This window comes from Brevibacillus sp. BC25, from assembly GCF_000282075.1.
GTDB lineage: Bacteria > Bacillota > Bacilli > Brevibacillales > Brevibacillaceae > Brevibacillus.
In genome coordinates this window covers 1-57671 of the sequence record NZ_AKIX01000044.1, presented here as the reverse complement: position 1 = coordinate 57671, position 57671 = coordinate 1, and the positions used below count along the sequence as shown (strand labels likewise).

Here is a 57671-nt window from a genome sequence, read left to right as displayed (position 1 = left end):
TTCGTGCTGCAGCCATCCGATGGGAAATAAAGATCGCCGTCTTGTTCTGTGTGAGAGCATCAAATTGCTGAAATACTTCCAGCTCTGCTTGTGGATCAAGTGCCGCCGTAGGCTCGTCCAGAATAAAAATCTCTCCTCTTCTGTACAAAGCCCTCGCCAACGCGATCTTCTGCCACTGTCCACCTGACAGGTCTTCGCCATCCTGTAGCGTCCGACCCAAAATCGTATCGTATCCGCTGGGGAGCTTTCGAATAAAGGTATCTGCACCGGTTTCAACAGCTACTTGCCTCATCTGCGCGGGATTGATTTCCTGCGTCACTCTTCCAATGGTGATATTCTCCCCAGCCGTGAAATTGTACCGAATGAAGTCTTGGAAAATGACCGTGATATTTCGTTGCAGGTCGGAAATATCGAGCTCATGAATCGACTGATTGTCGAACAGAATATTTCCAGAATGGATCGGATAAAGTCCCATCAAGCATTTGACGAGCGTCGTTTTTCCAGAGCCATTATCGCCGACAATCGCAATACGCTCCCCCGGCTTAATCATAAAGGAAACTTCATTAATCACATTGCGCTCCATTTTGGGATAGCAAAACGACACCCGCTCAAACGTAATACCAGATTGCAGCTTGTTGGGAAACTCCGCTTTGCCAGTAAGCTGCGGAATCGTTTTATCCTCGTATTCCAGAAAGTCAAATAGATCAGCGATGTACAAGCATCTGTTGACGATATGTGCGAGGTTAAAGGTCATTAACGAAAGCAGCTGCTGCGTATTCTGCACAGCTTGTGCAATTGCTACAAAATCCCCTACCTTCAGGGCGCTCGCACGAAGCAGCGATACGACCAATCCCAAGCAGCCAATATACATCGAGGAGGTAAAAATCCCTGAGAGAATCAGTGCTTTTTCCCTTCGGTGGAGCAGCCGAAGTACCTCTTTCATATTTTTCAAATACAGGCGAGACCATCTGCCTAGCAAAAAGTCCTTTAGCTGAAACAGTCGGACCTCTTTTGAGCTGTCGCGCTCATTCAGGATCGAACTGATGTAAGAGGCTTCGCGAATCTCTGGCGTCTGTAGCCTTGCGAGAAAGTATTCCGACATACCAAATTTGATTTGGACAATTAACAGCGGGATCACGGCCAGCAAGCTCATCACAGCTAATCCCCAGTGAATGCTAAGCAAAAATACCGCGTAGGAAATCAGAGTAATCAGATTTTTCCCGAGATCCAATACCCTTTCCACAGGGTCCAGAAAGCGTTCCCCCATTGCCTCTGCCCGGATGCGGTGGTGATGATTGTAAAATTCCGGATCATCGAAATAAGAGAGCGGGACAGATGCTGCTTTCTTTGCTACCAAATGCTCCAAATGATATTCCAGTCGTCGCTCTGTATGGGCATCGAGAATGCGCAAGACTGTTTCCAACGCATTGGTCACCAGCGTCACAGAAAACAATCCCGCAAGCAGCCAAAGCAATGGCTGGTAATCATCCGTCTGGTCCAGTGCAATGGCTGTAACCTCGTTCACCATTTCTTTCATGATCCAGATCGTAGCCAACGGGGAAAATGCCAGGATGATTCTGAGGGCAATGGAACAAATGAGCCATAGCTTGCCATGCTGCCAAATCAATCGAACGGTTTTAATGAAATAGGAGCGAGTCATGCTGGTTCACCTGCTAGCGCTAAGAGCTTCTTTTTGGTTTCCACTGCGGTTATTGGTTTGGCACGAATGACGTCCTGTTCGTCGATTACGAAAATGCTTGGGAAATGATTGATCTGGTAGGTTTCAAGCATAGGTTCGCTGCCAATTAAGACAGGGATGCCGGATATGTTGTTTTCTCGCAGCCATTGGGAAGTGGATATGTGCTCTGCTTCTGTTGAAATGATAACGGATGCATCTGTGAGTACCTCTCCCTCCGACAATAGTTCGTGCACATGATTGGCACAGTGCCCGCAGCCTGTATGAGTGAAGTTTACGATCAGTGGGCGGGGCAGATGGTTTAGTTGTTGCTCTTGACCGTTTAGCGTGCGGAAAGGTAGTGATTGCAGTTTGGTGCCGACTGCTGGTCCGGTTTCTGGGATGAATGGGTGGAAGTGATGGACCTGTCTCTTGGTTTGTTTTAATAGGGTGAGAAGTTTTGCCAGTATGAAGGCAAAGATAAGTAGAAAGATCATGTTTATGGCTATGAGCAAATCTATCGATCCCCTTCCGTGCGACTCGAGATAAGACGAGAGGCGTGACTTATTTTTACAGAGAAAATACCATAATATTCTAATTTTGTCATTGTTTTATGTTTCAAATATGTTTGTTGGTAGAAAAAAACGGATGGGTTGCAACTGACTTTTGACGAAGGGGGACTTGGGGTTAACCGCTCTCGTCGATGGGCAAAGGGTGAGGTACATATATAAAAAACCACATGGAGTTATAAACTCACATGTGGTTGAAAAATTAGATATTCTTAATCTCAGTCCCTAAAAGAGCGATAAGTGATCATCCTCTACATCGCCGGATAATTTTGCAGATTTGCTCAATAGCTTTATTAAAAACGTGTTAAACCACGTCAAAAATCGAATAAACTAGGTAGCCAAGTTCCCACTTGGTAACTTTTTTGATAGGGGTACTTTAAATTTCTACTTTCGCGCTAGGTCTTTGTTATTTCTAACGTAAAAAAGAACCCCAGACAAGTTAAGTTCTAGTAACTTGTTTGGGGCTCAAGCAGTTTCTTAATTTACTTGCTTTCTAAATTTTTCAATCTCAATGGCCCATTCCTGCACCAATTTTCTCAACTCAGTTGTTTTGATGCTATATTCTACATCTTCCTCATCCTCAAGTTGTTCAAATAAGTAATTAACAACCCTAGTATATTCCTTGTTAATTTCAATTCGGCATGCATTACCCCTTGCTTCTTCATACTCACACATTCCATCCAAAACGCTATCAATAAGTTTGTTGATTCTTAAACCATCCAATTCCGATGATATATCACTAATCAAAAAATCTGCTACTGCCCCCATAGATTCTGGGAGATCAATTGTCAGTGCCTTTAATCCGTTTGATAAAGTGACTGTCTTAATCTTATATTGGTACTCCATGATATCCTCCTTAACTATACTAGTATTTAGGAAATGCTGAGATTATTTTTCCAGCACTATCTATATACATTTCAATTTCCATTCCAGAACTTGTAGTTCCTCGATAGGTATTCCCCTGAACTAATGCTTTGTTCGAATAGGCTTCATTAATTCCATTTAATACTTGATCTCTAGTCCAATTATCAGGGAAGAAAGTAGACTTTCCATTATTACCATTTTTTAACACACCATTAAACTCTACTTGTGCTTCGTAGACTCCAAATCGATTAACGGATGATTTAGATCCTGGTACAATTCTAGCAGCTCCATTTGAACCCGCCAACCAGTGAAATCCCCCACCATTACTTCCTTGAAGTATATGCGCTTGGGCGTTAGTGCGAAAGCTTTGTGTTGAAGTGTTCAGTACTTGCTTCGCTACTTTAGTACCATTTACTGCTGCTATAACCGCCTTGCTACCCACCTTAACTATCTTAACACCTGCTCCGCCAGGACCATATTCCGCTACTTCATTTATATATGCCTGACTAAATGCTTCGAATTCTACACCACCTCGAAGCTCTTTAGGGATTGAGTTCTCCCCATACTTGAGATAGCGATCAACGTACATCTGTTTAGTTTCATGACTCATACTATAAAAATCTAAAGGCTGAAACCTTTCCCCAGTACCTTCGATTGTTGCTTGATGACCTGTCGGATCAACAAAGATAATTGGATTGTTATGTCCATACGTATACCTGTTAAGCGTCAACGGATTATCCACTTGCCCTTTATACGTATCCTCCATGATAAAGCGCTCAATGGATAAAGGTTAGGTGGCAACATTTCCGCTACCACCCTGCTACTACGCCGCCTGTTCTGTAAGGACTGGCATTTTATATTCCGTCTTGTACTTCATCATGCTGTATATGACATTGACCAATTTACGCATCACACAAATAATCGCTTGCCACTTGGTTTTCCCTTCTGCGAGCTTTCTCTCATAGTAGGAATGGTAAACAGGATGATTCGGTTTCTTCGCTCTTGATACGCCCAATTGACGAATAGCAAGGTTATAGAAGATATCATACAGGCTACGGTTGCCTAACTTGCTCTTTTTACTCTTCTGCTTGTTCCCTGAACTATGCTGAACGGGTGCAATTCCAGCGAAATTAGCTAACTTGTCAGCACTGGAAAAACGTGAAATATCGCCAATCTCCGCGATTAGTTCCGCTGCCGTGACCGTACTAATTCCGTGCATGGTCTCTAGTTTGTAATCCAGTAAGGCAAGATGCTTCGCTAACGCTGTATCAATTTGCCTTAGTTGATGGTCTCGAATAATCAAGTCCTGAACCACATTTCTCACCAGAAAATCATTGGCTTCCTGATAGTCTTTCGATGTGTCTCCATCTTGCTGTACGATAGATAGAATGTCCTCTGCCTTCTTGGTAGACATGTAGCGATTGCTCTTCTTGTATAAGAAGTTAGCCAATTCATCCACATTCACCCCGCTCAAACAACTTGGAGAAGGATACTTCAGCCAGAAAGCTAATGCTGTTTTCCCATCTACTTGTGAGAAAAATTTCTTGTAACTTGGATAGTGGTAGCCTAGCAATTGATGAAGCTGTAACTTGATTCCTGTTACAACACTCACAATGTTCTCTCTTCTTGTGACAAGCTGTGAGATTGCATAATAAAGGTCATGTGGATTCGCAGTCGGCAGTGTATCCAAGTTGGAAATCAGAATGCGAGCCACACACTCTGCATCCCACGCATCTGTTTTCTTGTTGTTTGGACTGCTTCTGCGCATGGATACCGTAAGGGCAGGATTAACTGCTTTTACTTCATATTTATTTTCAATTAGAAACATAGCCAATCCTCTTCCGCATCCCCCCACATCTTCTAAGCCAAACATAGGGGTCAAGCCTTCCTTCTTGGCTAGTTTTTCTACTTGTTGCAGAAACTTAGGAAACGCTGATGGCTTGTTCTCGAATTGGATTTCGTCTCTCTTTTCATGGAAACAGGTCATCATCACCGCTGTATGATGACGTTTATGTAAGTCTACTCCGATATATAGGTACTTCAATTTATGATGCAAAAAGACTTCACCCCTATCTTTGATGAGTAATGATGTAGAGAAAAGAATGCCAGCACCCTCCGAACAAGCATTATTCAAGGATGAACACGCACGGATACGTTAGCTCGTACATTCTTTTCATGTCATTATCGTTCTATCATTACGGTTGCAATTTAGTGCTAGATAATGCCTTCGCTAAACGGATTTGCAACAAGTATTCTCGTTGATGTAATTCCACCTGAAAGATGGCTTTTATTATTTCCTCTATCGTAGCGATGTTAAATACAGCGTTCTCTTGTTGAACATAGTCAAAAATTAATTGTGTACCTATTTCGCATGTCTGAATCTTGTCAAGAGAGCGTATCTCTTCCTGTTTATAATGAGTGAATTGAGCTTCCACGTTCGTTCCTCCCGCTACATAATGGCTTGGTGAAGACCATTTGCTTCAATCTGACCGTAGCGGTAGGTGCCCTTGTAGAAGGCTTCACGATCAATCATTCGCTTGACCTGAACCTTTGTAAAGGATTTATCATGTGTCGTTGTATACCCCTCTGTATTCAGTTGGACAGCCAATTGGGAGAGTGACCAAGTGGGATGCGTTTCACGTAAGGAAAACAATCTCCGCACCGTCTCCGCCTGTCTCTCATCTATCTGAATGGCTTTTTGTCCTTTCGTTGCCGTGTATCCGAAAGCAACGCCACCTCCAGCATAGCCTCCTTGTTGCGCTTTCTTTTTTCTTCCCCGCCCTAGTTTGAGTGCGATCTCCAAACGTTGGTATTGATCGAGTAATTCCATCATGCCATTGATTAGAAAATCATTAGGGTCATGGGCGTAAATACTATAGTTGGGCTGTTCAATTGCTTTTACGTCTACTGTGTGCCGTTTTAACTCTCTTTGAATGAGGACTTTCACCATGTCGGCTCTCCACAATCGGGAAGTGTTGAGAACGATAATATGGCTTACTTTTTGCCAATGAAGATTAGCAAGTAATTCCTGTAGTCCTGCACGCTCAATCGTTAATCCATCCTCGTCCACCTTTGCTCCGCTAATTCCTTCATCTTTGTAGATTCCGAGTAATTCTAGGTTATTCTCCTTGCAATAGCGCTCGATCTCTTCTACTTGATAGGATAGGCTGTACCCATCTTTTACTTGTCCTTTGGTGGATACTCTCACATAACCGACTACTTTCTCCATGCTTTTCACCCCTACCGTTACAGGAATTGAAATTAATGTAACGCTTAACCGAAACATTATGGTTTTATTATATAACTCTTAACCGTAACATTCAATGACTTCCTCCTTCTTCGATGCTATAATGAAAACAAATTCCGTCTCTTAGGAGTCACTTTTCAGGAGAGAAACTACATGGCAATTCGTATAAAATTAAGAGAAATTCTTGAACAAAAAGGGATAACTCAGCGTGAGTTGGCTAGATTGACTGGTTTGCGAGCCAGCACAGTGAATCATCTTTGTTCTGAAAAGGTTGATCGGGTTTACTTGGAAACATTAGAACTCATCTGCAAGACTTTAAACATTCCTATTGAGCAGCTTATTGAAATTGAATAGCTGCTTATTGTAATTTCTACAACTTCACCGTGGAACTCGATGTGCAAGGCGCTTATCTTCGATGCTAGATTCGGCTTAAGATGTAATTTGCCCCCCACCGTTCCAATCGTCAATGCATCGTTTTCCCCTCGTTTTTCCATAAGTTGTATCAATTTGTCCTTATTTCTCCTACTTTTCACGCTTTGGCACCCTGAATCAAATACAATATTCTGTAATTATTATCGCTATCGTAAACGTAACAGATTCAATTGGGTGGATGTCTTCAGCCCTGAACTGAATCAACAATCTCCAATCTTTTTAACCCTTCCTTTTTCGGCATGGTTATTTGCTTTGCCAAACTCCTACGATTAGGAAGAGTGGATGTTGTATAAATTGCTCTTATTCCACTTTCTTGGAACAAATTTTTGATCATGGTGTAGGCTAGATAGGTCTCAATCTTTGATATGTCCTTCTTATTTTCCAAAAGCCATTCATAATCAATGGTTTCCACATTTTCTGTGTATGGCAATCCCTCCAGTGTCCTTTTGATTATGTAGGTAAAAAAGGAATGAGTGACGAGATGAATGGCTCTCTTCTCTTTGGTATATTTCTTCATGTCATTGTCACTCGGTCTAATTTCTAATCGTAAAATTCCCTTGGATTGCTCAATGATCTCCTTCGGTTCCTTCACTCGTTTACATTGCTTGTATTTATCGTATAGCATGACTCTGCTGCTTTTGTTATAAAACTCTACCGTTTCATCATGATTATAATTTCGCGTATCTTTATATGGCATTTTTCCTTTGCTCAACTGACGAACATATTCCCCTGTTCGATTCCCAACATGGAAATTGCAGCAAACATCTAAACGGGTAATTCTCCAATCTTCATGGGCAATATGGATACCGAATAATAGCTGTAATCGTTCTTGTACACGCTGAAAGAAGATAGGAATATCTGATTGTTCGATTGCTTTGATATTGTTTCCATATAGCATCTTGGGAATCGAAACTTGGATAGTTAAAGTGCCGCTTACTTCCTGATATTTGATATATGGAATGATCTCGTCTTGCATTTGGAATGTGGTCATAACACCTGTTTTCTGATTACGGTATGTAAAAGATGCAAAGTTATATTGTCGTAATATTTCAGGTTGAATAAATACGGAACTTACTTTCATTTTGATAGAATCAAACAATCATATACTCTCCTTTTTACTATAAATTTTAATATATTGAATATGATTTGGCATGTTATAACAAAAGATAGCAACTCATACGTTTGTTCACCTCCTTCATCGATTTACAATAAATTTTTAGTTTTATCTTGTTTCCCCAGAGGAATTACATCCTCTAGGTGCGTTACTCGTACAATGCAGCAATCATGTCTGGATTAACGAAGTCTTTTAATCCCCACCACATATACTCTAGCTTGTTTCCATTCATGACTTGGCTAATGCCGAACTGTTGGCATATCTCATAATACTGCTCTTTTCCGAGTTCACCATCACGTTCTAACAGTTGTTTTCCCATCCAGATCATCCCGCTACGTTGAATCGTTTTCACTCGTAGATTGTCCAAACCAAAGTATTCTTCTAATGCATGTAATCTCCCATAAATCAGATGAGGACTGACTTGTTCCATATGAACATTTCTTGTCTTGGCTGGCCTGATTACATAGCCTGTTTCAATTAATTCACTTGTTTCTTTGAGATGATCTCGTCTCATCTCCCCATTACCTTTGAGATAATCCTTTTGCTTGATTGCGCCATCTATCAATTTCATACACTGCTCGGATATTAGAATTTCTCTTGTTTCTTCTTTATCGTTGATCAATATCACTGTTCGTTTCTCATCATTGACTTGTTCACGTTTTAGATTGCGTAGTTCACTTACCTCTCTTCCACCCGCACCTTCAAATAACAGGGAGAGAATCACAGAATCCTGATCGTTATTACATTGGTCAATAATTGCATCGATTTCTTGCTTTGTAATAAATTGTTGATGGGTGTTTCCTACCATGTTCTTAAACCATTCTTTTGAAACGGACTCCAGTGGATTGGTGTCCTCTCTAAGCCCCTCTGCCCTTGCCCAATTCAAGTAAGCAGATATCGTTCTCCCAGCCGTATTAAGAGAGTCTCCTGTAGAAGCATGGAAGCTGTGCAGGGCAGTTTCAATCTCATCCAGTGTAAAGTGGAGCAAATCCTTATCCTTTTCCACTTCGAACTTCATTGTCAGGTTGAACACTCTTGAATAAGCTTTTTGGGTATTTTCTTTATATCCTTGAAGAAAGGCTGTTTTTGTTTCGGGGTTAAACATAGTTACACACCTTTCTTATGAAACAGGAATACTATAAATTTATAGTTTTACTTCCATGGATTGATATTACTATAAATTTGCATTTTAAATCAAGTGTTATTTACAACTTTTATGAGTAAAAAAAGAAACCCCAGACGAGTAGTTGATTACTCGTTTGGGGTATAAAATATATCGAAGATATGGTAAGGGTACTATCTCTAGTCCTTCACTCTTTTTATACACAATCTAAATTGATTGGAAGTTTGTTATTTCAGCACAGGTATAGTCAAAATAGTGACCTTGAATAACAGGAATAATTAAATTAACTAATTATTAGTTACCCATCGATAGAAAACCATCAGTATTTCTTCTAAATTCCCTGTGCCTCCTGCACCTATAAAGCAACCATTCTCTATTTTACAGTGAACCCAATCGTCCTCGGTTCGATCAACTTGAATTAAGTTGAACTGCTTATCCTCCAACTCGGTATCAATCAAATTTATCGCAACATACCATCCAGGATTATCAATGGATGTTATTCTAATACCGGTACCATGTTCCCAATCACCATTACATTGTGTGGCATACCATTCTTGTAACCATCTTAAAATCTCCATTCATCTTCCCTCCTATGGCTTACCAGGAATTTCCCCTGGGTATGGTTTTCTTACCCCTCCTGGTGTATTGGGGTCATTAACATGAGGTGTATCTACGTATTCACCAGTTTTTTTATTATAATGGCCTGCTCCGGTGGTATCGTATCTTTCTCCAGGACTATAGGGATTTGGATTTCTAGGGTCAGATTTAAACCATCTCTGCCAATTAAGTATCTCCCCTGTTTGTGGATCACGCTTATAGGTTGAGTGTTCACCCACTGCATTGGGGTCATATTGCATGTTGTTTTTACCCTTGCCTCCACCTTTTTTAGGTGCGAATGCATTACCTGTTTCCTGAGTTAAAGCTTTACTCGTTCCGGTAGATGCCGACTTACTGGTATTTTTAATTGAACCTGCTGCCGTAACTGCTGCTGGAGCTGCCAAACCTAAATCAGGAGCATCCCCATGATTAATGCCAACCGCAGTATTAAATGTGACAATAGCTGTCGGAAGAACTTCCTCCTGTAACTTCGTTGGTACATACATTCTTACTGCATCTTCTGGTTCTATCCCCTTTTTGTATGCCTCCCTTGCAGCAACCCGTGCCCAATGCATGTACTCTTCTTCTTGTGATGTAAAGCCACCGATTCCGCCAGTTCCTTCTTCAACGACATGACCGCTCGGATCAACAAACCTCAGAGGATTATTATGCGTATACGTATACCGATTCAAGCTCAACGGATTATCCACTTGCCCCTTATACGTATCCTCCGATATAAACCGCCCTATCTTTGGATCGTAATACCGAGCACGCAAGTAGTAAAATCCGCTCTCTTTGTCATACATTTCCCCCGCATACATAAACGGGTTAGAAATCGTCTCCTTAACCTTATCCGAGATCAAGTTACCCCAAATATCATAGTCATACGTATTCAAGACGTTACCGCTCGAATCCTTGATCTTAACAACATCCCCGTGGCTGTTGTAATAGTAGGTACCCTCAAGATTCGACGCATAGTCCTTTCGCCAGATCAACTGGTTACCAAACACATTCCGTGCCTTCACTCTACCATCCTGCGTCAGTACTTCAATCACTTGCCCATTCAGATAGATGTAGTTGGTCGTATCGGTCACGCTGCCAGTCTGTTGCTTCGTCGCCCGCAGTCCACCTGGGTAATACGTGTAAGTCGTTGTCCCTTTCTCGTCCTTATACTCCTGCAAACGATTAAACAAATCATGCTTCATTTCATAGGAGCTCAAGATATTTGCCTGAGCATTGGCATACACTTGGCGGTTACCACGCTTGTCATAAGCGTATTGCTTGACATTGCCTTCGACCGATTCTTCCTTGATCCGGGAAAGCTTGTCGTACACAAACAATCCATAATTCGTACCGGAGCGCTTTTGACTGGTGATATTGCCAAACAGATCGTAGCCATTTGTCTCGTTCCAGCCGTCTGCGTGATTCAAGGCTGTTTTTTCACCAAATGAGCTGACAGATTGTTGCATCGCTGTCGGTTGTCCAGGATATGAGACTGTATTGTTTTCTCCTGTGTTACTAATATCGTACGTATACGTGGTCGTTCCGACTCCGGGTATCGCCACCGAGTTCAATCTGTTTGCGTTGTCATAGCTGTATTCAACCCTCATCGATGGAGCAGAACCAGATACCGCACTTCTAGCTGGGTATACAAGTGTATCTACCGTATCGTCGTTGTCGGAATACAGAAGCTGGTAATCCTTGCCCATCATCGTCTGGCGATTCTGGCGATGAAATCCATCATAGCCATAGCTGATGGCGTTTCCTGCGTGATTATTTTCACTCAAAAGCAGGCCAGACTGTGGATCGTACACGCGATCTTCATAGAAGGCAGCACCGGAAGAAACTTTCGTCAGTTCATGGAAAGGCGAATAGTCGTAGTTGAACATGACGCCGTTTTTGTCCTTGTAACTCTTCACAAGGCCGCTTTTATCGTAAGTGTACGTCTCTGCTCTTGTTTCTGGATTCTTCTCCGAGAGCTTCCATGCCAAACTATTGTAGGTATACTCTGCCGTAGTCGTCCCATTTTCCAGTACACTGGTGAGATTGCCTAGCGTATCGTAGCCATATACGTTTACGTTATTTTCCGGGTCCTGCAAATATACTAGATTGTCGTTATGGTCGAAGCGCATACTCCACGCTTGGGAAGTCTTGCCGTCAGAGATTTCCTTATTGGTTACTTTCCCGAATCGGTCCGTCTGGTAGGTCGTCACGCGATCGTGACTACCACTTTGGGTCGTCTCCTCTGTGCTCTCCACTCTTCCATACAAATCGCGGTAGGTGGTTACAATGAGGCCATTCGGAGAGAGAGTTTGTTCTGTCAATCGTGGCAAATATTTCGATCCATCCGAGTAAGCATTGTTTCGATGATGCTTGGTGGTTCCCAGAGAATTCGTGGTTTGGTATAGAAAACCGTCCCAGTCATACAGATACGAGGTGCTTTCCCCTTGCTTCCCGTAAGGAACCGTGCGACTAATCTCCATTCCATCTGGCGTATACTCGTTTTCTACCAAAGGACGTTTCGCACCTGTCGTGCCCACCTGCTCTTGATAGGCAGTATCTCCATATGGCGTGTAGTAGGTGATGAGTCTCGATGAATCCGGTGCAATTTTCTCCACGATGCCCGGTCCATCTGTACTCGATCCAGAAGCTTCGCCGTCCCTATAGACATACGTCATGCTTCGTTTTGCGCCTTGATTGTGAAAAGTCTCCGATAGAGGCCGTCCTAACTCGTCGTATTCGTACGTAGCCTTGCTTCCATTCGGATAGGTCTGGCTTTTGATTTGGCCTTTGTCATCGATTTCGTAGGAAAAATTCAGCACATCCGATTTTCCGCTTTCCAACTCCACACCAGCGAGTGCGATCTGCGTGGGCTGAACTCCGTATTGATCATAAGCGGTGAAGGTCTGCGTCCGTGTTTTTCCTCCGCCAAAGTTCTCCGTTATCGAATAAAGCTGTTTGTTTGTGTACTCGTAGGTCCGTTCAACCGATTGACTCTTGGGAGTATTGATTAAATTGGCAGGGAACGAGTTAATCTCCGTTTCCTTCCTGAGCAAATATTGATCGTTGTACTCAAAGGTGGTATTCGAGTAATACGGATCACCGGATGCTGTGGTTGATTGTGTTCTGGCTGCCTTTAATACGGAGAAGGTCCGGAAGCCCCATGGATTCAGCGCCACCTCATCATGTGTCCATGTGCTCATAAGCCCGTCTGGCGCAATTTGCTTGATCAGTTGTCCATAATGGTTATATTCCAAGTACGTCTCTTGTGCGTAATTGTTGATCTTGGCAGCATACTGTGCACGATTGGAAACATTCGGGTCTTTCAGGTAGTGATTGTATACGTCCAGATCATTAACGGCCGATGACGGTTCCAAGAAAACGTATTGATACGTCGGCTTTGTATTCCGACCGGAGTAGGCGTAGGTCGTGTAGGTAGTTGGATTATACTCGACCCGGTACTTCGCGCCAGATACATTCGATCCGCCTTTACTGATACCTGTCGTCTTCTCACTTCTCAGCAAGGGATTTCCGTCTTGATTGACCGTGTACCGTTTATTTCTTGTGTAACGGGATGCCTCTGATTCGGTGACATGAATGGTATCCCCATGGCGATCCGCAAAATTCTTCAATCTGGGCAGCTGTTCTTTTGGCACCTTCCATATCTCTCGGAAATTGCCGTTATCTGTATAACTCTTTTCCAGCTTATACGTGTTCGTACCGCTCGGCGTTTTCTGCGTATAGCTGTACGATACTTTATTGACAGGGTGGTAGGATACATAGCTCAAGGCATGCTTGTCTTGAAAAATCCGTACGAGTCCGTCATTGAAGGTAGTCTGACCTAATTGATAGGGGCGGTAATCGTAATTGATTTTTAGGCCTTGCAAGGGATAAAACGCTTCTTGCATGAGCAAGTAATCGATTTCCGTGCGCTTGGCTACATCGGACTCCCAAAACTTCGCTGAATCCTGTAGGGTTTGATCTGTAGGCAGCTTTTCCAGCGTATAGTTTTTGTTTAAATTGAAATAGGCAATGCCCTTCGTTTTGGGATCATGATAGGCATACCGGGACACTGTATATGCACTGCTACCGCTCCCTGCTGTCGGCAGGACTTCTACGCGAACGAGCTGATGGTAACCGCTCAACGCGAACTTTCGTTCAAAATGGTAGCGAATATGTTTTAGCACGGTGGTCTCTGTCTTGTCTTTATAAACAATCAAGTCTTGCGTGGTGTCGTTTTGCTTTCGTTTCAGCACCACATAACGACCAACACTGTCTTCAATGCTCACCGGCTCTCCTTCGCTATCTAGGTTGTACTTGATCGTGTCCCCATAAATATTGGATTTGACGACCGTTCCTCGCTTCACATCAAATTCATACTTCAGATTACGGTAATGCAGCGTGTACTTCCAATTCACGTCGTCAATCAAGAACATAATGTCTTTATATGGATAATTCACAAACTTGTTGAACCGATATTCTAAAGATGTCCCGTCCTCTAAGCTAATGTAATAACGATTCGCCGATGGATCCTTATCTACTTTGGTGGAGTAGATTTGTTGACTTGGATTTTTAGGGTCGTCCCTTACCGTTACGGCCTGCTCCCGACTGACGATATCCAATCTCGGCATATTAAAATCCCAGCCGGTTGCAAATTTCTCGTTGGCCTTCAGTGATTCATTCTTGGAAAAATCTTCATCCCAGCTTGGCACGCTGATCTTACTGCTCATGGAGTGGTATCTGCGTTTTACGTCCAGATCCAGTCCATGCTTCCCTGGCAAATAGAGATCTTGCTCTACCAAATTCGCAGCACGATATAGATCATCGACGGATTGCTCTGTTTTTGAACGAGCAAATCGAAACTCCTGATCCTTTTCGGTGTATTTTACCGGAGGAGGCGTAGTGGATTGGACCTCCATCTGCTCGTCCATTTGCTTGATTTCATTGATTTTAGAAAGAACGAGAGGGGTTAACCGCTGTAAAAGATCTTTGCTTTCTTGACTGAGATTTTCGAATTGGGAGATGATCTGCTCTGAGGAAAGGCGTTTGATTTCCTCTTGTTCTTCTGCTGTTAGTAATTGCAACAGCTCGGAATAGAAATAAGCTGCAAATTTTAACAATGCTCTGTCAAAACTACGATGAATGTCAATAACAGTGCCAGTCTCTAGCTGCGTCCATGTAAGAGAAGAAATATCCATTTCTGTGAACTCAGTCGGATTTTTTGCTTCTCCTTTGTCATTGGTGATTGGCTCGCCCATGGATTGTTGAATCTCTTCGATTGCCGTGTCAGGGGTTGCTGCTTTCTCACCAGACGTTACATGAGAGACGGACACGGGGGAGGATTCATTTGCGAACGTCGTTCCAAGCGGCAGCATCGTCGTGCATAATGCAAGGCATAGCACATAAATCATGAGTGATTTTATGGAAAAATGTTTCATAATGCCTCCGTTAGAGATATTCGTCCCCCCATGATGCGAAGGGGGGACTGCTTGAACATGAGTTAGGGTACAACCGTAATCGTTATCGTTTTAAACTGTCCGCCGTAAAACACCCTGGCCTCTGTTGTTCCAGGGTTCATCCCATGCACAACGCCTTTCACGATAAATCCAACTCTAGAATCTACCACCGAGTAAAGGCCTTGTGCTGTTACATCTAGCGTACTGCCATCCTCCAGTGTTGCTGTGACCTTAATCGGTCGCGTGCTGCCAGCTCGTACCTCCACCTTTTCCAAATCCACATGTAATACGGTTCCTTTTGGTGGAAGCGTCACTGCATGCTTGACACTTTTTAAAATATTTCCATTCTCATCATGAATGAAGGTGACGGATTCTACGCCATTTTCTTTAATCGCCTTGATCCGATTGTTTTGATCGTAAACGTACTCATAAAGAGTCCCACCAGGGAGGGGAGCAAAAACAGTAAAGGAAACACTCACCGGATAACTCTCGGTATTGGTCAATTTGATCGTGTAGCTGCCCATCCCCAGCTCATAATTGATTTCGGAAGGAGTTGGCGTCTCTTTAGGGGTTATGGCATTTCCATTGGACAGTACCGTGACAACCGGATATTTATTTGTCTGGTTTTTCAATTGTGTCATCATGCGATATTTGCCTGGAATGGTCGTATTCATGGTCATCTCTATCGTTTGACCAGGTTGAAGCGTAATTTCCTTTGGTTGATTGAAGGTAAAAGCCTCTCCCCCCGGCTTTGCCAGAAGCGTAGCGTAGAAGGAATCCTTTGCGACAATCTTTACATAATAGGTTTTTCCTGCAACAAATACGGGATTGACTCTTCCATTCGCTCCCGCCGCAATCTCCTCATGTGGCTGCAAGCTAGCCGCTTTATAGACGGATAGGGTTGCATTTGCAGGTGTGCCCGAATCGTTGTTTAACGTGAATGAATAGGTTCCATTTATTCCAGCAACGATTTTCATGTATTTCGCCTCATTTGCAGGGAAATACATCCTCACTGGGCTATTTTCAACCATTCCATTAAAATTGCCTTCTGCTGGTTTCGTTTCAACCGTAATCGAACTGCTGTAGCTGCTAATACCAGCTGAAGTATACGCCCAAAGTCTAATGGTATAAACACGTGCAGGCTGTAGACCCGTGATCGTATGGTTAGTGACGTCACCCACTTTTTTAATACCACCGCCATCGACTTGGATTCCGTAGTCAATGGCGCCTACAGATGGACTCCAATAGATTTTGAGTGAATTGGTCTCGGCCTCTGCGTTCACGATACTCGGTGCATCCGGCTTGTCTTCTACTGTTAAGCTCCCGCTGTAATAGGCCACAATCGGCTCTGTCACTTGTATATTTTCGTACGTGCCTGATCCGATTTCCCGCCCCGTCCAGTTCAGCTCCCACTGACCGGATGTTCCTGTTGTCGTGAATTTTTTGGCAGGATCAGAGAGGTCGACCTTTGCTGCAATCATTTCTCCGGAGGTAAGCTTCGTGTATGTTCCATCCAATGTAAAGGTGTCATCAAGGTCCATGACTCTCTTGGCAACAGGCGTGTAGATCACGATTTTCGGAAGTGCCTCTTCCAGTCGAACGGAATAGTTAACAGCTGGTGTCCAAGCTCCCCGGTTATCCTGCGCCTGCACTGTCCAGTAAATGGTCTGGTGCAGCATATCTTTTGTAAGCGGGAAGGAATATCTGCTAACAACCTGTCTGTTTTGGGAAGCCTCCGGGATCAACTCTTCCTTTTCACCAAGCTCGTTTCCACCTGGTGTGAAGCCTACTCGCAATTTTGTTGAAACAATTTTATCCGTGACATCATTTTCATTGAGCGTATAGTTGATGACGCCTGTAAGTCCTCTGTCCAAGGTGACAAACTCCGTACTGGATACGACAGGTGCTTGATTAGCAGCCAGAACACTGAAATTCAACTTGGCTGTGCCACCATAAACATGAACAGGCGTCTTCGGCATAATCGAGCGAATTCGAGCTTCCACTCGGGCATTCTTCTCGATCACACTTGTATCAAAAACGTAGGAACGTGCTGTACCTGTCAATTTTTCGCGGATCGTTGAGGTGACATGCCCACCTTCGCTAATATAAATGAGCAATTCCTGCGATTCAATTTTACTGGAGTGCCCACCGTAGCTTGCGTATTCCCAAGTCAGTGAAACCTTTTCTCCTTTAAAAATTTCGGTTCCATCTTTCGGAGATTTCCACTTCGCGACAACCACAATGTCTTCCTTTTCGGCTTGCGCTCTCATGTCCAAAGTGAAGTCCACTTTTTCACTGAGTGATCTTCCGGACTTTTGGTCAACTGCCCAGACACGAAGAGAGTACAAAATATCCGGTTTCAGATGATGGGTGGGCAGGTTGAACAAAAATGGTTGATGCTTTTCCGAAGCCGTAAATCTCGTCAACTCTTGTGGATCTTCATCATCCAGCTGGTACCAAATGTTTACCTGATCTCCCATATTCGGATCCATGGCAAAACCTGAGATCGCAACAACATCTTTGCCATCAACGGTAGAGATTGCTGCTCCCACAGCGGGAGAGGTCAAATAGATTTGGGGAGCCGCATTATCGTTAACGGAATTACTCATGTAAGTAATTTCAGGTGTCCATTTTAGTAAATCGCCGATGCTACTTTCTTTTTGATCCACTTGAAACAAGAGCGCATCTCCTTGCTCTACCTCTAGTTCTTCTTGAATTTCCACACCAATTTCATCGTTGAATTCAATGGCTTGCCAGCCAGTAGCCGGCCAAATTTGATCATCGTTTTTCAGCAATCGGACGTTTACCCCATCGCCCTCATCGACTTGAATTTTGGAAATCCAACCGCTGACCTGGATTTTTCCTGATCGTGGTGCTTCCCATTTGATAACAGGGTTTGTGCTGCCAACTTTTATCCATGTATTTCCGATGGCCGTATCGTGATTACTCTTCCATTCTTCTGTTTGCTTGTTCCACGTCAAATCAGCATGACGATCCCCTGACACCTCTTGATAGGACCAATTGTCCTTGCCTTGCTGATCTGAAAATTGAAGCCAATAGGTGTATTTGTCATGAATCGGTTTCACAATTGTGATCGCCTTTTCCATGCTGGTCTGTTTCCCGTCTTTTTCCGTTACCAGCACAGTCAGCTGATGCTGTCCCACGTCCAGATCATTCACTTCTAACAGATACGAAAAACCGGGTTTTACAGGGGGTGCCTCTGGGTACATTCGCAAAATATCTGGGCGATCCAGTCCATATTTCGCCTCACCCAATGCAGCCCCATCCATCAACACTTCGATTTTTTCCACTTCGCCGGAAGTCAAGAACCAGCCTGTTATGTTATAGCTTCCACTAATCTGTTCATTCTCTCCTGGAGCATCAATCGCACCTGTCGTCATCAAAGCGCCGCCCTTCACATGAACAGGCACTTGCTGGACGATGCCAGCATAAGTGACGAACAGAACGGTATTCCCTGGCGCTAGGCCCGTTATCACACCAGTTGCGTCTATTTTTGCAATGGCTGGGTCTTGAATCGCGTAGGTGACTTGGCCCGTTACGTCCTTCGTACTCTTGTCCCGATAAGATGCCACAACAGTGAGAGAAGCGGTCTTTTCTTTCTCAAGATCAATTTTGGAGAGATTGGTAGTAATCCCTGTTACGGGGCCAACTGTTAATTCTTTATCGAAGACGAGACTTTCTACTCCCTTTTTGTTGGTTACTCGTACGGTTATTTTGTGCTCGCCTTCATTGAAGCGCATTGTATCGAGCTGATACTGAAATCCTGCATTTGCGTTTTCATAGCGCGGATACAGGGCAAAAATGTCTGGGCGAGGTCCGCCATATACTGCCGTTCCTTGTAGCTGCCCATCCACCAACACTTCCATTTTGGCTACACCGTCCGGATCAAGGAGCCATCCCTGAATCGTTGTAATTCCTCCAATTTCTGCTTTGTCTATCGGAATGTCAATCTGTCCTTTTGCAACTAGTGGACCTGATTCTGTTTCCGTCACAACCACTGGAATGGTTAGGGTCTGACCTCCATAACTGACTACGATCTTAGTCGTTCCCACTTCGAGTCCTGTGACGATCCCCAGTGGACTCACATGGATCACATTGGAGTTCTCGTACGAATATACGGCTTGCACAGTAACATCACTTGGGCTTTGACCAGCTGAAGTTGCGGTAATCTGTAGCTTCTGCATCGACGATTTTGCTAAGCTGATGCCTGACTCCGTATGCTTCAAACTATCCGTCGGAGCTACTTGTCCAACCACAAAACTTTTCGCTGGCAACGGGTACTGTTTTCCTTCGCTATCCGTCACCACGACAGATACCGTATGAGGGCCAGCTTGCAACTCGGACAAATCTACCGTATAACTGAATCCTGCATGCGTATTCTTATAGTCTGGATGCAGTAAGGCAATGTCAGGACGAGCTATACCCGAATTCGCTTGTCCGACTTCTTTTCCATCAAGGAAGACCTGATAACGAGCAGGCGTAGAAGGATGCAAAAACCAGCCTGCTATCGTATACGTACCATTGATAGTCGCATCATTTGCTGGCGTTTCTATTTCGCCGATTGCCTTTAGTACCTCTGCTGCTGTAATGACGACTGGTATCTTGATACTCTGATTTCCGTACTTGATCGTGAGACTCGTATTGCCTTGCACCAGAGCCGTAACCACGCCGTCTGGACTCACTTTTGCAACAGATGGATCTTCTATGGAGTAAATGGCTAGCTTGGTCACATCCTGCTTGCTCTGATCCTCCAGCTCGGCTTTGACAGTGAGTGGATGTGTCTTTCCCTGAGAAAGCTGCAGCTCGGCGATATCTACGTGCAATCCGATTGTCGGGAGCATTTCGACCACCTGAACGGTTCTTGACCCCAGCATCGTTTGATTTCCATCCTTGGCTGTTCCACGAACAGAAATGGTATGCTTTCCTTTCTGGAAAAGGCCTGTGTCGAGGCTGTAATGAAATCCAACGTTGCTACCCGGTAAAGAAATATCGGTAATCTCTATTTCAGGACGCGGAACTCCATACGTGGCTTCACCGATTACAACACCATCCACCAATACCTCAATGCTCGAGACGCCGCTTGAAGAGATAAACCAACCCGTGATAGGGTAGACTCCGCTAATCGTCGCATTGTCGAGAGGACTGTCCAATCCCCCTTGGGACACTCCAGCAGCTGCTTTAACCGAGATCGGTATCGTTAGTACTTGTCCCTGGTAGTCGACAATAACCGTGGTCTGTCCGATCTGGAGACCTGTGATGATTCCCTGATCAGAAATGCTGGCAACCGTAGAATCATCAAGGGTGTACTTCGCTTCTCTTGTTACATCTCTGATTTGGTCATTTTGCAAAACAGCCGAAATGATAAGTTGCTGTGTATTCCCTTGTGATAGGTCGACCTTGCTTACATTTGAAGCTATACTCTTGGCTGGTTGTGCACGCTCGATGGACACGGAGCGCTCTACCAGGACTTGCTCTTTGCCTTCCTGATTCACAGCCATCACCGTAATGGTGTGCTGCCCTTCCGTTATTTGAGCCGTATCCAAAAAATACTGAAAACCAGAAGTAGCATTTTGATAAGCTGGATACGCCTGCGCAATATCAGGTCGCGGTTGCCCGTAAAGAGCTTCCCCGACTAATTTCCCATCTATATGGACCTCTATCTTTGATACACCTGCCGGATCTAAATACCAGCCTTTCATGAGAGAGATTCCCGTCATTGTGGAATGATCGGCTGGACTCTCTACTTCCCAACGCGGTATGAGTGCGATTTTTTCCTGGATCGTGACAGGAATTGTGATGGTTTGTCCTTCATAGCGAATCGTCACAATCGCTGTTCCCATTCCGGTTCCTTTTACGAAACCAGCTGGAGATACCGTTACGATACTTTCATCCGAAGAAGTGTATTCAGCTAGCATCGTGACATCTTTTAGCGTTTTATCTTCGAGAATCGTAGAAACAACGAGCTGATGCGTATTCTCGGCAGTTAGCTCTAGCTTGGAAACATCAGCATGGAGGCCCTCTACTGGCTGTTTATTGCCAATATAGAACGTATTTCCTTCGATAACCGTCTGCTCTCCATTCTTGTTTTGAATGGCAAGCGTAATCGTATGCAATCCTACGCTCATTTCTCTTGTGTCTAGGTTAAAATGAAAACCTGCGTTTCCATTTTGATACGCTGGATACTTGGCCTCAATATCAGGTCTGGGGTCACCATAGGTTGCCTCCCCAACCTTTATGCCATCAATCATGATACTGATTTGGGGCACTCCTACTGGATCTAGGTACCATCCCTTCATCTCATACGTACCAACAATTAATTCACCATTTTCTGGAGTATCAAGACCGCCACGTGGGGTCAAGGGTACATTTTCACTAACCACTACCGGGATTTCGATCGTCTTGTCTTCAAACTTTACGATCAATCGCGTCTCTCCAATGCCAGTCGCAGTCACCAGTCCTGTTTTCTTTACTGTTGCGATTTTTTCATCGTTACTGGCATAACTCGCTTCCTCAGTAATGTCTTTGGTCGTGTCATCTGTCATCTTCGCCTTGATCTTCAATGGATAGCTTTGCCCTACGGAAATAGCCAGCTCGTTACGAGAAGATTCAATCGACTGAATCCCGATAGACTCTGTATTTCCTAAATCCAAAGCTTTTTCCAGGTTCACCAGCCCTTTGCCATAAAAACGTGGCTCCCCTAGAGGTGTTGCACTCTCTACCAAAATATCCCGGACTTCATTGTTGGTTGCCTTTCCCTTCTTCGACCAAATGACTGCTGCGGCACCAGCCACGTGAGGAGCAGCTAAAGAAGTACCCGAGCGCGATTCATATCCTTTTTGAAGAGAAGTACTTAAAATATCCACACCCGGAGCCATCAGGTCCAAACCCGTTCCTACACTGGAGGAATCAGCACGCTGGTTATCCCGATCAACGGAACCTACCGACAAGGTTTCCGGATATTGTGCCGGGAACAATTGGGTATCCTCCCCCAGACCTCGATTTCCTGCTGCTGCAATGACCAGAATTCCATGCTCATTTGCCCTTTTTATTTGGTCATGCAACGCACGACTGTCCACGGAGCCACCCGCACTGATCGAGATGATATTCATGTCATTCTGGATGGCCCATTCGATTCCCTGAATCATGCTCGAATACTTTCCATGACCTTTTTCATCAAGAACTTTGATCGAATAGATTTCTGCTTCTGGCGCGACTCCTACTATTCCAAGATGATTGTCTTTTCCAGCGATCACCCCAGCCACAGCGGTACCATGACCATGGGCATCATCATAATCCGCTTCATCTTCTACATAGGAAATGCCGCCACTCACTTTCAAATCTTCATGACGTGAGATTCCGGTATCTAAAATTCCTATCTTGATATTTTTACCTAAGTAATTTTTGCTATGTGCTTGAAGTGCACCTACATGCTCGACTCCCCATGGGATATCCTGTTTTTCTGTCAGGTCGATCTCTGCTAACTCTGTGTCACTATCTTCCTCTATGTACGCGACATTTCGATCTTGAGATAATTCCTCCCTCTCGCTTTCAGTTAAGGTAGCCACCATAATTTTGGAACTGAGTTGTTGCACAGTCGTTCCTTGAATGGCGCTCCTTTTTGTTCGTTTACTGTCCTTGAAACCAATCAAGTATGTTTTGCTTTTTTCCGTTGCGTGCGCCTGCTCAGGGACCGTTTGCAAAAACAGTAAAGAGAGCAGGATAAATACGTTACAAATACTGATGGAACGGATGAATTTACTGTTCATCTCTAAGACTCCCTCCCCCATACCAGTTCAAAACCGAAAGAAAATAAGTACAGGTAAAAATATTGAAATATTCCTTAAACACACAATTCGAATTATAATGAATTCCTTATATTGGATCAATAGGAAATAAAGATAAAAAAAGACGTTCTTAGACAAGAACGCCTTTCTTTTTTCCTTATTTATCCCCTCATTTGCCCCGCAATCGTCAAATGCGCCTCACCTGCTACACGAATAACAGGCTCCTCTCCAGATCGATCAACGGTTACATACAGCTTTCCTGGTCGACCAATCGCATGTCCTTGCCCTACGACAAGCTGAGTCACTTTCCCAGCAGGCAGCCTTTCTTCCAATGCTAGGTAGCCAGCAAGTGCCCCGTTTGCAGCACCGGTTACGGGATCTTCCGCAATCCCGATCGCAGGCGCAAAATCCCTTGTATACAAGTCATAGCCTTCAGGCGCATCCCACGTAAACAAATGGGTGGTTGTGATGCCATGTTCCCTGTTCATTTCTGCTAGCGACGAGAACAATGGCTGCGCTGCATCGATTGCCTGACGGGTGCGGACTGGAATGAGTAGATGCCTATTGCCAGTGGAAGCGAGCTTCATCGGATAGCGATCGTCCAAATCAGCCGGTGTTACGCCCACGAGCTTCGCTACCTTTTCTCTGTCTAAATCAATCTCCTTCACAGAAGGCTTGATTTGGGTCATTTCCACTCGCTGTAACTGACCATCCTCCATCACCAATTGAACAGGAATCAACCCGACGTTTGTCTCAAACACGATACGGCTACCCTTTTCCAACCATCCGCGCTCTGTTGCCAATAGCCAAGCAGAACCGACTGTCGCATGGCCGCAGAAATCGATCTCAAGCGAAGGAGAAAAGTAGCGAATACGAAAATCTGCTTCTGGATGATCGGACGGCATCAAAAAGGCAGACTCAGGAAGATTCAACTCATTGGCAATTTTCTGCATTTGTTGTAAAGTCAAAGTACCTGCTTCCGGGATGACACCTGCAGGATTGCCTGCAAACGGCTCTCTCGTAAAGGCGTCCACATGGTATACGCTCACATGATTCATGGTTGTTTCTCTCCTTTTGTTAAACGAATGCTTCTCTTGCTTTTCATCTTAAAGTGATGCAACCGCGCTGTAAAATGAAGCTTTCGCATACCAACCATGATAAAAACTTCATGATAGGAGGAGGAGCTCCATGACTTTGTTTCAAATGGAAGTCCTTGTGGCTGTCACGAACGCTGGCAATTTCACGCGAGCGGGAGAACAAATCGGATTGAGCCAGTCGGGAGTGAGTCATACCATCGGCGCACTGGAGAAGGAACTTGGCATTTCCTTGTTCATTCGAAATCGCAGCGGTGTTAAGCTGACCACAGCTGGCGAAAAAATCGTCGCCTCTGCCCGGACTATCTTGGAGAACGTCTCGCTGATTAAACAGGTGGCTGCCGAATCAAACGAGCATTTGGAAGCAACGCTCCGGATTGCTTCTTTTCCCAGCGTAACCTCCGAGCTCCTGCCAAAATTGCTAAAGGCGATGCAGAGTCACTATCCGTATATGCAAACAAAGCTATATGAAGGAAGCTATCAAGAAATAAAAGAGTGGGTTCGCTCAGGGGTTGTCGATGTCGGTTTTCATGTGTGGCCCGATGAAGAGCTAGAGGGAATCCTACTAACGACAGACGCCCTGCATGCTGTCGTTCCAGCCAATCATCCTCTGGCAAAAGAGCGCTCTCTTACCTTGGAGCACTTAGCCCACGAATCGTTTCTCATGCCCATGGCGGGTTGTCACTTGTTAATTGGCGCGGAGTTTGCCAAGGCTGGACTTACGCCGAATGTTTCCTATGAAATCGCCGACAATACAACGATACTGGCCATGGTAGAAAGCGGTGTTGGGGTGACAGTCGTTCCGGCAATGACTCTACCAACGCAATTACCCGATGTCGCTGTCATAGAAATCACGCCGCCTCTCTCACGGCAAATCGGCTTGGCTGTACGCTCGCTTCGTGAAGCCTCACCTGCCGTTCAAGCTTTTTTGCGGGAAGCAGAGCGCATTGCACCCACACTATAAAAAGGACGTGCTTCTTCGTTGAAAAAATGGCTCATTCTACTACTTGCTCTCTCTGTGATTAGCAGTGTGATTTTAGGAATTACCATTCAAGCTGGTATGTTGGTACCATTGATTAACCAGAGCTTTTTAATCGGTCTTTTCCTATTGATCGTTGGGAGTATTGCCGTCGTTACCCGCTCTGGATTTTTCACTATTTTTCTGCGTGGATTCAAACAGCTAAAAGGGATGTTCTTTCGCAAGCCGCGCATGTTGGACAGTGATATCGTTCAGGCAAACGATCCAGCCTTCGCGGAAAAAAAGGAGCTCTTCGTACAAACCGGGACGTCACTGCTGCTCACGTCTGGCACCAGCTTGATCGTTTTCTCGATTGTTCTTACCTGTTTCTACTATTTATAATTGCACAAGAATGGGCTGTCCCACCGATTGGGAACAGCCCTTCTTCTACTCTTACGACTCTATCAAATGACATGCCACCCAATGTCCAGGTTGCGCCTCCTGCCACCTCGGCACTTCTTCCGCACAACGAGGTTGTACGAGTGGGCAGCGTGTGCGAAAACCGCAACCACTCGGCTTGTTGGCTGGACTCGGCAAATCTCCCTGCAAAACGATACGCTCTCGCTTCACCGTCGGGTCAGGCACTGGCACAGAAGAAAGCAAAGCCTGCGTATAGGGGTGCAACGGACGAGCGTACAGCTCATAGCTCGATGCAAGCTCAACCATTTTTCCCAAATACATGACGCCAATCCGGTTGGAAATATGTTTGACCATGGACAGATCATGCGCGATGAACAAATAGGTCAATCCGCGATCATGCTGCAAGTCCTCCAATAAATTGACGACTTGCGCTTGAATCGAGACGTCGAGTGCGGAGATCGGCTCATCGGCAATGATAAATTCCGGTTCTACTGCCAACGCCCGCGCGATTCCGATCCGTTGTCGCTGTCCCCCACTGAATTCATGCGGAAAACGCTGCGCATGATCCTTATGCAAGCCAACTAGATGGAGGAGTTCCGCCACACGCTCTTGTCTCATTCCTCGATTCAAATGGTGAATGTCCAAGCCCTCTGCAATGATATCCTCCACGGTCATACGCGGGTTCAGACTTGCTTGCGGGTCCTGGAAAATCATCTGGGCATCCCGATTGAACTGCCCCGCTTCTTTTCCCCGAAGCTGATGAACATTCTTCCCTTTGTACAACACTTCGCCATCTGTATGGTCATACAGGCGAATAATGGTCCGACCTAGCGTAGACTTCCCGCAGCCACTTTCGCCGACCAGACCGAATGTCTCCCCTTTGTTGATCGTAAACGAAACACCATCGACTGCTTTCAAATCAAATCCCGTTCCAAACGAAAAATACTTCTTCAAATCGCGAACATCAAGCAACGCTTCTGTCATACTCCCTGCCTCCCTGCTGCCACCAGCTCCTCTATTCGCGGTGCCCGTGGATCGTGGAGCCAGCAAGCTGCCTGATGTCCACGCCCGAATTCGCTCGTCACGGGCATCTGCTGTTCGCATATCTCCATCGCAAAATCACAGCGGGCAGCAAACGGACAGCCGACTGGCGGATTGAACAAATCTGGAGGGCTGCCTTCGATGGGAATCAGCCGTTGCTTTTCGCCTTCATCCAGACGAGGGAGGGAGCGCATCAGTCCCCATGTATACGGGTGACGAGGATTCGCAAAAACGTCCTCAACCGTCCCTGTCTCAACTACCATCCCCGCATACATGACAACCATGCGATGAGCGATCTCGGCTACGACTCCCAAATCATGCGTAATAATCACGACCGATAACTCCTGTTCTTCTTGCAGTCGCCTGAGCAAATCCAAAATTTGCGCCTGAATCGTCACATCCAGTGCTGTCGTCGGCTCATCAGCAATCACCAGCTTGGGTTGGCAAGCAAGAGCAATCGCAATGACCACACGCTGACGCATCCCTCCGCTGAATTGGTGCGGGTACTGATCGATTCGCTTTTCCGGATCGGGAATTCCTACGAGTGAAAGCATCTCTATCGCTCTCTTTCGTGCTTCCTCTCTCGATACTTGGTGACTGCGAACGAACCCCTCTACGATTTGTGTACCTACCTTCATCGTCGGATTGAGCGCTGTCATCGGGTCTTGAAACACCATACCGATCTGCGTTCCGCGAATACCCAGTAGTTCTTTCTTGGGCAGATGACTGATTTGGGCTCCTTCAAATACAACCTTTCCCCCGACGATTTTTCCAGGTGGATTAGGGATCAATCCCATAATCGCTTGAGCCGTAACACTCTTGCCACATCCACTCTCTCCAACGATGGCAACTGTCTCCCCCTTGTCCACGTAAAAGGACACTCCCCGCACGGCTTGTACCTCGCCACCATACGTCTTGAAATTCACCCGCAAGTTATCGATTGTCAGCAAATGCTGATTCATCCTCATTCCCCCTGTCGTCTCTAATCGCGTAGACGCGGATCAAGCGCATCCTGCAAACCGTCGCCGAATACGTTGAAGGCGAACATCGTCAGCGAGATCATCAATGCTGGGAAAAACAGTCGCCACCAATCACCCGTCAAAATAACGCCCAAGCCATCGTTTGTCATCGTCCCCCAACTGGCGACGGGAGCTTGTACACCAAGTCCAAGAAAGCTGAGAAAAGATTCCGCAAAAATCGCCGATGGAATCGTAAAGGTCAAATTGACGATAATGACGCCAAATGTGTTGGGAATCAGATGCTTTAGCAAAATTCGTGAAAACTTCGCTCCCAGTACTTGGGCAGCCAGAATGAACTCTTGATTTTTCAATTGCAGGATTTGTCCGCGCACCAACCGCGCCATGCCGACCCAACCAGTAGCAGACAGAGCAATAATAATCGTCAGCATTCCTGGCTCCATCACGACCATGAGCAAAATGACGACCAGCAAATACGGCAGCCCATACAAAACCTCGATAATGCGCATGATGATCGTATCGATGCGATCCCCTCGTTTGCCTCGTCCTGCCATATAGCCTGCAATTCCCCCGACTGTCACTCCGATGACCAGGTCGATTAATGCCGCGACAATGCCAATCGTCAAAGAAATCCTCGCCCCATACCACGTACGGGCAAACATGTCTCGTCCCAGCTCATCCGTACCGAACCAATGCTCTGCGGAGATTTCCTGATTTTTGGTCAGCAAGCTCTGGTCGGAATAACTATACGGCACGAGGTTCGGTCCAATGATCGCCATGCCAACCAAAGCGAGAATAATGAAAAGGCCGAGCATAGCCAGCTTGTTTTTTAGCAGTTTCCGAATGACCTGCTGCCCATTGCTGAGACTGGGTCGTGCAATGACATTTGCCTGCGTATTTTTCGCCAACGGGCGAAATAACGGGTCCACTTTGTGCTCCATCACCACAGTTTATCTCTCCTTGTTGGTCAGCTTGATCCGCGGGTCAATCAGGGTGTATGCGATATCAATCAGGAAAATGGTAAAAATCAGAATCGCACTGTAAAAAATAGTGGTACCCAAAATGACCGGATAGTCACGGTTGAATATGCCGTCTACGAAATACTTGCCAATGCCGGGAATCGCAAAGATTTTCTCCACGACAAAGGTACCCGTTATCAAACTGGCAATCAAAGGTCCGAGAAAGGTGACCACAGGCAGTATCGCATTGCGAATTCCATGTCTGACGACGATGACAAACATGGGAATCCCCTTTGCCTCTGCTGTTCGAATGTAGTTCTGGTTCATGACTTCAATCATACTGGCACGCATGTAGCGGGTAATGACCGCAACCGGACCAAAGGCGAGCGCCAGTGACGGAAGTATCGTATGCATCCAGGTACCCCATGTCGCAACGGGAAAGAGCGGCAGCTTGATCGCGAAAAAATTGATCAAAAGCGGTGCCATAATGAAGCTCGGGATCGCTACCCCCAATACAGCAAGCGCCATGGCAACGTAGTCCAGCCATTTGTTGCGATTGAGCGCTGCGATGATACCCAATGATATTCCGAAAAGGAGTGCGATCCCGATCGCTTGCACACCCAACCACGCAGATGCAGCAAAGCCATCGGAAATCATGTCATTGACTCCACGAGAGTCTGATTTGATGGATGGGCCCAAGTCGAGCATTAACAGATTTTTCAGATACAAAACATATTGAACAGGCAACGGCTCGTCCAAGTTGTATTTGGCGCGTAAATTATTGAGAATTTGCTCTGGCAGCTGATCCGACTCGGATGCAAACGGATTCCCCGGAATGGCATGCATCAAGGCAAACGTCAGCGTCACGATAATCCACAGGGTGACGAACATCATCAAAACACGTTTTACCAGATAGTTTGACATAGAAGTCCTCCTCGTTTACTTAGCCAGCTCGTAAATGGCATGCGCGTATATCGCCATGGCACGCAGCAGGTCGTCAATCTCGGCATATTCATCAGTCAGATGGGCCATTGATTCCTTGCCTGGAAAGAGCGGGCCGAAAGCAACACCATACGGCATGATTTTGGCGTAGGTAGCTCCTCCTGAGGAAAGAAGGGTCGCTGGTTCTCCCGTGTGCTCCTCGTACACGCGCGACAAGGTTTGGATCACAGGATGATCTTTGGGTACATAATGCGACTTGGATGTCCGCAAAGCGGAAATCGTCCAGCCCAGCTCTGCAGTCCTTTGCTTCAATTTCTCAACGTATTCCTCGCAGGAGACAGTCGCCGGATAGCGTATATTGAGCCGAACTGTCCCCCCTTCGCTGGAATCGTAACGCAAAATCCCCGCGTTGACCGTCAGCTTTCCTGACACTTCATCCTCGCAAGCCATATATAGATGGTGAGCAAAATAATCTTCATGCAGGACATCAGCCAACATCGTAAGAAAGGACGAACAGGAGCCACCAAACGGATACAATCGCAAAAAAGTAGCCAACAAGGTTCCTGCATTTACGCCTTGGAATGGTGCCATCCCATGAGCCGGCTTTCCTGCGAGCGTGAATTGCAATTGTCCCAGCCCTACCAGTTCCATACGACCAGTTGTGTGGTTTTCATTCAGAAACATTTCCCACTCTTCCGCCAATCGAGAAAGGACGACCTCCTGCCGTGCCAGGGAGTCCAGTCGTACAAGAGCGACTGCTTTTTCGGGAACACTGTTGCCTTGATCACCGGAGACAAATGACGCTAGCTGCCATGCTCCATTTCGTTCGATTGGTCCCTTCGCTGGAATCGTCAATGTCGGGTTGATTTGTCCCTTTTCAGCATGTGTCATCGGGAAGGAGGAGTCAGGTGAAAAGCCAATCGGCGGTATACGATCATGCTGGGCAAAATGCTTCATGCACAACCATCCGCTCTCTTCATCTGTTCCGATGATCATTCGCACGCGTTTGGTCAGTGGCAAGCCTGAATCCTTGACCAGCTTCAACGCATAGTAAGCAGCCAGTGCTGGGCCTTTGTCGTCAATCGCTCCCCGCGCATAGATTCGACCGTCGCGAATGCTCGGTTCAAAAGGCAGGGTCGTCCAACCTTCTCCCACAGTAACAACATCGATATGCACGAGCACACCGATCTCTTCTTCCCCGTCGCCGAGCTCGATTGTCCCTGCGTAACCAGCCAGGTTTTTGGTCTGGAAGCCATCCAGCTCACCGCGTGCGAGCATTGCTTCAAGTGCCGCGGCAACACCTTCGCCAAATGGCTTTCCTTCTTTTGCCGTCGTCATGTCTTCGATACTGTTAATGGAAAGAAAGGATTTCAAATCATCCAGGTACTGCTCTCTTTGCAGAAGCGCTAGCTGTCTCCAGTAATCGCTCATATGCGTTCCCCTGCTTTCATCCGATGTAGATAGGCAAGAAACGATTCACCTTTCGAGGAAATCTGACTCCCTTGTCTTCCTTTTCCCACTTGAATCAGCTCATCCTGCTGCATAAGCTTCAGGCGATAGCGCAGCTGTTGCAACGTAACCGAGTGACCTCTTTCTTGCAACTGCGCAAGTAGCGTATAGCGTCCACCGCTTCCTTGCCCCAGCTCCTGCAAAATAGCGGTGATTTCATCCAGAAATCCTCGTTTTTTATATTCAGTGACGATGCTTTCACATTCGTTGTTTAGACCATCTACAGGCAACGGCGCTTCCGGTATTTCCCGCAGAAAGGGCAAATGATACGGATACGCTTCATCCTCTACAACGTGTGCTAAATACTCGATCACATTTTCGAGCTCGCGAATATTTCCAGGCCAATCGTACTCATGGAGCGCCCGCATGGCTTCATTGGTCAACGTAAACGGTGGGCGGCGCAAATCATAGGAGTATTTCTTCATAAATTGATGAGCTAACCACGGGATATCCTCCCGTCTGTTTCGTAGCGGCGGCAAATGAATCGGCAAGATATTCAGGCGATAATACAAATCAGCACGGAAGGCACCTTCCGTAATCATCCGCTGCAAATCTTGATTCGTTGCTGCGATGACGCGAATATCTGTCGGGATGATCTTGCTGCCGCCTACGCGCATAATCTGGCGTTCTTGTAATACACGCAGCAGTCGGTTTTGAATAGCCGCGCTGGCATCTCCGATCTCATCAAGAAATATGGTTCCTTTGTGGGCCAATTCAAACCAGCCGATATGCCCACCTTTACGCGCACCGGTAAAAGCTCCTTCTTCATAGCCGAACAGCTCGCTTTCCAAAAGAGATTCCGATATGGCAGCGAAGTTGACCCCAACAAACGGCTCTCTTCGACGTGGCGAAGCATTGTGGATAGCCTGGGCGAGCAATTCCTTCCCTGTCCCTGTTTCTCCCAGCAACAGCACAGTGGAGTTGCTTCTTGCGATTTTGCGGGCAATCTGAATGACTTTTTGTACAGGCACGCTCTCCCCATAGAAATCATCAAATTGGTATTTGGCTACCAATCCTTTGCTGTAAAGGCGCATGCGATAATCATGCTCCAGCTTTTCAATTTCAGCAGCCTGGCGAAACAAAAGCAGACTCCCGAGAAAGCTTCCTTCCATGACGATGTGCATTTTGCGGAAAAAGTAGGTTTTGTTCGCCCAATCTACCAAAACATCCTTGTTCTCTTCACACTGCCGGATCAACTGATAAAAATTCGCAGGCAAGCAAATAGACGCCCGTTCACCGACGACTTCATTCCCTTCCATCTGCAACGTATCGATTGCTTTCTGATTGACAAAACGGATGTTTTCTTTTTCATCCATGGCAATCACCGCGTCCTCGATCCGATTGACGATGGCCTCCAAATATTTGCTCAACAGATGCGCATGCTGAATCTCGTTGTTCAGCTCTTTGGTGATATCGACCAACGATTGCATGGCGCGTGCGGTCACCTTTTGAAAATTGCCGTATTTAAAATGAGAGTAGATGGCAAGCCACGTAGATAAATCGATGATCCGATACCCGATATCGACAACTTTGCGAATATGCGTCGGGACATGCTCTGCTTCTCCTGGCGTTACCGCAATCTCGATGTCAGGGGGATAGTCAGCACCTGGATAATAAGGATATAGTTCAAAATCCATCCCTGAGGCACGCAGCAATTCCACATTTTCTTCAGCAGTCTCCTTGGTGTCACTGACGAGAAGTACTTTCACGCCTTTCGGGATTTCCAGCATGCCGCGCAAGTTATGGTACGGCAGCATTCGCTTGGCAATGATGATGCTGGATTCTTTCGGCACATATGGTTGTACAAGTGGGACGATGCTTTTGGTAGATACAATGACGAGGGCACCAGGCGTGATCGGGCGTAGCGGAAGCTGGTCGACTCGCATCGCCTCGACATGGATATCATCGCCGATTCCCAATTCATGATATTGACTAACGACGGACTGTAGAAACTCATCCATTCTCGCAATAAATATGATCGATTTTTTGTCCATATCAGCCGCTCCAAGATGTAAAGTGAAGACAAGAACGTTTCGAATATTCGCTCTTGTCTTCACTTATTTTACTTATTATTTATTGCCGATTTCTACCCATTTGTAGTCAATCGTGCCGACTGGATGGCGAATGATGCCTTTTATGTTTGGTTGCTCCATAAACACTTTTGTCCCGAAATAGATAGGTACGAGCGGCATATCATCCATGAAAATTTTCTCTGCGTCATGCATGAGCTTGAAGCGCTCTGTTTCGTCGGCAGTGTTGCGAATCTTCTCGACCAGTGCGTCATACTCTTTGTTGCTGTAGTTGACACGGTTTCCAGGATGGTCAGTCACGAACAGCTCAAGGTAATTGACCGGGTCTCCGTAGTCGGCAGGGATCGTCGAGCGGGAGAATTGTAGAGTGCGGGCACGCTGTTCAGCCAGGAATACTTTCCACTCTTTGTTTTCCAGCTTCACATCTACCCCGAGATTTTTCTTGTACATTTCCTGCAAAACTTGCGCGATGGCCTTGTGCGCATCACTGGTGTTATACGTCATGCTGACAGGCGGGAGGGTTGTCCAACCTTCTTCTTCCATCCCTTTTTTCAGCAGTGCTTTTGCTTGCTCTACATCGTTATCCTTGAAGAAATCCCCGCCCTTTGTGCGGAAATCCGCTCCGTCTGGCTCCGGGAAGCCCAATGGCACGTGTGCCATAGCAGGGGTTTGTTTCCCTTGCACGACATTGTCGATCAAAGTCTTGCGATCGATGGCCAGCGCAAATGCTTTCCGAATGTTGGCGTTAGTAAATGGAGGCATTGTGGTGTTCATCCGGTAGTAGTAGATGGACGCTTCCGTCTCTACCTTTGCTTCTCCAGAATCAATCAACTGTTTCTTCATATCGTTGGGAACAGTCTGGATCATGTCGAGCTGACCTGTTTTGTACATTTGGAATTGCGTATTTTCGTCGTTGACCATGACAAACTCGATTCCCGCATATTTGATCGAATCACGGTCCCAGTAGCCCTCGTTTTTCACGAGCTTCACTGATTGGTCATGAACCCAATCTTCCATTTTGAACGGTCCATTCGTCACGATGCTTTCAGCGCCTTCCGCCCATTTCAGATTGCTCTCCACGACTTTTTTATTCACCGGGAAGAAGGTCGGCTGCGTCAGAATGTGGAGGAAGTAACCTGTTGGCGCCTTCAGCTTTACCTCAAACGTCTTCTCGTCTACGGCTTTTACCTGTACGCCGTCTGCATTTCCTGTTCCTTTGTTGAACGCTTCTGCTCCATCGATGTAATAGGCGAGGAAAGCAGACGGGAATGCATTGTTCGGATCGACAATGCGCTTAAACGCAAACTCGAAATCCTGCGCTGTCACTGGTTCACCATTCGACCATTTGCTATCGCGCAGTGTAAAGGTATATGTTTTCCCATCCTCACTCACTGCCCATTTCTCGGCCATGGCTGCTTGCGGCTTATGATCCTTGTCCAGTCGGACCAAGCCTTCCATTGTGGCATTCAAGACTTCGTTGGAAGTACTGTCAAAGCCCTTTGGCGGATCGAGGGAAGGTGGCTCGGTCTTCAGGTTGAGCTTTAGTTTTGCAGCGACATTTGCTTGTCCATCTGTATCTGTGGACGATTGACCTGCTGTCCCTCCCCCTGCTGGCTGTGTAGGCGTTGCCGACTGGCTACAACCTGTAATGGCAAGAACAGTGACAAGTGCAGCGGTACTAAGCAGCTTCCATCCTTTTCGCATGTTCATTGCATGTGACCCCCTTTTCTTTTTTAAACAACAATGAGCCTTTGTTGCTTTATGAATAAACGGCACTGCTGGAAATGCCATTTATACACGTAAAGAAAAATCTGTCTTGGCTAGACGGAAGGAAGTTTCGATCCGTCCAACAACGTTACCACTCATGTTTGTAATGGGCGGGTTGGTATATTCGGCGAGCGTATCCAAAGGACCGTCCAAGCCGATTCCCAGTTGACGAAGCACTTCATTGACGACCGGGTTGATCGCCCGTGGTCCTCCATCCTCGATTTTGATGGCAATGCCCAATCCTGTTTCTCTATCGCCCAGGCAATACACAGACTCTGCGCCCGCCTTCCCTACGATACGACCGCCAAAGGCTGACATGAGGTCTGTGCAATATCGATTCTCGCCTCCGACCATTTCGGGATGAGCAATCATGGCATCCGTAATTCGCTGAACGGCTTTTCGTCGCTCTGGATTCTCGATCACCTCTGGTCTCGCCAGCTTGGCGAATGCCCACGCGTAATGAGCGAGTGGTAATTGATGGACGGGAACCCCACATCCATCTGTTCCGAGGTTGATTTTGTCTTTGGAATACCCTGTTATGTCCTCGACTACTTCGAGAATCCGCTGTTGCACTGGATGCGTAGGCAAATGATAGGTAGTCACGTCCTCCCCCATATGTGTCGCGGTGGCAATCATTCCGGAGTGCTTACCGGAGCAATTCGAGAATACGGGTGTAAGCGGCTTGCCCTCCCGGATCAGCTGTTTGTAGCTCTCCTCATGACGTGGCACATGTGTCCCGCATTGCAATGCCGTTTCTGGCTGACCTGCTCGCGCAAGCATAGAGAGCGCTCGCGTGCGATGGCGTGGCTCTCCACTATGAGAAGCGCAACAGAGCGAAAGATCAGCTGGCTCAAAACCATACCGATCTGCCGTACCCGTCTCGATTACCGGAATTGTCTGCAACGGCTTCATACTGGAGCGTGCATATGTAAGGCGATGGGGATCACCGTACGAATAGAGCAATGTCCCCTGCGAATCAACGACTGCGATATGTCCGAGATGTGAGCTCTCTACCTGTTCTCCCCGGTATACGTTGGCAACGACGTTCATAGCAAGTCTCCTTTGAGTGTTCAATAGTAGAATGATTGTACTTTTCTACAGTAAGCAATTAGCGTGCCAACGAAATGACTTAACAGTCAATATTGAATTTTCTGCTATTTTACTCATAAGTAGCGGGACAAAAATAACAATCCGCACGATAAATAAGCCACCCCATAAACACTAATAGGTTGCCCCTTTAGATAATTAAGCTACCTTTTTGATCAAACAAAAGAAAAACACCCCTTTTCATCCCGCAATCGGAAATAGGGTGTCCTGAATAGCCTTCCTCTTATTGTTTGGCAACGCGTTGCATATCCGCTTCAACCATCATGTGAATGAGCTCTTCCAGCCTCGTTTTCGGTGTCCAGCCGAGCTCTCTTTTGGCTTTTTCCGGATTGCCCAACAAAATGTCCACTTCTGCTGGCCGGTACAATTCCGGGTCGATCACGACGTAATCCAGGTAGTTCAACCCAACATAATCGAAGGCGATTTTGCACATCTCTTCCACTGTCGAAGTTTTTCCTGTCGCAATGACATAGTCATCCGGCTTATCCTGCTGGAGCATCAGCCACATCGCTTCCACGAAATCGCCAGCAAAGCCCCAATCCCGCTTCGCCTGAATATTTCCCAACCGCAGCTCCTTTTGCTTGTTCGAGGCAATTCTTGCGACAGCATGTGTCACTTTCCTCGTAACAAATTCCAGCCCACGCAAAGGTGATTCATGATTGAATAAAATGCCGTTAGTGCTAAACATCTGAAAGCTTTCCCGATAATTTTTGGTCATCCAGTAGCCAAACAGCTTGGAGACTGCATATGGGCTTCTTGGGTAAAAAGTCGTTTGTTCCGATTGCTGTGGCTCCTGGATTAAACCGTACAGCTCACTTGATGAAGCCTGATACATTTTGATGGCCGGGTCTGTCTCCCGTATCGCCTCCAGAACATGAAGGACACCCAGTCCGGTGACTTGCGCGGTCAAAATGGGCTGCTCCCACGAAGAGCCAACAAAGCTCTGCGCTCCTAAATGGTACAATTCCTTTGGTTTGCATGCCTTCAGTGCACGCGTCAACGACGACACATCCAATAGATCACCTTCCTTGTACTCGACGTGATCTGCGATGTTCAAATACTCCAACCGCCACCTGTCCACCGTGCTACGGCGTGGCACCAGTCCCACAACATGGTACCCCTTCTCTAGCAAAAATTTTGCCAGGTAAGCGCCGTCCTGACCTGTGATTCCTGTGAGGAAAGCTGTTTTCATCCACTTCTACTCCCCTTCTTCAGGCTGTGCCGTAATGTTCATTCCGGTAAGTTCCCTTAAGCATCTCTTAAGCTTATGCCGGACCATGTTCATACGTTCAGTTGTTAAGGGTGAGGGTCAAGAATAGAAGTCCGTAATAAACTAATGAAAGCAAACCGTTGTCATTGATCAAGGAGGAGGTAGGCAGGTGACAGATCATTGGATGCCTGGTCCACAAAAAAGCGGTGTGATTTGGCTTACCGGACTGATCATTCCCACCCATCAGCTTGGCGTCGATGAATGCGTGGAACGAATCTTGTTTTCTTTCTTATCTACCATTAACAAGCAATAAGGCTGGGAGTCAGGGAGTGGAATCATCATGCTTACTTTGTTGACTCGATCAAAAACATGGATTCCGCTATCCAATGAGACATTCAGATGATGTCGCACATCTTTTTCATGGGCAACCGTTATTTTCTTAGTAACACTTTGACCAATAAATAGCACATCACTGGATATCTCCATCCCTCTGGTAAAACCATTACACCGGAAGATAGCCTCCTTGTCTTTTTTTACTTCGAATTCCAAGGAATTGCAGCAGTACAATCCATCCTCGCCCAGAGTCACGGTATGCGGCTTACTCAATTTTTGATCATGGATATGAGTGATTTGTCCTTTCTCCAGGCAGTACTCCAGCACGACCCCAGACGGCCCCTCTGTTGATTCTCATGAATCCACAGATCATTTATGTGAAGGATATCCCGATTGAGTTCGTCCTTGTTTCGACAATGTACGCTTCTCTCCCCATCTCGCAATTCCCCTGCAATTGTTCGTCAGCAATTTCGTGAGCTGAAAATTCTCTTCCTTTACATCCAGAACATACAGTCCTCCATTTACATTGCTACACGTGACGAGCAGCTTGCATTTCCCGATTCCAAAAATGGTACGCACCCTCTTTCTTCCTGCTTACGTGTGTTTCTAAGCTCGTTTGAAAATGACCAAAAGAGGTGTTTCGACCGCCATGTCGCTCATTACTGTCGTGATCCCAACCTATAATCGGGAAAAGTATCTTCCCACAGCCATCGCAAGTGTGTTGAACCAAACACACAAGGAATGGAAGCTCCTCATTGTAGATGATGCCTCTACTGACCACACACATGCCATCGTAGAAAAGTACCTCGATGATCCACGCATTCACTACGTGCTACTCCCTGAAAATTCGGGGATCGGCAAAACAATGGCAGCTGCTCTTGAACGAATTGACACGCCCTACTTCGTCTCACTTGACTCGGATGACTGGTTCGACAAAAAGACCTTAGAAATTTTGTTGTATGAAATGGAACGCCAGCCCGAAACCACGAACGTCGTGTTCTCCAACACCGTTTTTTGGAAGGAAGTTGGTGATACGCGAGAACTGTCTGAAATCATGCGGCCTCCGATCTATGAAGATAAGTATGATTACCTGGAAGCTCCGATGGTTTGGCCTCGTTTTTATCGGACACAAGCGGTTCGTGATGTCGGTGGATTTGAATGTGATGATCCGATGCAGGGAAGGTTTTCTCATGACAAGTACATGTTATTAAAATTGATCGGAACAGGTGATATTCACTGGGTCGATGCGAACCTCTATCATTATTTGATTCACGAGAGCAACAATTCCCACACAAAAAACTGGCCGCAATGGACAAAAGCAAGAAAGTATATCCTTACGAAAATCTTGAAACTGTGGGGCGACGAGTACGAGCCTGTTTTTGTGTACACACCCGAGGGCTGGATCTATGTGAACGAGCTCATTCCGAAAGAAAAGCTTTCCTAACTATTTTGCGACAATCTGCTTAAACAAGGTCAATGCCCGTGCCACTGCTTGATCCATGTTGTAGTACTGGTAGTCCGCGAGTCTGCCCGCAAAAAGTACTTGATCGCGTATTTGCTCCGCTTCTTGTTTATAGAGGCTGTACCGTTCGCTATTTTCCTTGCGAGGAATTGGATAATAAGGCTCGTTTTCGCCAGGTGAATACGGCTGTGGATATACAAAGGATATCGTTGTGTGAGGAACGACTTGACCTGTAAGGTGCTTTTGTTCGAGGATTCTGGTGAAATCATACTCATTGGGATAATTGACAGTCCCCACTTCTTGGTACCATGCCTTTTGATGCGTTTCAAAATGAAAGCGCAGGCTTCGATAAGGCAACCGTCCATGCTTATAGCCAAAGAAGGTATCGATCGGGCCTGTGTAGATCATTCGTTTATACCTAATTTCATCCGCGATTTCTTGATAGTCCGTATTGAGGAGCACCTTTATATTCGGATGGTCGAGCATGCGATGAAACATTGCCGTAAAGCCATGCAGCGGAATTCCTTGATACGTGTCTTGAAAATACCGGTTGTCCCTGCTGACATACACAGGAACTCTTGCGGAAACAGATTGATCCAGCTCCTCCGGCTTCAAATCCCATTGCTTGATCGTATACCGATGAAATACTTTTTGATAAATGAATTCGGCCAAAAAACCAAGCTCTTCATGTGCACTATCTCGAAGCTTCAGAATCGGAATCTTCGCCCCGAATCCATATTGACGGATCAGTAAGCTCTCCAGTTTCTGCGCATATTGCGGGGAAAACAAAGCGGACAATGCATTTAGATTGAAAGGCAACGGTATTTTTATGCCATCGACATAGGCACGCACCTCATGAAAGTACGGCCTCCACTTGGTAAAACGCGACAAATAGTCCCAGACCAGCTTGGAATTCGTATGAAAGGTGTGCGAACCGTATTTGTGAATCAGTACCCCCTGCTCGTCGTAACAATCATAGGCATTTCCTCCGATATGATTGCGCCCCTCAACCACCAACACTTTCTGATCAAGCTCATTGGCAATCCGCTCTGCGAGTGTAGCACCCGTGAATCCAGCTCCGACAATCAGCCAATCCACCTTCATGTTAGACTCACATCCTCCAGTCTTAATCAGATCCACTCACTCACTTACCATTCTGTTAATACCCTAGTAAATGATGTCGTACTCTACACGCGGGAGTGAACTCTACATGAATGCAAACTGGCACGCACACTACACACGCTGGAACGAGTGTGAATCCCTCGATCCAGAGCTTCGTCAGCAGTTAACCGCCATGCACGCTGATGAAAAGCTGCTTGCGGATTGCTTCTCTGCTCCGATTGCATTTGGAACCGGAGGCATGCGCGGGGTCATGGAGCCGGGAATAAACCGCATCAACCTATACACGATTCGCAAAGCAAGCGCAGGGCTGGCTCTTTATTTGCTCGAAACATACCCGGATCTAGCCGTCAAAAAAGTCGTCATTGCCTATGATTCACGGAAACACTCACAGTTGTTTGCCAAGGAAACTGCCAAGGTTCTCGGTCAGTACGGGATTACTACATGTATATTCAAACAGCTGACTCCTACCCCTCTGCTTTCCTTTGCCGTGCGCCACTATTGTGCGTGTGCGGGCATTGTCATTACAGCAAGCCACAATCCGCCGGAATATAACGGCTACAAAATTTATAGTGCTGATGGGGGGCAAATTACGCTCGCAACAGCCGAACAACTGATGGAACAGATCGTCGCAGCCGGAAATGAACTCGAAATCACCCCAGCCGATGAACAAGAGCTGTACAAAAATGGACTTCTCCACTACATTGACGATTCTCTCTTGCATGCGTATTTGGAAAAAGTAAAGCAATTGCGCGTCCATCCAGACTTATCTCCTGCGATCCGAAAGCAAGTGAAGATCGTCTTTACTCCCCTGCACGGTACAACGCATGACTCGATCACACGCGGATTGAACTTGTTTGGGTATACACAAGTGAGTGTCGTGGAAGAGCAAGCTGTCCCCGATCCTAACTTTTCGACCGTAGCCTCGCCTAATCCCGAAGAGCCTGATGCCTTTCGATTAGCGATTTCATACGCCAAACAAGTGGATGCCGACGTGATCATGGGGACGGACCCTGATGGAGATCGCCTCGGTGTGCTCGTCAAAAATCAGGCAGGAGACTACAGCGTCCTGACAGGGAATCAATTGGGAGCCTTGCTTCTTCATTACCTGCTGGATACCAAACAAAAAAAGGGGGGGCTCCCCTCTAACGGCATTGTCTTAAAAACAATCGTCACGTCTGAAATGGGCAGGGCCATCGCGTCAGACTTCGGTGTATCTACAGAAGACACTTTGACAGGCTTCAAATATATTGGCGAAAAAATCGAAGCCTACGAAAAGAGTGGAGCGTATGTCTTCCAATTTGGTTACGAAGAAAGCTACGGATACTTAATCGGCGATTTTGTCCGGGATAAGGATGCCGTACAAACTGCTTTGCTGCTTGCTGACATGTGCGCGTATTACAAATCTCAGCACAAAAGCCTCGATGACACACTGAATGACTTATTCAACCGTTACGGTCATTATGCGGAAGAGCTGATTTCTTTCACGTGCAAAGGAGGAGATGGCATGCAAAAAATATCGGCAACGATGTCTTCCCTGCGCAATCAGCCACCTTCCCTAATCGCCTCCCACCCCATCATAGCCATCGAAGATTATGGCAGCGGGATCCGCACAGATTGTCAAACACGTACATCCACACCGCTCACCTTGCCTGCCTCGGATACGATCAAATACTTTTTCCATGATCATTCGTGGTTTTGTGTCAGACCATCAGGCACGGAGCCCAAAATTAAAATTTATATGGGAGTGAAAGGAACGAGTAAGCAGGATAGCCAAGAAAAGCTTTTCACCTTGAAACAGGCTATCTTGCAGCTGATCAGATTCTAGTATGGACTAGATATCCAAGTACGGACCGGATTGAGGAGGATGTCCGCCCGCGACTGTTCCGTAACGAGGAGGATGATAAGCTTGTTCTGGTGTTCGTTCAGGAAAACCGGATTGAAGAAGCAAGTCGCGTCTTACAAAAAAAGCGTTGACGCCCTTTGAATCTGTTCCCACCAAGGCATATCCCAAGCTGGTTCCTAAAATGGCCAAGGAACTCAAGCTGGCACCGTAGTAGGTATTGCCACCCCATTTAAAATCAGGCTGATACACGATCACCATTTTTTGTGGAGGCGGAAAAGCCGCATTGTACTCAATAACGACAAGTCGCGGGGTGTAAGCAGAAAGAGCTTGCCAAACCCAGTAGTCATTGCCGTCAATGTCGATAGAGAGCAGATCAAATTCTTTTTGGACACCATTTTTTTCGAATAACCCAGCAATATTTTCTCTCGTGATCAACTCATTCTTAATGATGAGCTGTGGATAGGCAGCATAATCGTCAGACATTTTGTTGCAACTGTTTAGGTCGGCTTCCATCGCCAATCCGCCCCATCCATGCTGCGTGACGAGATTTTTTAACATACATTCCGAGCCATCTCCAACTCCGAATTCTACACAATAGCGATTCGTAGTTCCGATTCGCGAAAATATTTCTTCAATGATGCCGTCTTCTCCATTTTGGGAATACACTCGTTTTTCATATCGGTTTAACACATCCATTCTTTCCATGCCTCCATTCACAATGTCCCTCTTTCCGTATCTTATTTATCTTTTTGTGGATACGATTGGTCATTTAATGAACAGGTTGCAAAACAGGCTATTGCACGCATTTCATACAAAATGTTCCACGTAAGAGGCGCCTGCCGTTTCAAGGCCCTCCTCGGGACATATATTAGGATAAAGTTTACTAATGGGAGCCTATCAGGCATTTTGTAAGACAGAGGAGATGTGTATCGTGAGTTTGCCCATCGTGTTTATTCACAGAACGGCTGAAGATCATGTAGGATTATGCATGCAACAGGCGAAATACAGCAACCCTTCTTCTCGTGTCATTCTTATCGGAAGCCCAGAAAACAAATATCTTTCTGCGGAAAATACAGAGCACTTCCTGTTGAGCCGTTTCTACCAAAGTGCCCAAGCTTTTTCTTTTGTTTACAAGCACTCCACTTCCAACACCTACGAATACAATCTGTTTTGCTTCCAACGCTGGTTTATTTTGCGCGATTTTATGAGGAGTCAAGGGATAGAACGTTGTTGTTACCTGGACTCGGACGTAATGCTATACACCGATATCAGTAAGCGAGACAACGAGGATTTCGATGACTTTACATTTGAGTATACCTGGACGACCGTATGCGACCTGGAAAAACTCAATCAATTTTGCGATTACGCGACCAAATTTTTTCGCGACCCTCTTCACTACCAGACTCTGCTTCAATTCGCAAAAGAAATCGGAGATGCCCCTATTTCTGACATGGTGTTGTTTATCCTGTTTCACAATTACGCGCTTCGCCGCAAAGCTACGTATGGTATAGTTGCCAACGGCTTTTTCGATCATAATCTCAACTGTCCTTTTGCTCCATCCTGCCCGCAGGCTGACAGCCAAGATGGGAAGAAGCAGATTTATCAAAAGAATGGCGCTCTTTATTGCAAAATAACGGGCACGACCGACTACCTTAGCGCTCATTCCTTGCATTTTCAAGGACATTCGAAAGCATATATCCCCTACTTTCGCTCACAGGACATCCCGAACACAGATGATTTCATGTATTTCGACTATCCGACCTGCAAATGGGTGCCCGCCAAGCCCTGATCTCAATAAAATTCCCTTTGGAAACGAGCCTGTGCGCCGTGCCATTTTTTCACATTTTTCCATATTCATAATATGTTAAGCTGTTCATCCTTCGCTATGAGCATCATGGACAGGGGGGATTCGACTCATGAAGGCATTGATTACCGGAGTAACGGGATTTGCCGGCAGTCACTTGGCTGAGTATCTACTGTCACGGGGAGATGTAGATGTTTACGGCACATTCCGATCCCTTACCAAAAAAGAGCAGCTGGGGCACCTGATGGACCGCGTGCATATGGAAAACTGTGAATTAAAAGATCCCCAATCTGTAAATGAACTCATCCAGAGAATAAAGCCTGATCTCATTTTTCACTTGGCTGCTCAAAGCTTCGTCCCCACCTCGGTGTCGTCTCCTGCAGATACGATGGTAAACAATATTGTCCCACAATTAAATTTGTTCGAGGCGGTACGCAACCATGCCGTTTCGTGCAAAATTCAAATCGCTTGCTCCAGTGAGGAATACGGTTTGGTCTATCCGGAGGAAATCCCCATAAAGGAGACCAATCCCCTCCGTCCTCTCAATCCATACGCGGTCAGTAAAATTGCCCAGGATTATCTCGGGTATCAATATCATCACAGCTACGGTCTGGCGATCATCCGTACACGCACATTTCATCATACAGGTCCGAGAAGAGGCGAAAGCTATGTGACCTCTAATTTTGCCAAACAAATTGCCCAGATTGAGCTTGGTCTGCAAGAGCCAAAAGTGCACGTCGGCAATCTTGGGGCAATTCGAGACTTCACGGATGTACGGGATATTGTCAAGGCGTATTGGTTGGCGATTACGCGAGGTGAACCAGGTGATGTATACAATATTTCCGCAGGTACTCGTTATACGATCGAGGACATGTTGAAGACGCTACTGGCCTTGACTGATGTGCAGGTAGAAATACACGTAGACACCAATCGGTTGCGCCCCTCTGATGTAGACATCGTATTGGGAGACTCTTCTCTATTTCGAGAAAAGACGGGATGGGAGCCCGAGATCTCTTTCCAGCAAACGATGGAAGATTTATTGAATGACTGGCGCTCTGTACTACGCCAACAGAACAGCTCTTGAAAACGTCGAGTGGATGAGTAGAAAAAATCAGGAGGGAACTTTTTATGTCCATGCAATCCCTTCCTCTCGTCAGTGTCATCACGCCTTCGTACAATCAGGCACCCTTCATCAAACGAACGATCGAGAGTGTATTGACACAAGACTATCCCCATATCGAGCATATTGTGGTCGATGGCGCCTCAACTGACGGTACACAGAGTATTTTGCAGCAATACAGCCATCTGGCAGACCGCTTCCGCTACGTTTCCGAACCAGATCGCGGCCAATCCCATGCTATCAATAAAGGATTGCAAATGGCACGTGGTGAGATTATCGGATGGCTCAATTCAGATGATACGTATTTTCCCGGTGCCATTCGAAAGGCTGTGACAGCCTTGCAGCAGAATCCCGATTGGGGCGTAGTATACGGAAAAGGGCTCCACATTGATGAGAATGACAAAGTAAAGTATCCGTACATTTGGGTGGAGTTTGACAGAAAAAAATTGTTTAATTTCAACATCATCTGCCAACCCGCTGCTTTCCTGCGCAAGCATGCCTTTGAAGCAGTTGGTGGTGTAAACGAAGAACACGACTGGTGCATGGATTACGATTTGTGGAACCGGATTTCCCTACATTACCCGATTGGAACGATACCCGAATTCTTGGCTAACTCACGCTTATATGACGCATGCAAAACGTTTGTCTATGAATTGGAGCCAGGGTTTTCCGAAATTTTGAAAACAAGCGTGAAGCATCATGGCACCATCTCGAATGAATGGCTCTATCACTACACGCAGAAGCATTACAAGCAAGGAGCATTTTGGTTTCTCCACAAGCTGAAAGCGTATCATGCATTCGGACCCTCTCCCCAAATCATTGCATCCAACCGCTACTCAGACGCATGGGCTCCGCAAAACCTGCGAATGACCATCGAAGCCAGCCATGGACCGATGCACGCTTTGCTTATCAAAGGAAGCAACCCTAATACCGCCCCTCTCCTGCATTTCCATGTCATGAGGAATGGGAAACTCGTACACAATTTCCAAGTTACCCACGAGCGTTTTCAAGTCGTGATTCCCATTATCTCGGAGGGACAGCGATGTGAAGTGAGTATTTTTTGCAGCCAACAGATCCTTCAGAGCCACCCCAACAATCCTAAAGTCAAACGATCTATCAGCTACCACCTAGAAGAAGTCCTCCCGCTTTCCTATGAGGAGTACCAATTTTATCAGGAATTTACCAAAGGCAAGTCCCATATCGAAAATTGGGTAAATCGCAGAGTCCCTTCGCCTCGAATTTGAATGCGGACGAGAAAGGCAGGTTGACACGAATTGAATCTGGCGAAAAAACGGATTGTGGTTACTGGTGGATCAGGATTTCTAGGAGGCCACGTCGTTCATCAATTGCGCAAACTGGATTGTACGGACATCTTCATCCCTAGAAGCCATGAATACGATCTTCGCAAAGAACATGATGTAAACAAGATGTTGCAAGATTTCCGTCCCGATATCATTCTTCACTTGGCTGCCGTCGTCGGCGGAATCGGAGCAAATCAAAAAAACCCAGGAAAATACTTTTACGATAATTTGATCATGGGGACTCAGCTCATGGAGCAATCCCGCTTATTCGGTGTCGAAAAATTCGTAGCCATCGGAACCATTTGCTCCTATCCGAAACATGCGCCCGTCCCGTTCCAGGAAGAAGATATATGGAATGGTTACCCTGAAGAAACCAATGCTCCGTATGGCTTAGCCAAGAAAATGATGCTGGTGCAATCGCAAGCCTATCGCGAGCAATACGGGTTCAATTCCATTTATTTGCTTCCTGTCAATTTGTACGGTCCGGGCGACAACTTCGATTTGGAAACCTCACACGTCATCCCTGCCATCATTCGAAAATGCGTGGACGCCATTCGCAATGACGAGAAAAAGATCGTTCTCTGGGGAACAGGCAGCGTCACACGCGAGTTCATTTATGTCGAAGATGCCGCACAGGCAATTATTGCTGCAACCATCAGCTATGATCAATCTGAACCGGTCAATATCGGTTCTGGTCATGAAATCTCCATCAAAAGCTTAGCGGAAACGATCAAGCAACTAAGCGGCTTCCAAGGGGAGATCGAATGGGATAAAACCAAGCCTGACGGACAACCGCGCCGCCTTTTAGATGTGACCAAAGCAAAAAAACGGTTCGGCTTCGTGGCACAAACGTCCTTACTCGCTGGCTTGGAGAAAACGATTGCTTGGTACATGGCACATCCTCACGCCCAAGGGAGGATCCCTACATGAGAGTCGGAATAAACCTGATGTCAGTGATTCCGGGCAAAATCGGCGGGATGGAACAGTATGTCAGGAACTTGCTGGCCTACTCGATGAATGCTGGGGACGGCCATCAGTGGTTTCTTTTTTTATCCTCACACAATTTCCATACCTTTGAGGCGCAAAAAAATGTGCGTAAATTCATGGTCCCCGACCATGGTAATGCACACGCGATGCTTCATTTCTGGATTAACTCATTGCAGTTGAATTTGTGGTTTTGTCCGCTGCTTGTATTGAATCCATCCGATATCACAATCCCTTCTGTTATCAACATTCCTGATATCCAACACGAGTATTACCCGGAGTTTTTCGATGCACATTCCTTGCGCTGGCGACTAGATAACTACAAATCGTCTGCAGAGCGTTGCAGTGCCGTGCTGACTCTGTCGGAGTTTTCCAAGCAAACGATCCTCCAAAAATTCGGGCTTCCTCCACAAAAAGTACATGCGATCCACCTGGATGCCTCGCGGGAATTTTCCTTGCCGCATAATGAGGCGCTCAACCAGCAAGTCATACAAAAGTATAAGCTGCTGCCCAGCGAATACGGTTTTTTCCCCGCGAATACATGGCATCACAAAAATCACCTGAATGTATTCAAAGCACTCGTCACTTTGCGGGATAAACACAATATACGTATCCCCATGGTTTTCACCGGTTTTGCTCAAGAGGCTCATCAAAACGTCATGAATTACATCACGAATAACCAGCTGTGGGACCAAGTCAAATGGCTCCATTACGTACCGCAGGAAGAGATGCCTTACTTGTATCGAAATGCCCAGTTCCTTTGCTTCCCTTCCCTCTTCGAAGGCTTTGGCATTCCGCTGGTAGAAGCCATGAAGTCCAACATTCCAATCGTATGCTCCAATGCAGGGAGCATTCCTGAGGTGGTGGGTGATGCTGCTCTCACCTTCGACCCGAATATTTCCGATGATATCGCGGTGAAGCTCGCCCATCTTTATTTGACACCTGAGGCAAGAGCAGACTTGGTTACCAAGGGCATCCATCAAGCCAAGCATTTTTCGTGGGAGAAATGCGCACGCGAAACACTGGCTGTCTTTTCTTCCGTCGCACGCTAATGTCTTTTGAAAGGAGGTCATCTTTGTATGTCACGCATGCAGCAAATTCGAGAGACGTGGAGGAAGGAGCGCCGAATCCCGTTTCCATTAACAGAACAAGAGACTTGGGATTTTTGGCTGTTGGAAGCACCGACAAACGATTTGAAAAAGTCGAAGATCAAACATATTGCTAAAACGATGGGCATACGCACCTTGATCGAGACAGGTACGTTTAAGGGCGACATGTTGCAGGCGATGAAAAACCATTTCGACTTGCTCGTTTCCATCGAGCTGGATGAAGAATTGTTTATCGCGGCAAAAGAGAGATTTTCCGGCGACAGCCACATCCATATCCTCCACGGTGACAGTGGAGAAGTATTGACCAACCTGATGCACTCTGTTACAACACCTTGCCTGTTTTGGCTGGACGGCCATTACATTCCCCGCTCATCTGAGGCAGCCAAAGGAGATCTGGACACCCCTATCTTGCATGAGCTGACTGCCATTTTACAGCATTCTGTCCAAAATCACGTCATTTTGATTGATGATGCTCGTTGCTTTATTGGTCCCAATCCATTGTTGAACGATTATCCCACGATCCAACAACTACGAGAATTCGTTCATGCTCTTCGTCCCGACCTCTTATTCGTCGTAGGAAATGACATCATCATGATCTACAATCCACTTGAAGGAGCAACGAATTCGATGAAGAAAGTTGACTTTCACCTGCCGTTTGACAATCAAACCTTTACTGTCTATGGGGACGGCTCCGATCAAAGCGTCCTGTACTTTATGGAGTATTACCAAGGATACTATGAAGACTACGTTATCCTTCCTCTGAAAAAAATCGTACAACCTGACCATATTTGCCTAGACATCGGAGCGAACATCGGTCCGATCTCGCTCGCACTGAGCTATCTCGCGCCTCAAGGCAAGGTGTACGCATTCGAACCCTCCGATGTCAATTATCCGTATCTCCTGCGAAATCTGTCCGAGAATCACATCACCAATGTCGAGCCACTCCAGCTGGGAATAGCGGACCGGAACGGGAACATTCATTTTAATGACGACCCGCGCGGAGGCGGATGGTCTTATATCCCGCATGAGCCAGAAGCCGTGGAGAAATCCACCCAATTCATATCATGTGTCAGGCTGGATGACTGGGTAGAGCAGAATATGATCTCGCGCATCGACCTCATTAAAATTGACGTGGAAGGCTCGGAGGTCATCGTCTTGGAAAATGCCATGCGAACACTTAAGCAGTGGGACCCGGATGTGATCATTGAATTCAACCCTGAGAGCATCAAGGAAAACTTCGGCAGACATCCACTCGTGCTATACACACTGCTGGAGAAATTGTTTACCCATCTGTATATGTTTAAGCGGGACAATACGGTGGTAAAAGTGAAGAACTACAACCACTTACTAGACGAAATGAAACCTTTCCACGCTGATCTGTTCTGTACGAACAAGACTTTCCTCGATTAAGCGCACATGATAAAAACATGGCTGCAGGCTCGCCATGTTTTTTGTTTCGTTGTTATTTGAAAGTGGCCATTACCTTTCTCAATCCATCCTCCAGCTTTACTTGATGATCCCACCCTAGAGCTTGCAGCGGTCGAATATCTGCTTGTGAATGCATGATTTCCATGTCGGTATACGCAATTGATCCGAACTTCAGGACCGTGCTTGATTGAGTCATCTGATGAACCAGTTCTACAAACTCTCGGATCGAGGTTGCCGTACCTGTCCCTACCTGGTATTCCGTAAATCCAGCGGGTATACGGGTAGCAGGCGCCAACAACACACGAAAGGCATAAACAACATCATCCACATAAATAAAGTCCCTTGCTTGCTTTCCTTCTGTAAGCCTTAGTTCGAGCTCCTTTTCGAGACAGCTTTTGATGACAAAAGAGACAAATTTATTCGTATTGTCATACGGACCATACATATGCTCCAGCCTGACGTTGATGAATTGCAGGGAAGATGTATCTGCTAGGCATTTTCCCCATTCTCGAAACTGGCGCTTCGTCAAATTGTAAGGTTGTAGATGTTTGGGTAATCGGACGGGCACACTGGAAAACGTATCTGTATTCAGAAAAACAGGGGTGCCAGAGCGTATAGCCACATCTAGCAGTTTCAGCGGAAAGGTCACATTGGCATCTACCATCCTGGCATTGCTCTCGTTGTTGCGTCCATAACAGGTTGCCGTATGGATGATCGCATCGATTCTCCCCTGCTCGAAAAAAGGAGCTTCCCATTGACCGCGATCCGTATCATACGTAATCAAATCAGGCAATATGTCCTGGATACGCGAGCAATCGGAAGTGCTCCTTTTCAAAATGATGACAGTATGTCCGTCCAATCGCAGCGCTTTTACGAGATGGCTTCCGAGAAAGCCTGTCGCGCCGGTCACAAGTATCTTCATCTGGGATCGCTCCCCTTCACCTGCTTGGCACTCTCCTTATACCCAGTTCAAATCGATGTTGTGAATTTGTTTTTCTTGCATGACCCTCCGAAAGTGATCGGCTTTTGCTTTCAAGTCTTGGATCAGCCATTCATGATTTTCTACCACGATTTTTTCTATTTGAAGGTGTAAATTTTGCTCCACGATTTTTTCCAACAGTTCAAATTCTGCCCCCTCAATATCTATTTTGATTAATTTGATCGGCCGATTGAGCATCTGGATGAACTGTGTCAAATCAATTACCTCTACCTCTACATACTTTTCGGGATTCGTAACTGGATGATTAGTCAAAAGGGAAGAGGCATAAGCGGACCCAGCTGGATCCGTATGGAAAAGATCATGCAAATGCAAGCGTAGTTTATCGTTTTTATGCCAAACCGCTTTGTTTATACATATGACATTGGGATAGGAACCCACCCTCTTTTTCAATTCCTCAAATACGTATGGATTCGGTTCAAACGCAAAGACGAGGGCGCCTTTATCCGCCATTTTTTGAGAAATGAGCCCGTGATTTGCCCCACAATCGATCGTTATGTCCCCGTATCCGATCGGAGAAAAAACCTCTTCACTGTTCTCATTTAATCCGCCCACTCCTGCTTCCTCCTTCATGTTCGGCTGGTTGCCCATGCTGCTTTTCCGGATTTCCACAGTTCTTCCAAGTAGTTTTTATCTCGGAGCGTATCCATTGGCTGCCAAAAACCGGTATGCTTGAAGGCCATCAGTTGATTCGCCTTGGCCAAGCCCTCCAGCGGCTCTTTTTCCAATACCGTCTCATCACCTGCAATATAGTCGAATACACCCGGCTCCATGACAAAAAAACCAGCATTGATCCACCCACCGTCCCCTTTTGGCTTCTCCTGGAATCCTTTTACGGCGTTGCCATCGGCAATATCCAATGCTCCGAATCTGCCTGGCGGTTGAGTCGTGGTGATCGTTGCGAGTTTTTTATGCGTGCGATGAAATTTTACCAGCTGTTCAATATCAATGTCGGATAAGCCATCTCCATACGTCAGCATGAATGTTTCTTCTCCCACATACTTCTGTATCCGCCTCACCCTTCCACCTGTCCCTGTGTCTTTCCCCGTATCAATCAATGTGACTCGCCACGGAGCAGCATTGTGGTTGTGAAAAGTGACCTGATTGTCATTACGAAAATCAAAGGTCACATCAGAATGGTGAAGGAAATAGTGCGCGAAGTACTCCTTAATCATATAGCCTTTGTACCCGAGACAGATGATGAAATCATGGAAACCGTACTTGGAATAATTGGACATGATATGACAAATGATGGGCCAATCACCAATCTCAATGAGCGGCTTTGGACGAAGATGCGTTTCTTCTCCAATGCGCGTGCCATACCCTCCTGCTAGGATGACGACTTTCATTGGCTGCCCTCCTTCCTCTGTTGTTCATTGGGCCTTATCTGTATACGCTGCGATTTGGGCCAAACAGATCTCCCTTACGTCTTGCTTTTGCTCATAAGCCTTATGCCAAGAAATGATACTATCCAAAGTCTGCTCGAGTGACCACTTGGGCTTCCAGCCTATTACACTTTTGGCTTTGGAACAGTCCAGCTTTAAATATTGGGCTTCGTGCCATTGTGAATCAGTTCGCTCTGCTTCAAAGCGGGCACCAGCTCCCCATCGCTCACACAATTGCTGGACGATCCACTCTACCGATTTGGCATCTTCCTCATTCGGACCAAAATTCCAACTCTGGGCGTAATCCTTGCCATTTCCCCACATTTTTTCAGCGAGCATCAAATACCCTGTTAATGGCTCAAGGACGTGCTGCCACGGTCGAATTGCTTTGGGATTTCGGGTGGTGACTTTCTCTCCCTTTATCAAGGCACGCAGGCAATCCGGTATCAAGCGATCAAGAGCCCAATCACCGCCGCCGATTACATTGCCTGCTCGCGCTGAAGCAATTGCTACGCCATGCTGGTGATACTTGTCAGGGTGAAAGAAAGCATTGCGATAGGAGGCAGTCACTTGCTCCGAACATGCTTTGCTGTTGGAATACGGGTCGTAGCCGCCCAACACATCTTGCTCCCGGTATCCCCACACCCACTCCCGGTTTTCGTAAACCTTATCCGTCGTAACATTGATGATCGCTTTTATTTTCATTCCGTTCTGCACAGCCACTCTCGCCGCCTCGAGTACATTCACCGTACCCATGACATTGATTTCGTAGGTTTCCGCCGGATATTGATACGACAAACGCACCAGCGGCTGAGCGGCCATATGAATGATGATATCCGGCTTTGCTTGGTTGATCGCTTTTTGAACGCTTTCCTTCGATCTGACATCATCAATGATCGAATCAACCAATGAGCTGATTTGGGCACACTCAAAAATACTTGGATTCGTCGGCGGCGACAGCGCATACCCTGTTACCTTCGCTCCTAAGTGATGCAGCCATAAGCACAGCCATGCCCCTTTGAACCCCGTATGACCTGTGATCAACACTTTTTTGTCACGCCAGAACGCTGAATCAATCATCGTGATCACCGTGCTTCCCAATCTGCTCCAGGATCGCTGACCACGTCATTCCGAGTCGAACGATATCTTCTTCCACCAACTGACTTCCCATCTGTACCTCGATGAATTCCAGCTCGGTCGTAGCTTTGATTGCATGTTTGGCTCCTACCGGTATTTGCAATACGTCACCCGGTCCAACCTGGCTCAGTTGATCATCCAAGATAAACTCGCCGCAGCCCTCTACGATGATCCATACTTCGCTACGGTGGTGATGGTACTGATAGCTCAAATTTTTTCCGGCGTATACATGGATTCTTTTCGTTAATACTTCCCCGTCGTCCTCATTTTTCTGAAAATGCATAACCTGATACCATCCCCAGCGCCGCTCTTCATACATTGGGCGCTTTGTCCAATCCAAAGCCAAATTTTTGACCATATGACTTTGTTCCTTGGAAGAAACGAGGATGCCATCAGGACTGGCCGCCACGATCATATCCGATAAACCAATGGACACGATAGGTATGTCCAATTCGTTGATAACGTGTGTATTCGTGCAACTCTCATCGAGCAAAACCTTACCGATTGCATTCCCTCTCATTTCTTCCGCGAGCGTATTCCATGTCCCTAAGTCCTTCCAGTCTCCGTCATACGGGAGAACGACTACTTTCTCTGCCTTTTCTACAATCTCATAGTCAAAGCTGATGGCAGGCATTTGGCTATATTGCTCAAGCATGCGGTTGTATTCAGTAGGCAATCCTTTTTGCTCTAATTCGCGAATCAGATAGCCCAATCGAAAAGCAAAAATTCCACAATTCCATAGGGCCTTCTTCTCTACTAAATCCTGCGCTTGCTCAAGTGACGGCTTTTCTTTGAAGCTTTTTACTTTTTGATAGGCATGAGGCCTTTTACCCTGATCCGATTGTGATTCTAGCTGTGGAACAATGTAGCCGTATTTCGTAGATGGATACGTAGGCTTCACTCCGATTAATGCGAGATTCGCGCCTGATCTGAGTATGACGTTCTCCAGCTCCTTGATCCTATCCATAAAGCGATCCTCAACGAATGGATCTACAGGCATGATGGCGATGACTTCATCCGGGTCCATCGTCAAAGCAGAGTACAAATAAGTCACCGCTAAAGCAATGGCAGGGAAAGTATCTCTTTTTTCCGGCTCCACGATCAAGGGAACGCCTTCTCCAAGTTGGCTTTGAAGCAAATCAACATGCGAACGGCCTGTTGAAATATAAACAGGCTCCGACCAATTGCGAGAGGCCAGCTGTCTCCACACTCGTTGAACCATCGCCTCTGGTTGGGCATGTGCATTGCCTATCAACTTCAAGAACTGTTTGGACCTGACATCATTGGAGAGCGGCCACAGCCTTTTCCCTGAACCACCCGATAGCAATATCAGTTTCACTCAGGCCACCTCTATCCGTTTATCGTGTTGTATGCACCATCTTATGCGTTTGTCGCAGTCGATGCTCTATGGTCCAATGAAAATGGTCGAATAACACGAGGGATGATAGAAGCCTATAAAAACTGAATCCATCGATTGGTAATATAATCGAAAATGTAAGAACCTGCTTGTGGGAGATAGGGAGCCGTGAAAAACTTCATATGGTGCTTCGTGTATCCTTGAAAATGAAGAGAAAACAACGGTACATATTGATTCGTTGCCTTATCCTTGCAGTACAGGACACCATTTATCGAGTAAATTTTCTTATAGCCATACAAATTCTCCACCGAAGCAGACTGCTGAATATTGCCGTCAATAAAGCCATCATGAAACAAGCCGTTCGTCATTTGGTAATCCTTAAATTGTGCAAGAAATAGCAAGGCAAGCACCATATCTGTAATTAATGGCTGATTGAATCTGACATGTTCCTTTCTCTGCATCGTGTAATGAACGACTTTCGCAAATGTTATCGGATTGGCAAACTGAGACGTCATAAACTCGCAAAAATGTTCCAGCTTCTGCCTATCCAAGAAATTGGTCCATACGAATTCCATCATAAAGTTGTCAAAGCGCGGATGGTTCACATCGGTAAACAGCATGACATCGGTATCGATATAACAGCATTTCGGAATCTGATGCTTGTTCATAAACGCCAACAAAATAAACCATCTTTGAAAACAAAACAGATTGTACTCATAGGGCATGAAATGAATATGTTTATAGACTCTCGTCATTTCGATAGCGGCTGGCATGTAATCGTCTATCATCCCATGAATGATGCCGTTCATAGCATACCTTCTGTTCCCCCCATTCCCTATCAAATAGACGGGCGAATGGGGATTACTTCTTTTCGCTTGCTGCAAGCTGTATGTGAGATAATCATCGTCCCCTCGATGGATGATCACGATGGGCAAGGGCATACTCTTTCCGCCTCCTTTTTCTCCCCATACTTTATGTATGTGACAGACAACGAGAAACGGGCATATGCCTTTTTTCCGAAAACCTGCTTGTTGCCAAGCAACTTTAGACGTGAATAGGACGAAATTAATGCATTTATATCATTTCCCCCAGCACAGTCCGAACATATCGTATAGGGCAAGCACTCTGCAATGAAGGGGGACATGTCGATGGGAAGATTTTGGACAGATCAGGAAATTCTCGATGAGATCAGCAAACGGCGATGGTACCATAAGATCGCGCTGCGACCCGGTATTGTCACACCCGGGATTACGCTTCTGGAAGGTATATGGAATATGACGAGACAATCCAGAGAATACATCCAATATTCGGGGAAACGCGTCCTTGATCTCGCTAGCTTTGACGGAATGTGGGCGTTTGAAGCGGAGCAAAGAGGGGCAAGTCTTGTCGTGGCTACGGACTGTATGCAGCCGCTCTATTTGAATTTTGAGTTTTGCAAGAACATCCTGCAAAGCAAAGTTTTGCCGCTGTATAATACCAGCCCTTATAAATTATGGGAAGGGCTGCAAGTTTTGCTGATGGACGATTTTATAGAACCACTGCCATTTCCTCAACAAATACGGCACAATCAATTTGATGTCGTCCAGCATCTTGGTTTGCTCTATCATCTGCGCGATCCGATGTGGACATTATCGCAATGCCGAAGCGTGATTAAACCAGGTGGGCACCTCTTGTTGGAAACTGCCTGTATTTTGGATACAACCCAATCGATCATGGTCTACAACGGAGCTCCTGGACAAATGAACCGGATTTATAAGGACGATACCACTTGGTGGCTGCCGTCCGTCCTTTGCATCGAGGAGATGCTCCGAGGCACACTGTTTGAAATCATTCCTGAATCGGTTCGGACCATCCCTTCCGGCAGAATCAACAATTACGATGCGGGGCGTATCAGCCTCGTGGCAAGAGCCATTTCTGGCAACGAAATCGACCCTAACTGTCACGCCGAATTGCTCCGTATCTTCCGCAATCCAGGGATCGTTCCGGACTACCTGTAAAATCCGGGTACATTGAAATCGGGTGCACAAGATCAACGATGCTTGTGTACCCGATTTTCCATTCTTTCATAATCTGATGGTAGTGCATGCATTTTTTATGATGGAAAGATGGGAGTGAATCTCGTGTCCCACTCACAGCACCCCTTAGTGAGTATCATTACCCCCTCTTACAACCAAGGCCGGTTTATTCGTGAGACGATAAATAGCATATTGACCCAGGACTATGCAAACCTTGAGCATATTGTGGTAGATGGAGGCTCGACTGACGATACGCTCTCCATCTTGCAAGAATATGCACAAAAAGATCCGCGCTTCCGTTATATTTCCGAACCGGATCGCGGACAGTCTCATGCGCTTAACAAAGGCTTGGCATTGGCAAGAGGGGAAATCATCGGCTGGCTGAATTCAGACGACACCTATGTACCTGGCGCCATTATGAAGGCTGTTCACGCTTTTGCGGGTAACCCAGCCTGGGGAATGCTTCACGGCAATTGCCATGTAATGAACGAGTACGGTCAAGTATCCACCACTTACCCGTCAGAACAAGCTGATTCCAAGAAGTTGTATCAGAGCTGTGTGATTTGCCAGCCATCCGCTTTCATCAGAGCCCACGTCTTCAGGCACATGGGGGGCGTAGATGAAAAATTGCAATTTTGCATGGATTACGACCTGTGGATGCGCATCGCCAAATTTTATCCCATCGGTTACCTGCCTCACTATTTAGGAAACGCTCGAATCCACACGGCTTGCAAATCAGCTACCCAATGGCATTCCGTCGGCGTACCCGAAGTCATACGATCTCTTGCAAAAAATTATTCGTCCATACCCAGCCATTGGATATCGTACGTTCCACAGTACAAAGGCATGGGTGTACTCGACCTGTTGAGGCTCTATAAGTCCTTTCCATCCAATACAACCAGAATCACAAGCATGAATCGGGGGATGGACTTGTGGGCGCCTCCTGTCCTGCGTGCGATTGTTGAATCAGATCCATCTGCACCGGCTCAAATGTTGTTAGTGAAGGGCAAAGTCCCTGGCTCCCCCGTAAAATTGCCGAAGCCCATTGTTTTGACTGCGCTCGTGAATGGCGTAAAAGTAAAAAGTTTTACCGTTGATAAACCCACCTTTGCCCTCGAAATTCCACTCGATCCGAATGCCACGACGATTCGTGTAGACATCGCGTCTTCCAGTGTCGGTGTACCGAGCACTCCTCAAGTCCAGCAAAGAATGGCAGGAGGATACATGGCCGAAGAGATCATTCCGCTTTCGTATGACGAAGTGATCGTGTACAAAGCTTTTTCGAGGAGCTAACCTTTCAGCTCGAGTATAATTTCGTCTCAATGACAGCCGCCGCTCCGGCTATGGCAAGCAGGAGCAGCAACGGATAGGCGGCTGG

At 46.3% G+C, this 57671-nt stretch carries 45 protein-coding genes and 1 pseudogene (1 of these 46 running past the window's edge); 14 read left to right on the top strand and 32 right to left on the bottom strand.

All coding sequences use genetic code 11. The features are described from left to right. From PMI05_RS13375 to PMI05_RS13345, 8 genes and pseudogenes are all read right to left on the bottom strand, one after another. Positions 1 to 1660, bottom strand: the 5' portion of a protein-coding gene (locus PMI05_RS13375) for an ABC transporter ATP-binding protein (protein ID WP_007722207.1). Its footprint begins 125 nt before the window's first position; 1660 of the gene's 1785 nt are visible here — the first part of the coding sequence; its start codon is at positions 1658 to 1660; the stop codon falls past the left edge of the window. Further along, the gene (locus PMI05_RS13370) at positions 1657 to 2190 is read right to left on the bottom strand and encodes a redoxin domain-containing protein (RefSeq protein ID WP_007722204.1); all 534 of its coding nucleotides are present in this window, start codon (positions 2188 to 2190) and stop codon (positions 1657 to 1659) included. Before PMI05_RS13370 ends, PMI05_RS13375 begins: the two co-directional genes overlap by 4 nt. 531 nt (positions 2191 to 2721) lie before the next feature. Beyond that, positions 2722 to 3090 carry a hypothetical protein gene (locus PMI05_RS13365; protein WP_007722203.1) on the bottom strand — a complete coding sequence of 123 codons (369 nt, stop codon included), beginning with the start codon at positions 3088 to 3090 and terminating at the stop codon, positions 2722 to 2724. A 19-nt stretch (positions 3091 to 3109) separates the two neighbouring features. Then, positions 3110 to 3697 (bottom strand): EndoU domain-containing protein, encoded by a 588-nt coding sequence (locus tag PMI05_RS13360; RefSeq protein WP_369751208.1) that lies wholly within the window; start codon positions 3695 to 3697, stop codon positions 3110 to 3112. A gap of 75 nt (positions 3698 to 3772) precedes the next feature. Continuing rightward, positions 3773 to 3889, bottom strand: a pseudogene (locus tag PMI05_RS31790) (RHS repeat-associated core domain-containing protein); the annotation flags it as partial. A 42-nt stretch (positions 3890 to 3931) separates the two neighbouring features. Next, complete coding sequence (locus tag PMI05_RS13355; protein WP_007722201.1) at positions 3932 to 5164, bottom strand: IS110 family transposase; 1233 nt, start codon at positions 5162 to 5164, stop codon at positions 3932 to 3934. A 139-nt stretch (positions 5165 to 5303) separates the two neighbouring features. Then, entirely contained in the window at positions 5304 to 5543 is a 240-nt protein-coding gene (locus PMI05_RS13350; RefSeq protein ID WP_007722200.1) for a hypothetical protein, read from the bottom strand. A gap of 14 nt (positions 5544 to 5557) precedes the next feature. Then, positions 5558 to 6337, bottom strand: coding sequence for a recombinase family protein (locus PMI05_RS13345; protein WP_007722199.1), 780 nt, complete (start codon positions 6335 to 6337; stop codon positions 5558 to 5560). Between the two features lie 171 nt (positions 6338 to 6508). Here PMI05_RS13345 and PMI05_RS13340 point away from each other — a divergent pair, with 171 nt between their 5' ends. Then, entirely contained in the window at positions 6509 to 6709 is a 201-nt protein-coding gene (locus PMI05_RS13340; protein WP_007722198.1) for a helix-turn-helix transcriptional regulator, read from the top strand. Positions 6710 to 6971: 262 nt separating this feature from the next. Here the strand turns inward: PMI05_RS13340 and PMI05_RS13335 are convergent, their stop codons facing one another. The 6 genes from PMI05_RS13335 to PMI05_RS13310 all read right to left on the bottom strand — a co-directional run bounded on the left by PMI05_RS13335 (position 6972) and on the right by PMI05_RS13310 (position 23940). Next, positions 6972 to 7886, bottom strand: a complete 915-nt coding sequence (locus PMI05_RS13335) for a phage/plasmid replication protein (protein WP_007722197.1) — start codon at positions 7884 to 7886, stop codon at positions 6972 to 6974. Positions 7887 to 8049: 163 nt separating this feature from the next. Then, positions 8050 to 9006, bottom strand: coding sequence for a site-specific integrase (locus PMI05_RS13330; protein ID WP_007722196.1), 957 nt, complete (start codon positions 9004 to 9006; stop codon positions 8050 to 8052). Between the two features lie 305 nt (positions 9007 to 9311). After that, entirely contained in the window at positions 9312 to 9602 is a 291-nt protein-coding gene (locus tag PMI05_RS13325) for an immunity 53 family protein (RefSeq protein WP_007722195.1), read from the bottom strand. Positions 9603 to 9614: 12 nt separating this feature from the next. Then, on the bottom strand, positions 9615 to 15059 hold the full coding sequence (locus tag PMI05_RS13320; RefSeq protein WP_007722193.1) for an RHS repeat domain-containing protein: 5445 nt from the start codon (positions 15057 to 15059) through the stop codon (positions 9615 to 9617). 62 nt (positions 15060 to 15121) lie between these two features. Continuing rightward, entirely contained in the window at positions 15122 to 22864 is a 7743-nt protein-coding gene (locus PMI05_RS13315; protein WP_007722192.1) for a S8 family serine peptidase, read from the bottom strand. Between the two features lie 179 nt (positions 22865 to 23043). Further along, positions 23044 to 23940 (bottom strand): PhzF family phenazine biosynthesis protein, encoded by an 897-nt coding sequence (locus PMI05_RS13310; RefSeq protein ID WP_007722191.1) that lies wholly within the window; start codon positions 23938 to 23940, stop codon positions 23044 to 23046. A gap of 130 nt (positions 23941 to 24070) precedes the next feature. Here PMI05_RS13310 and PMI05_RS13305 point away from each other — a divergent pair, with 130 nt between their 5' ends. Further along, positions 24071 to 24940 (top strand): LysR family transcriptional regulator, encoded by an 870-nt coding sequence (locus PMI05_RS13305; RefSeq protein ID WP_007722190.1) that lies wholly within the window; start codon positions 24071 to 24073, stop codon positions 24938 to 24940. A gap of 18 nt (positions 24941 to 24958) precedes the next feature. Beyond that, a complete protein-coding gene (locus PMI05_RS13300; protein ID WP_007722189.1) occupies positions 24959 to 25336 on the top strand; it encodes a DUF3899 domain-containing protein in 378 nt (125 codons plus the stop codon). 51 nt (positions 25337 to 25387) lie between these two features. Here the strand turns inward: PMI05_RS13300 and PMI05_RS13295 are convergent, their stop codons facing one another. From PMI05_RS13295 to PMI05_RS13255, 9 genes are all read right to left on the bottom strand, one after another. Continuing rightward, positions 25388 to 26338, bottom strand: a complete 951-nt coding sequence (locus PMI05_RS13295) for an ABC transporter ATP-binding protein (protein WP_007722187.1) — start codon at positions 26336 to 26338, stop codon at positions 25388 to 25390. Continuing rightward, positions 26335 to 27357, bottom strand: coding sequence for an ABC transporter ATP-binding protein (locus tag PMI05_RS13290; RefSeq protein WP_007722185.1), 1023 nt, complete (start codon positions 27355 to 27357; stop codon positions 26335 to 26337). Before PMI05_RS13290 ends, PMI05_RS13295 begins: the two co-directional genes overlap by 4 nt. Positions 27358 to 27377: 20 nt before the next feature. Then, a complete protein-coding gene (locus PMI05_RS13285) occupies positions 27378 to 28313 on the bottom strand; it encodes an ABC transporter permease (protein WP_039960745.1) in 936 nt (311 codons plus the stop codon). A gap of 9 nt (positions 28314 to 28322) precedes the next feature. Beyond that, the gene (locus tag PMI05_RS13280; RefSeq protein ID WP_007722181.1) at positions 28323 to 29255 is read right to left on the bottom strand and encodes an ABC transporter permease; all 933 of its coding nucleotides are present in this window, start codon (positions 29253 to 29255) and stop codon (positions 28323 to 28325) included. 15 nt (positions 29256 to 29270) lie between these two features. Then, a complete protein-coding gene (gene pepV, locus PMI05_RS13275) occupies positions 29271 to 30704 on the bottom strand; it encodes a dipeptidase PepV (protein WP_007722179.1) in 1434 nt (477 codons plus the stop codon). Continuing rightward, entirely contained in the window at positions 30701 to 32776 is a 2076-nt protein-coding gene (locus PMI05_RS13270; RefSeq protein WP_007722177.1) for a sigma-54-dependent Fis family transcriptional regulator, read from the bottom strand. Before PMI05_RS13270 ends, pepV begins: the two co-directional genes overlap by 4 nt. A 75-nt stretch (positions 32777 to 32851) precedes the next feature. Then, complete coding sequence (locus PMI05_RS13265) at positions 32852 to 34522, bottom strand: peptide ABC transporter substrate-binding protein (protein ID WP_007722167.1); 1671 nt, start codon at positions 34520 to 34522, stop codon at positions 32852 to 32854. Between the two features lie 81 nt (positions 34523 to 34603). Continuing rightward, on the bottom strand, positions 34604 to 35629 hold the full coding sequence (locus tag PMI05_RS13260; RefSeq protein ID WP_007722165.1) for an asparaginase: 1026 nt from the start codon (positions 35627 to 35629) through the stop codon (positions 34604 to 34606). 280 nt (positions 35630 to 35909) lie between these two features. Continuing rightward, entirely contained in the window at positions 35910 to 36878 is a 969-nt protein-coding gene (locus PMI05_RS13255) for a GDP-mannose 4,6-dehydratase (RefSeq protein ID WP_007722164.1), read from the bottom strand. Between the two features lie 187 nt (positions 36879 to 37065). On the opposite strand from PMI05_RS13255, the gene PMI05_RS30710 reads away from it, so the two are divergent. Beyond that, positions 37066 to 37209 (top strand): hypothetical protein, encoded by a 144-nt coding sequence (locus PMI05_RS30710; protein WP_007722162.1) that lies wholly within the window; start codon positions 37066 to 37068, stop codon positions 37207 to 37209. Between the two features lie 389 nt (positions 37210 to 37598). Here PMI05_RS30710 and PMI05_RS13245 read toward each other — a convergent pair whose 3' ends face one another. After that, on the bottom strand, positions 37599 to 37808 hold the full coding sequence (locus PMI05_RS13245; RefSeq protein WP_007722154.1) for a hypothetical protein: 210 nt from the start codon (positions 37806 to 37808) through the stop codon (positions 37599 to 37601). Positions 37809 to 37878: 70 nt separating this feature from the next. Here PMI05_RS13245 and PMI05_RS13240 point away from each other — a divergent pair, with 70 nt between their 5' ends. After that, positions 37879 to 38673, top strand: a complete 795-nt coding sequence (locus PMI05_RS13240) for a glycosyltransferase family 2 protein (RefSeq protein ID WP_007722153.1) — start codon at positions 37879 to 37881, stop codon at positions 38671 to 38673. Here PMI05_RS13240 and glf read toward each other — a convergent pair whose 3' ends face one another. Then, on the bottom strand, positions 38674 to 39795 hold the full coding sequence (glf, locus tag PMI05_RS13235; protein ID WP_007722152.1) for a UDP-galactopyranose mutase: 1122 nt from the start codon (positions 39793 to 39795) through the stop codon (positions 38674 to 38676). Positions 39796 to 39901: 106 nt separating this feature from the next. On the opposite strand from glf, the gene PMI05_RS13230 reads away from it, so the two are divergent. Beyond that, complete coding sequence (locus PMI05_RS13230) at positions 39902 to 41638, top strand: phospho-sugar mutase (RefSeq protein WP_007722150.1); 1737 nt, start codon at positions 39902 to 39904, stop codon at positions 41636 to 41638. Between the two features lie 6 nt (positions 41639 to 41644). Here PMI05_RS13230 and PMI05_RS13225 read toward each other — a convergent pair whose 3' ends face one another. Next, entirely contained in the window at positions 41645 to 42352 is a 708-nt protein-coding gene (locus PMI05_RS13225; protein ID WP_007722148.1) for a hypothetical protein, read from the bottom strand. A gap of 226 nt (positions 42353 to 42578) precedes the next feature. On the opposite strand from PMI05_RS13225, the gene PMI05_RS13220 reads away from it, so the two are divergent. From PMI05_RS13220 to PMI05_RS13195, 6 genes are all read left to right on the top strand, one after another. Further along, entirely contained in the window at positions 42579 to 43445 is an 867-nt protein-coding gene (locus PMI05_RS13220) for a hypothetical protein (RefSeq protein WP_238543297.1), read from the top strand. Between the two features lie 127 nt (positions 43446 to 43572). Beyond that, entirely contained in the window at positions 43573 to 44544 is a 972-nt protein-coding gene (locus tag PMI05_RS13215; RefSeq protein ID WP_007722144.1) for a GDP-mannose 4,6-dehydratase, read from the top strand. Positions 44545 to 44588: 44 nt separating this feature from the next. Continuing rightward, positions 44589 to 45824, top strand: coding sequence for a glycosyltransferase family 2 protein (locus tag PMI05_RS13210; protein ID WP_007722142.1), 1236 nt, complete (start codon positions 44589 to 44591; stop codon positions 45822 to 45824). Between the two features lie 30 nt (positions 45825 to 45854). Further along, positions 45855 to 46811 carry a GDP-L-fucose synthase gene (locus PMI05_RS13205; RefSeq protein ID WP_007722140.1) on the top strand — a complete coding sequence of 319 codons (957 nt, stop codon included), beginning with the start codon at positions 45855 to 45857 and terminating at the stop codon, positions 46809 to 46811. Next, entirely contained in the window at positions 46808 to 47917 is a 1110-nt protein-coding gene (locus PMI05_RS13200; protein ID WP_007722138.1) for a glycosyltransferase family 1 protein, read from the top strand. The genes PMI05_RS13205 and PMI05_RS13200 overlap by 4 nt, the downstream gene beginning before the upstream one ends. A 27-nt stretch (positions 47918 to 47944) precedes the next feature. Beyond that, positions 47945 to 49384, top strand: a complete 1440-nt coding sequence (locus PMI05_RS13195) for an FkbM family methyltransferase (protein WP_007722136.1) — start codon at positions 47945 to 47947, stop codon at positions 49382 to 49384. 52 nt (positions 49385 to 49436) lie between these two features. Here PMI05_RS13195 and PMI05_RS13190 read toward each other — a convergent pair whose 3' ends face one another. The 6 genes from PMI05_RS13190 to PMI05_RS13165 all read right to left on the bottom strand — a co-directional run bounded on the left by PMI05_RS13190 (position 49437) and on the right by PMI05_RS13165 (position 55219). Further along, complete coding sequence (locus PMI05_RS13190) at positions 49437 to 50324, bottom strand: NAD(P)-dependent oxidoreductase (protein WP_007722134.1); 888 nt, start codon at positions 50322 to 50324, stop codon at positions 49437 to 49439. Positions 50325 to 50360: 36 nt separating this feature from the next. Next, complete coding sequence (locus PMI05_RS13185; protein WP_039960734.1) at positions 50361 to 50954, bottom strand: FkbM family methyltransferase; 594 nt, start codon at positions 50952 to 50954, stop codon at positions 50361 to 50363. Between the two features lie 14 nt (positions 50955 to 50968). Next, positions 50969 to 51748 carry a glucose-1-phosphate cytidylyltransferase gene (gene rfbF, locus PMI05_RS13180; protein ID WP_007722129.1) on the bottom strand — a complete coding sequence of 260 codons (780 nt, stop codon included), beginning with the start codon at positions 51746 to 51748 and terminating at the stop codon, positions 50969 to 50971. A 24-nt stretch (positions 51749 to 51772) separates the two neighbouring features. Next, complete coding sequence (gene rfbG / locus PMI05_RS13175; RefSeq protein ID WP_039960732.1) at positions 51773 to 52864, bottom strand: CDP-glucose 4,6-dehydratase; 1092 nt, start codon at positions 52862 to 52864, stop codon at positions 51773 to 51775. After that, positions 52857 to 54260 (bottom strand): sugar phosphate nucleotidyltransferase, encoded by a 1404-nt coding sequence (locus tag PMI05_RS13170; RefSeq protein ID WP_007722125.1) that lies wholly within the window; start codon positions 54258 to 54260, stop codon positions 52857 to 52859. Before PMI05_RS13170 ends, rfbG begins: the two co-directional genes overlap by 8 nt. A gap of 113 nt (positions 54261 to 54373) precedes the next feature. Beyond that, positions 54374 to 55219 (bottom strand): hypothetical protein, encoded by an 846-nt coding sequence (locus tag PMI05_RS13165; protein WP_007722119.1) that lies wholly within the window; start codon positions 55217 to 55219, stop codon positions 54374 to 54376. Between the two features lie 207 nt (positions 55220 to 55426). Between PMI05_RS13165 and PMI05_RS13160 the strand changes: the two genes are divergently transcribed. Both PMI05_RS13160 and PMI05_RS13155 read left to right on the top strand, forming a co-directional pair. Beyond that, a complete protein-coding gene (locus PMI05_RS13160) occupies positions 55427 to 56275 on the top strand; it encodes a DUF1698 domain-containing protein (RefSeq protein WP_007722115.1) in 849 nt (282 codons plus the stop codon). A gap of 123 nt (positions 56276 to 56398) precedes the next feature. Continuing rightward, the gene (locus PMI05_RS13155) at positions 56399 to 57586 is read left to right on the top strand and encodes a glycosyltransferase family 2 protein (protein WP_007722113.1); all 1188 of its coding nucleotides are present in this window, start codon (positions 56399 to 56401) and stop codon (positions 57584 to 57586) included. Positions 57587 to 57671 lie beyond the last annotated feature (85 nt).

Excerpts from the sequence above, each read along its gene's own strand:
- PMI05_RS13200 (WP_007722138.1), top strand. The coding sequence starts at position 46,808 with ATGAGAGTCGGAATAAACCTGATGTCAGTGATTCCGGGCAAAATCGGC.
- PMI05_RS13310 (WP_007722191.1), bottom strand. The coding sequence starts at position 23,940 with ATGAATCATGTGAGCGTATACCATGTGGACGCCTTTACGAGAGAGCCG.
- PMI05_RS13285 (WP_039960745.1), bottom strand. The coding sequence starts at position 28,313 with ATGGAGCACAAAGTGGACCCGTTATTTCGCCCGTTGGCGAAAAATACG.
- glf (WP_007722152.1), bottom strand. The coding sequence starts at position 39,795 with ATGAAGGTGGATTGGCTGATTGTCGGAGCTGGATTCACGGGTGCTACA.
- PMI05_RS13365 (WP_007722203.1), bottom strand. The coding sequence starts at position 3,090 with ATGGAGTACCAATATAAGATTAAGACAGTCACTTTATCAAACGGATTA.
- PMI05_RS13220 (WP_238543297.1), top strand. The coding sequence starts at position 42,579 with ATGTGTATCGTGAGTTTGCCCATCGTGTTTATTCACAGAACGGCTGAA.
- PMI05_RS13345 (WP_007722199.1), bottom strand. The coding sequence starts at position 6,337 with ATGGAGAAAGTAGTCGGTTATGTGAGAGTATCCACCAAAGGACAAGTA.
- PMI05_RS13315 (WP_007722192.1), bottom strand. The coding sequence starts at position 22,864 with ATGAACAGTAAATTCATCCGTTCCATCAGTATTTGTAACGTATTTATC.
- PMI05_RS13210 (WP_007722142.1), top strand. The coding sequence starts at position 44,589 with ATGTCCATGCAATCCCTTCCTCTCGTCAGTGTCATCACGCCTTCGTAC.
- PMI05_RS13165 (WP_007722119.1), bottom strand. The coding sequence starts at position 55,219 with ATGCCCTTGCCCATCGTGATCATCCATCGAGGGGACGATGATTATCTC.
- PMI05_RS13290 (WP_007722185.1), bottom strand. The coding sequence starts at position 27,357 with ATGAATCAGCATTTGCTGACAATCGATAACTTGCGGGTGAATTTCAAG.
- PMI05_RS13280 (WP_007722181.1), bottom strand. The coding sequence starts at position 29,255 with ATGTCAAACTATCTGGTAAAACGTGTTTTGATGATGTTCGTCACCCTG.
- PMI05_RS13215 (WP_007722144.1), top strand. The coding sequence starts at position 43,573 with ATGAAGGCATTGATTACCGGAGTAACGGGATTTGCCGGCAGTCACTTG.
- PMI05_RS13240 (WP_007722153.1), top strand. The coding sequence starts at position 37,879 with ATGTCGCTCATTACTGTCGTGATCCCAACCTATAATCGGGAAAAGTAT.
- PMI05_RS13325 (WP_007722195.1), bottom strand. The coding sequence starts at position 9,602 with ATGGAGATTTTAAGATGGTTACAAGAATGGTATGCCACACAATGTAAT.
- pepV (WP_007722179.1), bottom strand. The coding sequence starts at position 30,704 with ATGAGCGATTACTGGAGACAGCTAGCGCTTCTGCAAAGAGAGCAGTAC.
- PMI05_RS13230 (WP_007722150.1), top strand. The coding sequence starts at position 39,902 with ATGAATGCAAACTGGCACGCACACTACACACGCTGGAACGAGTGTGAA.
- PMI05_RS13190 (WP_007722134.1), bottom strand. The coding sequence starts at position 50,324 with ATGAAGATACTTGTGACCGGCGCGACAGGCTTTCTCGGAAGCCATCTC.
- PMI05_RS13160 (WP_007722115.1), top strand. The coding sequence starts at position 55,427 with ATGGGAAGATTTTGGACAGATCAGGAAATTCTCGATGAGATCAGCAAA.
- PMI05_RS13340 (WP_007722198.1), top strand. The coding sequence starts at position 6,509 with ATGGCAATTCGTATAAAATTAAGAGAAATTCTTGAACAAAAAGGGATA.
- PMI05_RS13360 (WP_369751208.1), bottom strand. The coding sequence starts at position 3,697 with ATGTACGTTGATCGCTATCTCAAGTATGGGGAGAACTCAATCCCTAAA.
- PMI05_RS13255 (WP_007722164.1), bottom strand. The coding sequence starts at position 36,878 with ATGAAAACAGCTTTCCTCACAGGAATCACAGGTCAGGACGGCGCTTAC.
- PMI05_RS13295 (WP_007722187.1), bottom strand. The coding sequence starts at position 26,338 with ATGACAGAAGCGTTGCTTGATGTTCGCGATTTGAAGAAGTATTTTTCG.
- PMI05_RS13195 (WP_007722136.1), top strand. The coding sequence starts at position 47,945 with ATGTCACGCATGCAGCAAATTCGAGAGACGTGGAGGAAGGAGCGCCGA.
- rfbF (WP_007722129.1), bottom strand. The coding sequence starts at position 51,748 with ATGAAAGTCGTCATCCTAGCAGGAGGGTATGGCACGCGCATTGGAGAA.
- PMI05_RS13305 (WP_007722190.1), top strand. The coding sequence starts at position 24,071 with ATGACTTTGTTTCAAATGGAAGTCCTTGTGGCTGTCACGAACGCTGGC.
- PMI05_RS13260 (WP_007722165.1), bottom strand. The coding sequence starts at position 35,629 with ATGAACGTCGTTGCCAACGTATACCGGGGAGAACAGGTAGAGAGCTCA.
- PMI05_RS13330 (WP_007722196.1), bottom strand. The coding sequence starts at position 9,006 with ATGTTTAACCCCGAAACAAAAACAGCCTTTCTTCAAGGATATAAAGAA.
- PMI05_RS13320 (WP_007722193.1), bottom strand. The coding sequence starts at position 15,059 with ATGAAACATTTTTCCATAAAATCACTCATGATTTATGTGCTATGCCTT.
- rfbG (WP_039960732.1), bottom strand. The coding sequence starts at position 52,864 with ATGATTGATTCAGCGTTCTGGCGTGACAAAAAAGTGTTGATCACAGGT.
- PMI05_RS13270 (WP_007722177.1), bottom strand. The coding sequence starts at position 32,776 with ATGGACAAAAAATCGATCATATTTATTGCGAGAATGGATGAGTTTCTA.
- PMI05_RS13225 (WP_007722148.1), bottom strand. The coding sequence starts at position 42,352 with ATGGATGTGTTAAACCGATATGAAAAACGAGTGTATTCCCAAAATGGA.
- PMI05_RS13265 (WP_007722167.1), bottom strand. The coding sequence starts at position 34,522 with ATGAACATGCGAAAAGGATGGAAGCTGCTTAGTACCGCTGCACTTGTC.